Origin of the sequence: Actinoplanes sp. NBC_00393 (assembly GCF_036053395.1) — a bacterium.
Lineage (GTDB): Bacteria > Actinomycetota > Actinomycetes > Mycobacteriales > Micromonosporaceae > Actinoplanes.
The window spans coordinates 4,586,614-4,643,083 of the sequence record NZ_CP107942.1 but is presented as its reverse complement, the minus strand read 5'-3'; the positions used below and the strand labels follow the sequence as shown (position 1 = coordinate 4,643,083).

Genomic DNA, 56,470 nt, shown 5'->3' with positions numbered 1-56,470 from the left:
GCCGAACCATCCCTTGCTCGCCCATCCGGAGTGGCGGATCGCCTATCCGCAGGGCAGGACCGGCCGGCTCTACTTCGACCCCGGGGTGCCCGAGGCCCGCAAGTTCGTCGAGGACTCGATGCTGGAGGCGGTGCAGAAGTACGACGTCGACGGCGTCCACTTCGACGACTTCTTCTACCCGTACCCCGAAAAAGATCAGGACTTCCCCGATGACGCCTCGTTCGCGAAACACGGTGGCGGACTGACCCGGGCCGACTGGCGCCGGGAGAACGTGAACACCCTGGTCCGCGAGATGCAGCAGCGGATCCGGGCGATCAAGCCGTGGGTGAAGTTCGGGATCAGTCCGTTCGGGATCTGGCGCAACCAGGGCGAGGGCTCGGACACCAAGGGCCTGGAGAGTTACAGCGCGATCTACGCCGACACCCGCAAGTGGGTGCGCGAGGGCTGGCTCGACTACATCGTCCCGCAGCTGTACTGGACCATCGGCTTCGACAAGGCGGACTACGCCAAGACGCTGCCCTGGTGGGCGGAAACGGTCAAGGGCAGCAAGGTGCAGCTCTACATCGGGATGGCCGACTACCGGATCGGGGAGAAGGGCGACTGGAGCGACCCCGCCCAGCTCGACAAGCAGATGCAGCTCAACGACAAGTTCGGGGTGCAGGGCCAGGTCCACTACAGCGCCAAGCAGATCCGCGCGAACCGGCTCGGCGCGGTGGACATCTACCGCAGCAGGCACTACGCGGGCCCGGCCCTGCCGCCGCAGATGCAGCAGCTGCCGGCGGCGCCGCCGGCCGCGCCGAGGATCACCGGCGCGAACCGCGGCAAGGACGGGACGCTGACTTTCGAGACGGCGCCGGGTGGGCAGGCCACCAGCTGGGCCCTTTACCGTACGGGTGACACGGAGGCGGCCCTGGTCGCCACCGGGCGTGCGGGCGCCCCGGTCGTCGACCGCAAGCCACCGTCCGGCCCGGCCACGTACTGCCTGACCGGCCTGGACCGCACCGGCAACGAGGGCCCGCCGAGCAGCCCGTTCACCACCGCCGCCTCCTGAGCGCACGCCGTGCGGTGATCATCGATACGATGCCGGCCATGTTTCGTCGTGACCCGGGCAGGCTCGTCGATCAGATCAGCGCCGCCCTCGACCAGCGGGACGAGCGCAAGTTCGCCGACGCGCTGGAGAAGCTGCCGAAGGCCGTCCTGAAGGCCCGGCCCGAGCAGGTCCAGGACGCGCTGGTGAAGCTGGTGCCGGTGCTGCAGACGATCGGCACCGGGATCGGCGGCGACGTGGCCCGGCTGGCCGGCAGCATGGGCGACTACGGGACCGACGCCACGGTGGTGGCGCCGGTCCTGGCGTTGCGGGCCACCGTCGTGCTGGAGCAGGCGGTCAGCTTCGAGCAGGCGTACCGATCGGCGCACGGCGACGTCCCGTCCGCCTCGTTCGGCGCGGTCATCCCGCAGGTGCTGGAACGCTTCACCGGCGACCCGGCGCTGGTGGAGGCCTGGTTCACCGCCGAGGACTGGGCCCAGCCCGTGCTCTTCCTGTCGCAGCGCAAGGACGTCCGGGCCGTGCTCGCCGGCCTGCCCGACCGGGACCGCCTGGTCGCGGCCGTCGAGGCGGCGGAGGAGCACGTCGGCCCGGCCGCCTGGCTGCACGGGCTGCTGCGGGTTCTCGACGACGAGCCGCTGATCGTGCTGCACCGCGCGACCGGCCGGGCCTTCCGGGTCACGATCAGCGGCATCGGCGACAACTTCCAGCTGCACACGCTGCTCGCCGGCGCGCTGATCGGCGGTACCGCGGGACTGCCCGGCGAGCCGCCCAGCGCCGTCGAGCTCGCCGCCGCCACCGACGGCGAACCGCAGCCGGACGGCGGCATCCGGGGCAACTTCAACCTGGTGGACCACGCCGGCGAGTGGATCTGGAACGAGGGGCGCCCGGCCGACATCCCGGCGCTCGACGGCGTACGCGTGATCGTCATCGACCCGGCGCCGTACGCCCGCAGCTGGAACGCCGGCCGCGTCTACCCGCTGATGAAACCCGAGCTGACCGTCCACGGCGAACTCCCGGCCGCCGAAGCGGCCGCTTGGGCGGCCCGCGTCAAACCGTCAAACCGCTAGCGCGGCCTCGGCCATCGCCCACAGCCGGTCCGCCGCCTCCGGGTCCACCGACCACTCGGCGACGCCGCTCATCGCGCCGGTGCCGCCCGGCACTACCGGCGCCTCCTGGTTGTCCTCGTCGAAGTAGCGGCCGGTCACCCCGTGCAGCAGCGGCGAGGCGGCCAGCATCACCGACGCGGTGGCGCCCTGCTCCGGGGTCTTGAAGTTGTCCGGGTGCAGCAGGTTGCCCGCGTTGTCCATGGCGCCCATGGCCTGCATGGACTCCCGGGGCAGGTGGCGCTGCAGGGCGGTGTGGATGCGGCCCGGCGCGAGCGCGTTCGCGGTGATCCGGTCGGCGGCCCAGCGCTCGGCGAGTGCGACCGCGAGCAGCACGTCCGCGGTCTTCGACTGCGCGTAGGCGATCCACGGGTCGTAGGCCCGCCGCTCGAAGTGCGGGTCGTCGAAGTCGACGCCGGCCATCAGCTGCGCGCCGGAGCTGACCGTCACGACCCGGGCGTCCCCGGCGGCCCGCAGGTGCTCGTGCAGGCCGGTGATCAGGGCGAAGTGGCCGAGCAGGTTGGTCGCGAGCTGCAGTTCCCAGCCGTTGGCGGCGAGCTGCCGGGTGGGCAGCGCCATGATCCCGGCGTTGGCGACCACGGTGTGCACCGGCCCGGTCCAGCTGTCGGTGAAGGCCCGCACCGAGGCGGGATCGGCGAGGTCGATCTGCCGGCGGGTGAGCGCGGTGACCTCGGCGCCCGCGCCGGCCAGAGCGTCCACGATCGCGGCGCCGAGCCCGGACCCGCCGCCGGTGACGATGATGCGGCGGCCGCGCTCGTCGGCACCACCAGCCGGCTCTCCGTCAGCCTCGAGGCGGGCGGGGAGTGGGCCCTCGACTTCGACCCGCCGCCCGCGGTCAAGTTCAACGCGATCCGCCGCGGGCAGTGCGTGCTGACCGTCGACGGTGTGCCCGAGCCGATCGAGCTCTCCGCCGGCGACTGCTTCCTGCTCGTGCAGCCACGACGGTTCACCTTGGCCAGCAGTCCGGGCCTGACCCCGGCGCCGGCCGCGCCGGTCTTCGCCGCCGCCGTGGACGGCGTGGCCCGCACCGGCGACGGCGCGGACTTCTTCTGTCTCGGCGGCCGGTTCGACTTCGGCGAGCGGGCCCGGGAGCTGCTGCTCGACGCGCTGCCACCGGTGCTGCGGGTGCCCGGCGACTCACCGGCCGCGGCCACCCTGCGCTGGGCCCTCGAACAGATCGACAGCGAGCTGCGGGACCGGCCGATGGCCGCCGGCCTGGTCACCGAGCACCTCGCCGTCGTCATGCTGATCCACATGCTGCGCCTGCACCTGTCAGCGGGCGACACGGCGCAGGGCTGGCTGGCCGGGCTGACCGACCCGGTGGTCGCACCGGCGTTGCGGGCCATGCACGCCCGGCCCGCAGACCCGTGGACGGTCGCCGACCTGGCCCGCGTCGCCGCGGTCTCGCGGTCCACACTGGCCGCCCGGTTCCGCCAGTCGGTCGGGCGCGGCCCGCTCGACTACCTCACCGACTGGCGCATCGAGCTGGCCGCCGACCGCCTGCGCCGCGGCGACGGCACGATGGCGAGCATCGCCCGGACCGTCGGCTACGCCTCGGAGAGCGCGCTGAGCAACGCCTTCAAGCGGGTCACCGGCTCCTCGCCGCGCGCCTACCGGCAGCGGTTCGGGCTCAGCCGCTGACCTTGCCGTCGGCGACCTCCAGGTGCCGGTCGGTGGCCACCGCCTCCAGCATCCGGCGGTCGTGGGTGACCAGCAGCAACGTGCCGGTGTAACTGGACAGCGCGGACTCCAGCTGCTCGATCGCCGGTAGGTCGAGGTGGTTCGTCGGCTCGTCCAGGACCAGCAGGTTCACGCCGCGCGCCTGCAGCAGGGCCAGGGCGGCACGGGTGCGTTCGCCGGGGGAGAGCGACTCGGCGGGGCGCATCACGTGGGCCGCCTTCAGGCCGAACTTGGCGAGCAGGGTGCGCACGTCGGCGTCGGCGAAGGAGGGTACGGCCGCGCCGAACGCCCGGACCAGCGGCTCGTCACCGAGGAACAGGCCGCGCGCCTGGTCGACCTCGCCGACCACCACACCCGGACCGAGATGCCGGTCGCCCTCGTCCAGCGGGACCCGGCCGAGCAGGGCGGCGAGCAGGGTGGACTTGCCGGCGCCGTTCGCGCCGGTGATGGCCACCCGGTCGGCCCAGTCGATCTGCAGTGTCACCGGGCCGAGGGCGAAGTCGCCGCGGCGTACCACCGCGTCGCGCAGCGTGGCCACCACCGCACCGGCACGGGGCGCGGCGGCGATCTCCATCCGCAGTTCCCACTCCTTGCGCGGCTCCTCGACCACCTCGAGCCGCTCGATCAGCCGCTCGGTCTGCCGGGCCTTCGCGGCCTGCTTCTCGCTGGTCTCGCCGCGGTGCGCCTTGACGATCTTGTCGTTGTCGGTGGCCTTGCGCCGGGCGTTGCGCACGCCCTTCTCCATCCAGGCCCGCTGCATCCGGGCGCGCTCGAGGAGGTCTTCCTTCTTCTCCGCGTATTCGTCGAACTGTTCCCGCGCGTGCGCCCGAGCCCGGGCCCGCTCCTCCAGGTAGCTGGCGTAGCCGCCGCCGTACAGGTTCACCTGATGCTGGGCGAGGTCGAGTTCCAGGACCTTCGTGACGGTGCGGGTGAGGAACTCGCGGTCGTGGCTGACCAGCACGGCACCGGCCCGCAGCCCGGTCATGAAGGCCTCCAGGCGGGCCAGCCCGTCCAGGTCCAGGTCGTTGGTCGGCTCGTCGAGAAGGTACAGGTCGTAGCGGCTGAGCAGCAGCGACGCCATGCCGGCCCGGGCCGCCTGGCCGCCGGAGAGCGCGGTCATCGGCAGGTCCAGGATGCCGGTCAGGCCCAGCTCCCCGGCGGTCTGCTCGGCGCGTTCCTCCAGGTCGGCGCCGCCGAGGTCGAGCCAGCGTTCGAGCGCGGCCGCGTACCGATCATCGGCTCCTGCCGTGCCTTCCGCCAGGTCCTCGGCGGCGGCATCCATCGCCGCCTGCGCGGCGCCCACGCCGGTCCGCCGGGCCAGGAAGTCCCGCACCGATTCGCCGGCGCGGCGCTCCCGCTCCTGCGGCAGATAGCCGACGTTGGCGGTGGGCGGGCTCAGCGAGACACTTCCGCTCTCCACCGGGATCAACGCCGCGAGGGTACGCAGAAGCGTCGTCTTGCCTGCTCCGTTGACCCCGACCAGGCCGATCACGTCACCGGGCGCGACCACCAGGTCGAGTCCCGAGAAGAGGGTGCGGTCGCCGTGCCCCGCGGCGAGTTCCCGGGCGATCATCGTGGCGCTCATCAGCCGCAATCCTAAGCGGCCGGGGATCAGCCCAGCCGGGCCCCGTAGACGTGGTCGACGCTGATGGTGAGCAGCACGCGGCGGTCGGACACCATCACCGACCGGTACTCGTCCCAGTCCGGGTGCTCGCCGGCGGCCCGCCGGTAGTAGTCGACCAGCGCGTCCACCTCGGGGCCGTTCGGGTCGGCCGCCGGGCCGGTGAGCGTGGCGATGCCCTCGACGGTCGCCCAGGACCAGCCGTCCTTGCTGGTCACCTCCAGGGTGGCGCGGGGGTCGCGGCGCAGGTTGACGGTCTTGGCCCGGCCCTCGACCACGGAGACGTAGATCAGCTCCCGCTCCCGGTCGTAGTAGTGGGTGACCGGGGAGAGCTGCGGACGCCCGTCCGCCTTGATCGTCGCGAGGACACTGAGCTTGCTCTCGGCCAGCAGCGAGCGCGGATCGAACTCCGTTGTCGTCATGCTCGTTGCCAAGTCACGCCCGGCGCGCGCTATTCCGGGATCGCGACAGCCGCGTTTTCCTTGCCGGGTGCGGGCTGTCCCGGGATCGCCACGGCTGCTCCGCTGACGCGGACACCGGCCTCGCCCGGGACCAGCCGCACGGTGATCCGGCTCGGGCGGCCCAGGTCGTCGCCCTGCCGCAGCAGCACTGTGGCGTCCGGCTCGACCAGGCCCAGCGCCCGCAGGTAGCCGCCGAACGCCGCGGCGGCAGCGCCGGTGGCCGGGTCCTCGTAGACGCCGCCGACCGGGAACGGGTTGCGCACGTCGAACTCGGCCGGACCGGCCCGGAACATCAGCTGCACGGTGGTCCAGCCACGCTCGGTCATCAGCGCTTTGAGCGCCGGCACGTCGTAGTCCAGGCGGGCCAGGCGCCGGCGGCTGGTCACGGCCAGGACCGGGTGGTACGCGCCGGCGTACGCGACCTTCGGCGGCAGAGCCGGGTCGAGATCGCCGGCGGACCAGCGCAGCGTCGCGAGCAGGGCCGCCAGATCGTCGGCGGGGAGGTCCGACACGTGCGGGTCCACGCTGGTCAGCGTCGCCACCCCGGACTCATCCACGACGACGGGCACGGTACCGGCGTTCGTCTCGAACCGGTGCTCACCCGGACCGAGTGCGGCCGCGGTGGCCACCGTGGCGTGGCCGCAGAACGGCACCTCGGCGAGCGGGCTGAAGTAGCGCACCCGGTAGCCGTCGCCGCCGGGACGGCCGGTCACGAAGGCGGTCTCCGAATAGCCGAGGCCGGCCGCGATCGCGAGCATCTCCGCGTCGTCGAGGCCGGATGCGTCCAGGACGACGCCGGCCGGGTTGCCGCCCGCCGGATCGGTGCTGAAGGCCGCGTACCGCTGAATCTCTGTCATGAGCAGAGCGTGCCGCGCGGCACGCAGCCGGAGCGAGAGCCAATCCGGCGGGCCTGGATGTGGCGGCCCGCACAATCGCGGTTTGTCATATCCCCGGAGTAGCGTTCTTGCGGTGACAGAGGCGATCACACCCATTCCACCTGCCGACCTGCCGCGCACCCTGGGCGAGCTGCGTGCCACCGGGCACGAGTTCCGCACGGTGAAAGAGGAGCTGCGCGACAATCTGCTCCGCAAGCTGCGCACCGGCGAGCCGCGCTTCCCCGGCATCGTGGGGTACGAGGACACCGTGCTCCCCGAGGTGGAGCGGGCTCTGCTGGCCGGGCACGACATGGTGCTGCTCGGCGAGCGGGGCCAGGGCAAGACCCGGCTGATCCGGGCGCTGGGCGGTCTGCTCGACGAGTGGACCCCGTACATCACCGGGTCCGAGCTGCGCGAGCATCCGTACCATCCGTTGACACCGGCGACCCGGCGGCTGACCGCGGAGAGCGGCGACCTGCTGCCGATCTCGTGGCTGCACCGCTCCGAGCGCTACGGCGAGAAACTGGCCACCCCCGACACCAGCGTCGGTGACCTGATCGGCGACGTCGACCCGATCAAGGTGGCCGAGGGGCGGTCTCTCGGTGATCCGGAGACGATCCACTTCGGTCTGGTGCCCCGGACGAACCGGGGCATCTTCGCGGTCAACGAGCTGCCCGACCTGGCCGAGCGCATCCAGGTCTCGCTGCTCAACGTGCTGGAGGAGCGCGACATCCAGGTCCGCGGCTACCAGCTGCGCCTGCCGCTCGACCTGCTGCTGGTGGCCTCCGCCAACCCGGAGGACTACACCAACCGCGGCCGCATCATCACCCCGCTCAAGGACCGGTTCGGCGCTGAGATCCGGACGCATTATCCGGTCGACCTGGAGCTCGAGTCCGCGCTGATCCGGCAGGAGGCGGGGCTGGTCGCGTCGCTGCCCGAGCACCTGATCGAGGTCCTCGCGCGCTACACCCGGGCAGTGCGCGAGTCGCCGTCGGTGGACGCGCGCTCCGGCGTCTCGGCCCGGTTCGCCATCGCGGCCGCCGAGACGGTCGCCGCGTCCGCGCTGCGCCGGGCCGGGCTGCGCGGCGAGCGGGAGGCGGTGGCCCGGATCTGCGACACGGTCTCGGTCACCTCGACGCTGCGCGGCAAGGTGGAGTTCGAGAGCGGCGAGGAGGGCCGCGAGGTCGAGGTCCTGGCCCACCTGCTCAAGGTGGCGACGGCCGAGACGTTCCGGGCGCGGCTGGCCGGGCTCGACCTGTCCGGCTTCACCGACCTGGTCGCCGAAGGCGCGATCATCGAGACCGGCGACCTGGTCAGCGCGGAGGAGTTGCTCGCCCAGATCGGCACCGTGCCGGGCCTGGCCAAGGTGCTGGACCGGCTCGGCCTGGGCGACGCGCCGAGCCCGGGGCAGGCGGCTTCGGGGATCGAGTTCGCCCTGGAAGGCCTCCACCTGACCCGCCGGCTGGCCAAGGAGCTGACCGACGACGGCCGCACGATCTACGGGAGCTGAGCCATGCGTTCCTTCTCCCTGCTTTCTGGCCAGCGTTCGCTTCTCCCCGCACGGCTCTCGCATCTCCCTGGGCGGCCGTCGCTTCTCCCTGGGCGGCCCTCCCTCGTCCCTCTTCAGCCCGGGCTTCTCTCTCCCCAGCCCGCACTTCCTCCTTCCCACGTCTCGCCCCCGTCGTCCCGGGCCTCGTTCCGGCGTTCGCTTGCCGGCGGCGGAGTGCGGCCATGAGCGGCGGCCGGTTCCGTTACGGGGCGTGGCGCGACGGGCCGGATCCGCTCGCGCCGCCCTACGACGTGCGCGGCGCTGTCGACGAAATGGGGGAGCGGGTCCTCGCCGGCGAGAGCCTGCGGGACGCGCTGCGTGACCTGATCCGGCGTGGCCCGCGCGACGGCCGCGGGCTCGATGCGCTGCGCGAGCGAGCTCGGCGGCTGCGGCGGGACGCGCTGCGCCGGGGCAACCTGGACGGTGCGGTCACCCGGGCCCGGCAGATGCTCGACCAGGCCCTCGCCGCGGAGCGCGATGCGCTGGCCGCTCGGGACGATGACGCCGCCCGGTTCAACGAGGCGGTTCTGGACAGTCTGCCCCGCTCGGTGTCGCAGGCGGTGTCCGAGCTCTCCGATTACCACTGGGCCTCCGACGAGGCCCGGGCCATCTACCAGCAGATCCTCGACGGCCTCCGGCAAGAGGTGGTCTCGCAGCGGTTCGCCGGCATGCGACAGGCGCTCCAGCAAGGCGACTTCTCCGACATTTCGGAAATGTTGGGGGATCTGAATGACCTGCTGGCGCGGCACGCCCGCGGCGAGGACACGAACGACGCCTTCCGCGACTTCATGGCCAAGCACGGCCAGTTCTTCCCGGACAATCCACGCAACGTCGACGAGCTGATCGACTCCCTGGCCCGTCAGGCGGCCGCCGCCGAGCGACTGATGCGCTCACTCAGCCCGCAGCAGCGCGAAGAGCTGGAACGCCTGATGGAACAGGCGCTCGGCGACGGCCCGTTGCGCGGCCGGCTCGCCCAGCTCACCGACAACCTGCGGGCCCTGCGCCCCGGCCTCAACTGGGGCCGCGGCGAACGGGTACGCGGCCCCGGCGACCTTGGATACGGCGACGCGGCCGCCGCGCTCGGGGAGATCGCCGACCTGGACGAGCTGATCGAACAGCTCGACCAGGACCACCCCGGCGCCACCCTCGACGACGTCGACGTCGAGTCGGTGGAACGCCAACTCGGCCGCGGCGCCGCCGACGACCTGCGCCGGCTCCGCGAACTGGAACGCGAATTGCGCCGCCAAGGCTGGGTGCAACGCGACGCCGACGGCCTCACCCTCTCCCCGAAAGCACTGCGCAGGCTGGGCCAGACCGCCCTGTCGCAGATCTTCCACGACATCGCCGGCAAACGCGGCGAACACGACATGCGCGACGCCGGCGCCGCCGGCGACCTGATCGGTTCGTCGCGGCGCTGGGAGTTCGGCGACGACCAGCCCCTCGATGTGGTCCGCACGATCGGCAACGCAGTCCGGCGCCGGGCCGCATCCGGCAACGTCGCCACCCTCCCGGTACGCCTGGAGCCCGACGATTTCGAAGTAGCAGAAACTGAACGCCGCGCCTCAGCCGCCGTGGCGCTCTGCGTCGACCTGTCCTACTCGATGTACGCGGACGGCCGCTGGGGCCCGATGAAACAGACCGCCCTGGCCCTGTCACACCTGGTGGCGACGAAGTTCCCGCAGGACGCGCTGCAGATCGTCGGCTTCGGCAAGTATGCGCAGACGCTCTCCCAGGGCGAGCTGGCCGCCATCGAGCCGACCATCGAGAAGGGCACCAACCTGCAGCACGCCCTCAAGCTGGCCGGCCGCCACCTGCGACGGCACCCCGGCGCCGAGCCGGTGGTCCTGGTGGTCACCGACGGCGAGCCGACCGCCCACCTGGAGGACGACGGCGAGGCGATCTTCTGGTGGCCCCCGCTGACCGAGACCATCCAGGCCACAGTCCGCGAGGTCGACCAGCTGACCCGCTACGGCGCCACCCTCAACGTCTTCATGCTCGGCGAGGACCCCGGCCTACGCCGCTTCGTCGGCGCAGTCGCCAAACGAAACGGCGGCCGCGTCTTCAGCCCCGACGCGGAGGACCTGGGCCGCTACGTGATCGACGACTACGTCCGAGCCCGCCGCGGCCGCCGCTGACCCCGTCCCGGCCCGCCGTGGCCCCGCCTGGCCCGCGCCGACCCTGGCCCGTGCCCCGCGTTGGCCTGGCCCGCGTTGGCCCACGCCCGGCCCGCGCCCGGCCTGGCCCACGCCCGGCCCGCGCCGGCCTGGCCCACGCCCGGCCCGCGCCGGCCTGGCCCACGCTCGGCCCGCGCCGGCCTGGCCCACGCTCGGCCCGCGCCGGCCTGGCCCACGCTCGGCCCGCGCCGGCCTCGCCCACGCTCGGCCCGCGTCCGGCCCGGGGGTTGGCCTGTTTGGCCCGGGCTGGCCCGCCCGGCCTTCTTCGCCCCGCCCCGCCTTGGCCCTTGGGCGGCCAAGATCGCGCGGCGGGAGTCGGCGTGCGGCGGCCGGGGTTAACGGCGGAGGGTGTCGGTGGGGGGCTCGCCGTAGCGGGCGCGGTAGGCGGCGGCGAATCGGCCGGCGTGCGTGAAACCGTAGCGGTAGGCGATCTGGGTTACGGTCGTGCCGGGCGGGGCCTGGCGTAACTCCTCGTGAACCATGCCCAGACGCAACTGCCTCAGGTAGGCCATCGGTGGCATCCCGGCGTACCGGCGGAAACTCTGCTGCAGTGACCGGATGCCGACGCCGGCGATGGCGGCCAGATCGGCCACGGTGAACGGACGGCCCGGCTGCGCGCGCATCGCCTCGATCACCCGCCGGACCGCGCCGGGAGCGGCCAGAACCGGGCGCTGTCGGTCGAGCTGATCGCGGTACTGGTGGCCGGTGGCCAGCAACAGGCCGGTGACCAGGCTCTCCCGCAGCCGGGAGCCGACCAGCGGGTGCGCGACCAGGCCGTCCTCGGTGCTCGCGTCGGCGGCGATCATGCGGGCCAGGCGGGCCCAGGCGGCGCCGGTTCCGTTGGTCACGTCGAGGGCCGGGCCGAGGTCGAGGGGCCCGCGCACCGGGCGGTCCAGCATCGCGGCGAGCTGGTTCTCGAGTTCCCGGCGGCCGAGCTTCACGGCGATCATCCGGCAGTCGCCGTCCCAGCGGTCCACGATCGTTTCGCCTACCGGCTGGAACACGGCCGCGCTGCGTACCGAAGCCCGGCGCGGCTCGCCGCTGCCCTGATGCCAGGTCAGGCCGCCGCTGAGCGGGAGGTTCACGTGGTAGGCGCCCAGCTCGCCGGCGCTGACCCGAACGTCCACACCGAACCGCAGATCGCCCAGCGTCACCGGCAGATCCCCGGCGACGGCGAAGGTGGCTTTCCAGCCCGGAACCGGCGCAAGCACGTCCACACCGACCGCGTAGAAGTGTCGCGACAGGAAGTCCCGTGCCTCGTCCACATCCCGGATCGATTGAGTCGTCGCATGCACGATTTACAGCTTGAACTTTCGCTGGACACGTCGCCAATCAACGTGTGGTATACCACTATCGCAAACCCGACGAGTCCGTTTTTCTCCAGATCCCGCACCGTCCACAGGAGAATCGCGGCGGACCGCGACCCATGCCCGGCAGCCCGCGGAGGTGCGCTCCAGGCCGTTCCCCCGGCTGACCGCGAGCACTGCTTCCCTCGTCGCGAAGCGACGCTCAGCGTCAGCTGGATCCCGGCAGCTGACGGCTGGCGCTGCTTCAGCTGCCGGGAAGCGACGCTCACCGTCAGCCGAGGTCGCAGCTGACCGCGAATGCTGCTTCGCGCACCGCGAGGCGACGCTGAGCGTCAGCCGAGGGGGCGTGGCTGACCGTGAGTGCTGCTTCGAACGCCGCGAGGCGACGCTGAGCGTCAGCTGAGGAGGCGTGGCTGACCGTGAGTGCTGCTTCGCGCACCGCGAGGCGACGCTGAGCGTCAGCCGAGGTCGCAGCTGACCGTGAGTGCTGCTTCGAACGCCGGGAGCCGACGCTGAGCGTCAGCCGTGGGCGTGGCTGATCGTGAGTGCCGCTTTGAGCGCCGCGAGGCGACGCTCGGCGTCAGCCGGGAATTGCGGCTGGCCGTGAGTACCGGGCTGGACCCGCTGGGTCGCGGACCGCGTCCGCGGGGCGCGAGTACGGGGCTGGCCGGTGCCGACACCGACGCCGGTGCCCGTGCCAGGTGCCGGATGCCGGATGCGGGCGTGGGGTGCGAGCGGGCGAAGGCTGGCAACTGCTTACGCCCGGCGGGCGCGTTGGAGGGCTGGCGTTGTGCCTGGGTCGCGTGGCTTGGCGGGACGGGGTGGATGGGGGTTGGAGACGGCGTGGCGCGTACGCCGGAAGGGTGAATGACCCGAAGGAAGGCCGCGCGGAGGCAGTGAGCTAGCCTCCTAGGATGGTATAGAGGGTGTGGGTGGTGTGACTGCGCGTCAGCGCCAGCAACGCGGCTGGTTATAGTTGCTCGGCGAGCGGCCCGAATGCGCCACCTTCAAGGCGGGCCGGCGCGGGGCCGGGCGGGGGTTCGGGCCGAGGGGGAGAGGAAGTCGCGATGTCGCAGCAGCCTGCGCCGTCCATCGAGACCTCGAACCGCATCTGGACGATCCCCAATGTGATCAGCTTCGTGCGGCTGCTCGGTGTGCCGCTCTTCCTCTACCTGTTGCTGGTCACCGAGAACGACGTCGCCGCGGTGATCGTGCTCGCGGTGGGCGGGTCCACCGACTGGGTGGACGGCTATGTGGCGCGCCGGATGAATTCGGTGAGCCGGCTCGGGGAGTTGTTGGATCCGTTCGCGGACCGGCTGTACATCCTGGCGACGCTGATCGGTTTCACCGTGCGTGAGGTGGTGCCGTGGTGGCTGACCGGGGCGCTGCTGCTGCGTGAGCTGGTGCTCGGGGTGACGCTGCTGGTGCTGCGCCGGCACGGGTTCGGTCCGCCGCCGGTGCACTACGTCGGTAAGACCGGGACGTTTGTGCTGCTGGCGGCGTTCCCGGTGATTCTGCTGGCGAAGGCGGTGCCGTCGATCGCGTGGTGGGCGAGCCCGGTGGGCTGGGGTCTCGCGTGGTGGGCGCTGGGTCTGTACTGGGCGGCTGCCGCGCTGTATCTGGTGCAGGCGTCCCGGATGTTGAAGGCTGACCGGGCCGGCGAGGCGGTTGCGCCGTGACGGTTCCGGATCCGGACGGTGGGTCGGGCAAACGGACGTTCGGTCCGGACTTCCTGACTGAGCTGTTCCGTAATCCGCTCGATCCGGGCTATGCGGACGCGGCGGCCCGGCGGGCCGAGTCGGGCGGGCGCACCGGGGTGCGCAAGCAGGCGGCGCGGGGTTCGGCGGCGGTGGTGCTGCTGCTGATCGGGTTTCTGTTCGTGTTGGCGTACCGGCAGACGGTGGCCGACGAGCCGGCCCGGACGCAGGCGCGGCAGGAGCTGGCCGAGCAGGTGCAGCGGCGCCGGGACGGGACCGAGGAGTTGCAGGCGCGGGCGGATGCGCTGGCCGACGAGGTGGCCGAGCTGCGCGAGCGGGAGCTCAGCGACGCTGCGGTGGCGCGGCTGCGGGATCTGGAGGCGGCGTCCGGGCTGGCGACGGTACGCGGTTCGGGCGTGCAGGTCACGGTGGGTGACGGGCCGACGTCGGTGGACCCGGTGACGGGGGAGCGGCGTTCGGACAGCCGGGTCAAGGACACCGACCTGCAGCTGGCGGCCAACGCGCTGTGGTCCTCGGGCGCGGAGGCGATCGCGATCAACGGGGAGCGGCTGACCGCGACGTCGACGATCCGCCAGGCGGGTGAGGCGATCCTGGTCGATGTGCGGCCGGTGACCACGCCGTACGAGGTGGTGGCGATCGGCCCCGATGACCTGACGGACGATTTCCGCAACGGTTATGCCGGTCAGTTCTTCGAGAAGTTGTCCGCGCGGTACGGGATGTCGTTCGAGGTGACCGAGGTGAAGAACGTGACTCTGGACGGGGCGGCCGAGCTGAAGCTGCGGGCCGCTGTGCCGAGTACTGCCCCGCCCGCGCCGTCGGGCTCGTCCGGGCCTTCGATGTCGGAGAGCCCTGCTTCGGAAGGCGGCCGATGATCGCCGTACTCGCTCTGCTGGCCGGTGTGCTGCTGGGCATCGTGTTCAATCCGTCGGTGCCGCCGGAACTGGTGCCGTATCTGCCGATCGCGGTGGTGGCGGCGCTGGACGCGGTGTTCGGTGGCGTACGCGCGAAGCTGGACGGCATTTTCGACGACAAGCAGTTCGTCGTGTCGTTCATCTCGAACGTGCTGGTGTCGGCGTTCATCGTGTACGTGGGCGACCAGCTGGGGGTGGGTGGCCAGTTGTCGACCGGTGTGGTGGTCGTGCTCGGCGTGCGGATCTTCGGTAATGTCGCGGCGATCCGCAGGCACCTCTTCCGGGCTTAGGACACTGCGATGGCTGAGCGTGACGAGACCGGCGTGGAGCCGGCTGTGGATGACGAACCGACGGTGTCGCTCGACGAGGAACCTCGATCGGGTGACGGCACCGAAAAAAGTGATCTTGATCAACCGGAGCGGGAGAAACCGGAGCGGGAGAGGCCGGAGCCGGAGAACCCGGAGCCCGAGAATCCGGAGCCGGAGCAGCCCCCCGCGCCGCCCAAGAAGATCATCCGCCGGCCGGCGCCGGCCGGCACGCTGATCTGGGTGCTGCTGGCGTTGCTGGGCTTCACGCTGGTGGTGCAGCTGCGCAGCAACGACACCGACCAGGGCCTGGCCAGCGCACGCCAGGAGGACCTGGTGCGGATCCTGAGCGATCTGGAGGCGCAGGACAGCCGTCTGCTGGCCGACATCCAGAACCTGGAGGCGATCCGTCAGCAGCTGTCGTCGGGTGTGCAGCGCCGCGAGGTGGCGCTCGCCGAGGCGAACAAGCGCAGCCAGGAGCTGGGCCTGCTGGCGGGCACGGTGCCCGGCCACGGGCCGGGCCTGGAGATAGGCCTGGACAAGGTACGCGCCTCGGCGGTGCTGAACGCCGTGCAGGAGCTGCGCGGCGCCCGTGGCGAGGTGATGCAGCTCAACGGCGCGAACGGGCAGGCGGTGCGAATCGTGGCGTCGAGCTATTTCGTGGACGCCTCCGGTGGCGGGATCATTGCGGACGGTGTGCATCTGACGGGCCCGTTCCGCCTTCTGGTGATCGGTCAGCCGGAGACGATGCGTACGGCGCTGCAGATCCCGGGCGGGGTGGTCGCGTCGGTGCAGAACGACGGCGGTAGCGTGACCATGGACTCGCGTTCCCTGGTCGAAGTGACCGCGGTGCGTAAGGCGGCAGCCTTGCAGTATGCGCGTCCGGTTTCGTGATTACGGAGGAAGCGTTGATTCCTGAGGATCTGCGGTACACCGCGGAACACGAGTGGATCGCCGGTGACGGCAGCGGCCCGGTGCGGGTGGGCATCACCCACTTCGCGCAGGACGCGCTCGGCGACATCGTCTTCGTGGATCTGCCCGAGGAGGGCACGGTCGTGCAGGCGGGTGACTCGCTGGGTGAGATCGAGTCGACCAAGAGCGTCTCGGAGATCTACGCGCCGATTTCCGGCACGGTGGTGGCGAAGAACGCGACTCTGGCCGATGAGCCGGAAATCATCAACGGCGAGCCGTACGCGGCGGGCTGGCTGGTGGAGATCGCTCCGGATGATCCGGCGGCGCTCGATTCCCTGCTGGACGCGGCGGCGTACCGGGCCATCACCGAGAGCTGATCGGCGCAGCGCTGATTGGCGCAGCCGAAAAGCAGATATCGGTCTCCGCGAGTCCGGTTGCTCAGCGATATTGGCGCTGACTAGGCTCGCGGAGCACACGATGAACTGTTATTCCTTTGAAACCGATAGTCGTGCGTCGGGCCGATTCCGGCCTCGGCGGGGCCGCAGCGTTGTGGCTTCGCCGGGAGGCGACGACCAACTGATCCGTGAGGTGGTCCGATGACGCGCCCAGACGACGAGTTTCCCCCACTCGACGTCACGTCCACGCTGAACCTTGGCGCCCTTGACGAGGTGCTCGAGGGACCAGAGACCGACGTGGTGCCCAGCCGGATGTCCGGCTCCCTGCCGCCGGGTATGGCCCTGCTGGTCGTGCGCCGCGGCCCGAACGCGGGCGCGCGGTTCCTGCTCGATCACGACGTGACGACCAGCGGCCGGCACCCGGACAGTGACATCTTCCTCGACGACGTGACGGTTTCGCGCCGCCACGCCGAGTTCCACCGCGACGGCGGCACGTTCACCGTTCGCGACGTCGGTTCGCTCAACGGTACGTATGTGAACCGGGAAAGGGTTGAAGCCGCGACCCTGAGCAACGGTGACGAGGTCCAGATCGGCAAGTTCCGTCTGGTCTTCATCGCCGGTCCGCGGCCGGAGGGCGAGGGCCGGGCGTGAATTCGTCGGGGGCGGCCGCGCGTGACTCGGGGGCGAACCCTCAGGGCGGGCGTGATGGTGCGCTGATGAGCATCGGGGAGGTGCTGGCCCACCTGCGCACCGAGTTCCCCGACACCACGATCTCGAAGTTGCGGTTCCTGGAGGCGGAGGGTCTGGTCGACCCGCAACGGACCGCTTCCGGGTACCGCAAGTACTCGTGGAACGACGTGGCCCGGCTGCGCTTCGTGCTGACCGCGCAGCGGGATCAGTACCTGCCGCTGCGGGTGATCCGCGAGCAGCTGGACCGGATGGAGCAGGAGCCGGCGGTGCCGCAGCGGCCCACGCTGGTGGCGGTGGGGGCGCAGCGGGCCGCCGATCCGGCGGACAGCCGGATCCCGAAGGCGGATCTGCTGGAACGTACCGGTGTGGAAGAGGCGCTGCTGGCCGAGCTGGAGCAGATCGGCCTGGTCACCGCCCGCCCGCCGGGCTGGTACGACGCGGACGCGGTGATCATCGTGGAGGCGGTGGTGGGGCTGACCCGCTACGGCCTGGAGGTGCGTCACCTGCGGGCGTTCAAGAACTCGTCGGACCGTGAGGTGGGCCTGTTCACACAATTGCTGGCGCCGATGGTGCGCCAGCAGGACCCGGCGGCCCGGGCCCGGGCGAGCGACACGGCGCGTGAGCTGCAGGCGCTGTCACAGCGGCTGCACGCGGCGCTGGTGCGCTCCGGTCTGCGCGGCGAACTGGGTCGCTGACGCGGTCCGGCCTACCCTGTGCGGGGTATCCCGCGCGGGTCGGTTTCCTTTTGCGTGCGTGTACCGTGCAGGTAGGGGCGGCTGGACGTACAGCGGCGAGACAACACGACGACACGGAGGCGGGCGGTGCGCGAGCTGAGCGTGGTCGGGGTCCGGGTGGAGCTGCCCAGCAACCAGCCGATCGTGTTGCTGCGAGAGGTGGATGGCGACCGGTACCTGCCGATTTGGATCGGTGCGGTGGAGGCGACCGCCATTGCGTACGAGCAGCAGGGGGTCAAGCCGGCCCGGCCGCTGACGCACGATCTTCTCCGGGACATCCTCGCGGCGCTGAAGGCGCCGTTGAAGGCGGTGGAGATCACCGAGCTGAAGGACAATGTGTTCTACGCCGATCTGCTGATCGGGGAGAACCTGCGGGTCTCGGCACGGCCGAGTGACTCGATCGCTCTGGCGTTGCGGGTGGGCGCCCCGATCCGGTGTGCCGATCAGGTGCTCACCGAGGCGGGCATCGTGATCCCGGACGAGCAGGAGGACGAGGTGGAGAAGTTCCGCGAGTTCCTCGACCAGGTCCGCCCGGAGGACTTCGCGGGCTAGCCGCCCTCGTTGTCCGATATCGACGGTTGCCGAAGGTGGGTGCGACCCCGGAAGCGGCGTGTCGTGCGGTTACCTCCATGTTTCGGCTCGCGCTGAGATATACGCTCGTGAGGTCCAGGTGCGCGGCAGCGGGGAGGTAATCGGTGCACGAGCAGCCTCTTGAAGGCCCACTCCTCGGCGAGGACGGCTCGGTCGGATATCGCGGGGTGACAGCCTGTCAGGCGGTCGGGATCAGCTACCGGCAACTTGACTACTGGGCGCGCACGACGCTGGTGGTGCCGAGTGTGCGCGACGCGTCGGGTTCCGGGACGCAGCGGCTCTACTCGTTCCGTGACCTGGTGGTTCTCAAGGTCGTGAAGCGTCTGCTGGACGCCGGTGTGTCGTTGCAGAACATCCGCCGGGCGATCGAGACGCTGCGCTCGCGCGGGGTGGACGACCTGGCGGAGATCACGCTGATCTCGGACGGGACCACGGTGTACGAGTGCCGGTCCCCGGAGGAGGTCGTCGACCTGTTGCAGGGTGGTCAGGGCGTGTTCGGGATCGCGATCGGCGGGGCGTTCAAGGAGATTCAGGGTTCGCTGTCGCATCTGCCTGCGGAGCCGGCGGTGCCGCAGCCGGTGGGTGCGGACGGGCCGGCGGAGCCGAACGCGGGCGATGAGCTGGCGGCACGACGGGCCCGGCGTCGCGCGGGATAATCCGGTCAGCTTCTGACCGCTTGCCGGGGTAGCTTTCCCCGGTGACCCACATCGCAGACAGCCACGATGTCATCCAGGTCCGCGGGGCCCGGGAGAACAATCTTCGCGACGTGTCGCTGGACGTGCCGAAACGCCGGTTGACGGTGTTCACCGGGGTGTCCGGTTCCGGTAAGTCGTCGCTGGTCTTCGGGACCATCGCCGCCGAGTCGCAACGCATGATCAACGAGACGTATTCGGCGTTCCTGCAGTCGTTCATGGGCAGCCCGGCGCGGCCGGACGTCGACGCCCTGCACAATCTCAGCGCCGCGATCGTGGTGGACCAGGAGCGGATGGGCGCGAACGCCCGGTCGACGCTGGGGACCGCGACGGATGCGTACACGATGTTGCGGATCATCTTCAGCCGGCTCGGGTCGCCGAGCGCGGGCAGCGCGCTGGCCTATTCGTTCAACGCCGAGGGCATGTGCCCGAACTGTGAGGGCCTGGGCAAGGTCTCCACGATCGACATCGACCAGCTGATCGACCGGAGCAAGTCGATCAACGAGGGTGCGATCACGGTGCCCAACTTCAGCGTCGACGGCTGGTATGTGAAGGCCTACTCCGAATCCGGGTTCTTCGATCCGGACAAGCCGATCACCGCGTTCACCGACGCCGAGTTGTCTGACTTCCTCTACAAAGAGCAGATCAAAGTCAAGATCAACGGCATCAACACGACGTACGAGGGACTCGTGCCGAAGGTGCAGCGGATGTACCTGACCAAGGAGCGCGAGTCGGTGCAGCCGCACATCCGGGCGTTCATCGACCGGGCCGCCACGTTCACCGCCTGCCCCGACTGCGGCGGCACCCGGCTCAAACCGTCGGTGCTGGCGTCGCGCATCGACGGCAAGAACATCGCCGAGTGCTCCGCCATGCAGGTCAGCGACCTGGCCGTGTTCCTGGCCGGGATCACCGCGCCGCAGGTCGGGCCGGTGGTGACGAACCTGCGGCACACCCTGGACTCGCTCGTCGAGATCGGCCTGGGCTACCTGTCGCTGGACCGCGAGTCGGCGACCCTGTCCGGCGGCGAGGCACAGCGGGTGAAGATGGTGCGGCACCTGGGGTCGAGCCTGACCGACATCACGTACGTGTTCGACGAGCCGACGGTGGGCCTGCACCCGCACGACATCCAGCGGATGAACGGGCTGCTGCTGCGGCTGCGTGACAAGGGCAACACGGTCCTGGTGGTGGAGCACAAGCCGGAGACGATCGCGATCGCCGACCACGTGGTCGATCTGGGGCCGGGCGCCGGGCCGGGCGGCGGCCGGATCCAGTTCGAGGGCACCGTGGAGGGCTTGCGGTCGTCGGACTCGCTGACCGGCCGCTACCTGGGGCACCGCGTCGCTCTGAAGCCGAACTTCCGCGACAAGACGGGCGTGATGCCGATCCGTGGCGCCACCACGCACAACCTGCGCGGCGTCGACGTCGACGTGCCGACCGGGGTGCTGACCGTGGTGACCGGGGTGGCCGGCTCCGGCAAGAGCTCCCTGATCTACGGCTCGCTGCCGCAGCGCGACAACGTCGTCGTGGTCGACCAGTCGGCGATCCGCGGTTCCCGGCGCAGCAACCCGGCCACCTACACCGGCCTGCTCGACGCGGTGCGCACCGCGTTCGCCAAGGCCAACAAGGTGAAGTCGTCGCTGTTCAGCGCCAACTCCGAGGGCGCCTGCCCGAACTGCAAGGGCATCGGCCTGGTCTACATGGACCTGGCGATGATGGCCGGGGTGGCCAGCGTCTGCGAGGAGTGCGAGGGCAAACGGTTCACCGCCGAGGTGCTCGGCTACAAGCTGCGCGGCCGCGACATCAGCGAGGTCCTGGCGATGCCGGTCAGCGAGGCGCTGGAGTTCTTCACCGAGAAGGCGGCCCGGGCCATCCTGGACCGCCTCGCCGCGGTCGGGCTCGGCTACATCACCCTCGGCCAGCCGCTGAACACCCTGTCCGGCGGCGAACGGCAGCGCCTGAAACTGGCCGTGCACATGGGCGGCGGCACGGTGACGTACCTTCTGGACGAGCCGACGACCGGCCTGCACCTGGCCGACGTCGACCAGTTGCTGGCCCTGCTGGACCGCCTGGTCGACGCCGGCAACACGGTCGTGGTGATCGAACATCACCTGGCGGTGATGGCCCACGCCGACTGGATCATCGACCTGGGCCCGGGCGCCGGCCAGGACGGCGGCCAGGTCGTCTTCACCGGTACGCCCGCCGAGCTGGTGACCAAGTCGGACACCCTGACCGCCGAGCACCTGCGCGACTACGTCTCCTGACCGCCGTGCGGGGTGGGCCGCCCTCAGCCTTGCTGGTCGAGGAAGGCGAGGGCGGTCTGCGCGAACAGCGGCGAATCGACCAGGTTGTAGTGGGTGAGGCCGGGCAGGATGGCCAGGGCGTGGCCGCCCTTGGGGCGGCCGTCGCCCATCCAGCCGCCGTCACGCTGACCGCCGTCGAGCAGGGCGAAGACCTCGACGAAGTGCGACGGCGGGCACATGTCGGCGTCGGCCGCCATGATCAGCGTGGGGACCTGGAGGCCGCGGACCTCCTCGGTGAAGTCGAAGTCCTTGGCCATCGACTCGCCGATCTTGTCCAGCAGGCGGGGGAAGTCCTCCGGGCGCGGCGCGACCCGCTGGTACAGCTCGTACATCGGGGTTTCCTTCATGAACTCGACGGCGGCGCCGGTGACCTGGCCCTGCTGCTCGAGGATCTCGGCGTAGGTGGCGCTGCGCCGGATGCCGGTCGAGGCGGCGACCACCCGGCCGACCTTCTGCGGGTGCCGGATCGCGACCTGCAAGGCCACGCCGCCGCCGAGCGAGAAGCCGACCACGTCCGGCCTCTGCAGGCCGAGGTGGTCGATGAGGGCGGCGATGTCGTCGCCCATGGACGTGATGTCGATCGGCCGGTCGATGTCCGCGGTCCGCCCGTGCCCCTGCAGGTCGGGGAGGATGACCTGGTGGTTCGCGGCGAACTGGGCCAGGACCGCGCCGAACATCTCGCCCGAGCCGAGGCCGCCGTGCAGCAGGACCAGGGGACGCCCCTCGCCGTGGATCTCGTAGTAGAGGTTGATGCCGTTGACGTCCGCGTAAGCCATGACCGTTCCCTTTCGTTTTCCTTCGACGTGGGGGTAGACCGGGCGGGTGCCGGAAACTCATCGGAGTGGCGGAACGAATTTCGACTGGACTAGTTTCGGCTGCGTGAGTGATGTCGCGGCGCAGCTTGAGACGTTCCGGCCGGAGTTGACCGGCTACTGCTACCGGATGCTCGGGTCCAGCTTCGAGGCCGAGGACGCGGTGCAGGACACGATGATCCGCGCCTGGAAGGGCATCGACTCCTTCGAGGGGCGTTCGGCGCTGCGGTCCTGGCTGTACCGGATCGCCACGAACGTGTGCCTGACGATGCTCGGCAGCGCGCAGCGGCGGGTCCGGCCGATGGATCTGGGGCCGGCCGGGTCCGGGCACGCGACGAACCCGGGGGAGCCGCGCCCGGAGGAGATCTGGGTGGGTCCGGTGCCCGACGAGCGGGTGCTGCCGGAAGGCGCCGACCCGGCGAACGTGATCGCCGAGCGGGAGTCGATCCGGCTGGCGTTCGTGGCCGCGCTGCAGCACCTGCCGGCCAAGCAGCGGGCGGTGCTGATCCTGCGTGAGGTGCTGGCCTGGTCGGCGCAGGAGGTGGCCGAGCTGCTGGACACCACGGTGCCGAGTGTGAACAGCGCGCTGCAGCGGGCCCGGGCGACGATCGCCGCCACCGACACGAGGGCGCAGGTGTATAAGCCGCTCGACGAGGAGCAGAAGGCGCTGCTGGGCCGCTATGTGCAGGCCTTCGAGGCGTACGATCTGACGGCCCTGACCGCGTTGCTGCACGAGGACGCGACGCTGTCGATGCCGCCGCTGCCGCTGTGGCTGCGCGGGCACGACGACATCACCGCGTGGATGGCCGGGACCGGCAGCGGCTGCCGCGGCTCGCGGCTGGTGCCGGTGGTGGCCAACGGGCTGCCGGCGTTCGGGCAGTACCGGTGCAGCACCACCGGCTCCGGGTTCGACCCGTGGGCGCTGATCGTGCTGGAAATCTCCGGCGGGCGGATCAGCGGGATCAACAACTTCCTGGACACGGCGAACCTGTTCCCGCTGTTCGGGCTGCCGGCACACCTGGACTGAGCTCACCGGTTCGTGCGACCGTAACGCCGGGCGCCCCGAGGGGAGGTCACGGATGGGTGCGGGGGCGGTGATCTGGATGATCGGCGTCGTCCTGCTCGGCGGGTCGGCGCTGCTGTGGCCGGCGCTGTCCGCCCACCGGCGGCGCACGCCGGCGCGCCCGGCTGCGCCGGCGCCGCCGAAGGATGCGCATCCGGAGTCGGTCACGGCCGAGCGCCACGAGGTGGTCATCGATGACAACGGCTTGACGGTACGGGTACGCGGCTACGCCTACACCACCGGCTGGACAGCGCGCTGCGCCCTGTCCTGGCCCGACGTCGTGGCGCTGGAGCTGGACACCGGCACGTACGACAGCATCGTCTCGCTGTACGCGACCACCCGTACCGATCATTTCCGCAAGCACCTGCTGGATGCCGGCGCGTTCGACCGCGACCAGTGGATGACGCTGCGCGGAATCGTGCTGGCCCGCACCCGCGGCCGCCTGCGCCTCGACCTGAGCCCGCTCGACCGGCCCTGATCAGGGATCGCCGGGCGGGTCGCCGAGGCCGAGCAGGGCGAGCAGGGCGAGCAGGTCCGGCCCGGCGCCCGCGAGCACCAGCCGCGACCCGTGCCGGCGGGCGGTCAACCGGAGTCGGGCCAGCGCCTCGACCGTCACCACGTCCGGGCGTGCCACCGCCACGTCGCACTCCACGACCGCGGCCGGCTGGTCGCGCAGCAGCAGGGCGAGACCGGCGCAGAGCACCGGGATGTCCGCGCGGGTCAGCGCCGCGCCCACTGCGAAACTGGCCGTCATACCAAGGCAGACCACCCAGGGGTGGCAAACTCATCGCTGCGGCGGGTGGGGAAAGTTGTCGAGCGTTCCACGTGGATGGCGTGCCACAGGCAGAACATGGCGACGGTCCACACCTTGCGGGAGCGGTCCGCCTCACCGCGACGTTGCTCGGCGAGCAGGCCGCGGGCGTAGGGCAGGTCGATGAGGTGGCCGGCCTGCGAGGTGGCGAGCAGGTCGTCCACCCAGTCGCCGATCGGGCCGCGCAGCCACAGCCGGGTCGGGGTGGGGAAGCCGAGCTTGCGGTTGGCCCGCACCGACTCGGGGACGATGCCGCGCATCGCCTCGCGCAGGGCGTGTTTGGTGGTGCGGGTGCCGGGCGGCAGTTTCAGGTCGGTGGGCAGGCCGGCGGCGGCCGCGTACACCTGCTGGTCGAGGAACGGCACCCGCAGCTCCAGGCTGTGCGCCATCGACATCCGGTCGGCCTTGGCCAGGATGTCGCCGGGCAGCCACGTGTGCAGATCGACGTACTGCATCGAGGCCACGTCGTCGACATCGGCCGTCTCGGCGTACAGATGGGCGGTTATGTCGGTGTGGGGCTGCGCGGTGTAACGCAGCAGCCGGGCCTTCTCGATCGGATCGAAGATCCGGGCGTTGCCGTAGTAGCGCTGCTCGATCGGGGTGGTGCCGCGGTCCAGGAACGAGCGGCCCTTGACGCCTTCGGGCAGCACCTCGGCCAGATGCCGCAGACCGCGCTTGAGGCCGGTGGGCAGCCGGTCGACGCCGGCCAGCGACAGCGGCTCGCGGTAGATGGTGTAGCCGCCGAACAGTTCGTCGGAGCCTTCGCCGGAGAGCACGACGGTGACCTGGCGGGCGGCGGTGCGGCACAGGAAGTAGAGCGGGATCAGCGACGGGTCGGCGACCGGGTCGTCGAGCAGGCGGATGATCTCCGGTAGCGCGGTCAGCACGTCGGACTCGGTGACCACGGTCGGGGTGAGCCGGACGCCGAGCTGGTCGGCGGTGTCCTGGGCGATCTCGATCTCGGAGTAGCCGTGCTCGGCGAACCCCGCGGTGAACGCGTGCAGGTTCGGGTGCTCGCGGGCGGCCAGGGCGACGATCGCGGAGGAGTCGACGCCGCTGGACAGGAACGCGCCGACCGGCACGTCGGCGCGCAGGTGGTGGCGCACGCTGGCGGTCAGGGCGTCCTGGATGGCCTGGTACGCGGCCTCCGGCTGGACCCGCAGCGGGCGCAGCGACGGGCGGAACCAGCGGTGCTGACGGACCCCGCCGCCCGGGTTCCAGACCAGCCGGTGCCCCGGCGGCAGCCGCCGGATGTGCCGGTGCAGGGTGAGCGGGTCCGGCACGTACTGGAAGGTCAGGTAGTGGGCGAGCGCGTCGGTGTCCAGGGCCGCCCCGGCCGGCGCGGCGAACGGGTCGAGGGCCTTGCGCTCGCTGGCCAGGAACAGCCCGTCGGCGGTCTCCAGCAGGTACAGCGGCTTGATGCCGAACGCGTCGCGGGCGGCGTGCACGGTGGCGGTGCGGTGGTCGTAGGCGACGAACGCGAACATGCCGCGCAGCCGGGGCAGGGCCGCCTCACCCCAGTAGTGGAACGCGGCGGCCAGCACCTCGGAGTCACCGTCGGTGGCGAACGTGGCCCGGTGCTCGCGGATCAGCTCGGCGCGCAGCTCCCGGTAGTTGTAGATCTCGCCGTTGAAGACCACGGTCCACCGGCCGGCGTAGTGCACCGGCTGAGCGGAGTGCTCCCGGTCGATGATCGCGAGGCGGTTGAAGCCGAACGCGTACCCGTCGCCGAAGTCGATGCGGGTGTCGTCCGGGCCGCGGTGGCGCATCGTCTCCAGGGCGGCGGCGAACGCGGCCGCCGCGTCGGCGTCCGGCGGGCCGGCGTCGGGCCGGCTGCTGACGAATGCGCTCAGACCACACATCGGGGCCTCCAGGTTGATGAGGGGAGGCGACGGTAGGCAGCGGGTTGTGAGATTCCTGTGCGGATCTGTCGCAGATGCGCGCGGGTACCGGTTTGCGGGCCGGTTCTTCACCGGAACCTGACATTTCTTGGCCCGCTGGACTGGCTGCGCGAGAATGCGAACCGTGACCGCCCGTATCCTGGTAGCCGACGACGATCCGAAACATGCCCAGCTGATCCGCCTGTACCTGGAGCGCGAAGGCCATCAGGTGCTCACCGTCGGTGACGGCCGGGCGGCGCTGGAGCAGGCCCGGGCCCGTAAGCCGGACCTGGTGGTGCTGGACGTGATGATGCCGCTGGTCGACGGTCTGGACGTGTGCCGGATCCTGCGCGCCGAGTCGGACGTGGCGATCGTGATGGTGACCGCCCGCTCGGCGGAGAACGACATGCTGCTCGGCCTGGACATCGGCGCCGACGACTACCTGAGCAAACCGGTCAGCCCGCGGGAGCTGACCGCGCGGATCCGGGCGCTGCTGCGCCGCACCCGCGGCGGCGAGACCGCCGAGGTGCTGACGGTGGGCGAGCTGGCGGTGGACGTTCCGCGGTTCGAGGTACGCGTCGACGGCGCCGGCGTCCGGCTGACCGCCAAGGAGTTCGGCATCCTCGAGCTGCTGGCCCGTGAGCCGGGCCGGGTGTTCACCCGCGGGCAGATCCTGGACAAGGTGTTCGGCTTCGAGAACGACGTGTCCGAACGCACCGTCGACGCGCATGTGGTCAACCTGCGCCGCAAGATCGAACAGAATCCGGCCGAGCCGCGGTACGTACAGACCGTCTACGGGCGCGGCTACCGGATGGCCGAGCGGTGAGTTTCCGGCTGCGGATCTTCCTGCTCGTGCTGGTGGTGGCGGGCACGGCGATCGGCGCGACCGCCTGGCTGACGCTGAACCTGACGTCGCGGGAACTGGCCCGCGCCGAACTGGCCCGCGAGCGGCACCACGTGGCGATCGTCGAGGAGATCCAGCAGTTCGGGCTGCGCAACGGCCGGTGGAACGGCATCGATGAGGTGGTCGCCGGGCAGGCGCAGCGTACCGGCCTGCACATCCGGGTGGTCAACCGCGACGACGTGGTGCTCACCGACTCGGACGAGGTGCAGGGCCGGTCGGTCGGGCCGGTGCAGCTGGTTCCGTCGACGGTCGACCCGGTCCCGCAGCTGGACCCGGGCACCGCCGCGGCCGCGGCCGAAATCGCCCGGCTCACGGCGGTGAAACTGGGCGCCGAGGGAGCGCCGGCGGCCTTCCGCAAGGGGAACCTGCCGACGGTGAAGGCGCCGGCGCTGCCGCGCGACCTGTTCGCGGCCAAGGCCGGCCAGTTCCGGGACCCGGCGCTGCGAGCGCTGTTCCAGCTGGCGCAGTACCGGGCCGCCCTGGTGACGGTGCGGTGCACGGCCGAGGAACTGCCGGTCGAACCGGCCGTGGCGTCGGGCACCGCGCCGTACCTGAGCGAGCAGCAGCGCAGGGCGTCGCAGAAATGCCTGCGCGCCGCCCTCGACCGGGTGCACGGTGACCGGTACTGGCTGGACGACTCGTTCACCCAGCTGGTCGCCTGCCGCACCATGCAAATCCTGGACCCGGATGACAACTGCCTGGGCCAGGCCTTCGCGCGGGCGGCGCAGACCACCTCGGCGCTGCCGGTCGAGGTGTACTTCGGCGCCACCCAGCAGACCGACATGGGCCAGCTGAGCCGGCCCGCCGGGTTCGGGGCGGCCGCGCTGCTCGTGGTCGCGGCGCTCGGCACCGCCTGGATCGCGCGGCGGGTCAGCCGTCCGGTGCGGCTGCTCACCGGGGCGTCGCTGCAGCTGGCGGCGGGACGGCTGGACGTACGGGTGCCCGACGGCGGGCAGGACGAGCTGGCCCGGCTGTCCGCGTCGTTCAACGCGATGGCCGAGGCGCTGCAGCGCAGCGAGGAACGCCAGCGGCGGCTGATCGCGGACGTGGCGCACGAGATGCGTACGCCGCTGTCGAACCTGCGTGGCTACCTGGAAGGCCTGGCCGACGGGGTGATCGAGCCGTCACCGGAGCTGTTCGCGTCGCTGCACGAGGAGACCCTGCTGCAGCGGCGCATCCTGGACGACCTGCAGGTGCTGGCGCTGGCCGAGGCGGGCGATCTGGCGTACGCGCCGGTGCCGCTGGACCTGGCCGAACTGGCCGGCACCACGGCCACCGCACACCGGGCGGTCGCGGCGGCAGCCGGCATCGAGCTGGTGGTGGACGCGCCGGAGCCGGTGCAGGTGGAGGCCGACCCGGACCGCACCCGGCAGGTGCTGGGCAACCTGCTGAGCAACGCGATCCGCTACACCGACGCCGGCGGGCGCGTGGAGCTGCGGGTGACGCGCGACGCGCATGCAGCGATTTTGAGCGTACGCGACACCGGCGTCGGGATGTCCGCGGAAGAGGTGGCCCGCGCGTTCGACCGGTTCTGGCGTGCCGACCCGGCCCGGCAGCGGGCCACCGGCGGGTCCGGGCTGGGGTTGACCATCGCCCGGCGCATCGTCGCCGACCAGGGCGGCACCCTGGAGGCGGACAGCACGCCGGGGCTGGGCACGACGTTCACCGTACGGTTGCCGGTGACCACTCCGGACCCGGCAGCCACCCTGTCCGGCGTGTTCACCCGCCGCGCCCGCCGCGAGATCACCGGCCGGTAGGCACGGTCAATCCTTCTTCTTCTTACGCTCGACCGCGGCGCGTTCGCTCGCCGCGATCAGGTTGTGCAGCTCCATGCCCAGTCCGGCCGGGGCGCGGACCCGGCCGCCGCCGGTGGAGATCGCCTGCGGGCAACTCGCGTCGCCGAGCACCACCGTGATTTCGCCGAGGCTGATACCGACCGCGCCGGGCATCTCCAGGGCGCACTCCTCACCGGCGGGCACCGGGTCCTGCAACGCGGCCAGTTTCGCCCGGATCCGGCTCAGCGTCCGGGCATCCGTCGCGTTGATCATGTTGGGCCGGGCGCTGACGGCGCTGGTGATCTCGTCCGGCAGCACCAGGCCCCCGGACGGCGGGGCAGACGGGGCGCCGGGCCAGGTGACGCGGTCGAGCAACTGCTTGCGTGCCTGCGCGTCGCCGGAGATCACGACACCCGTGGGCTCGAGGTCGTTGGTGAAAGCGATATAGGTCTCGCTGAGTCCGCTGATGTCCGCCGAAACCTGGAGCAGTTGTCCGTCCTTGACCAGGAGCCGCTCCGGGGTCACATACCGCGGCGGGCCGTGCTGCACGAGCGCCATCCACGCCTGACCCTCGGACCGGCATGTGAAGGGTGTGCTGCCGGGCGCGGTGGTCAGCGGCGCTGAGTTCTCCCACCGCTCGGCGAGATAGACCGTGCGCGGCTCGGCGGTGCAGGTGTCGACGATCTTCTCCCGGCTGATCCGCCAGCCGGCCGGGACGACGACCGACAGGCCGTCGAAGCTCACCGTGGTGTCGGACGCCACGACGTCCGGCAGCCGGTTCGCGACCACTGTCGCGAAGGGCAGAGCCACGACGGCCAGCACCGCGGCCGCGGCCGTCCAGGCCCGGCGGCGCCGGACGCGCCGGCGGCCCAGCGTGACCAGGCGGCCGGCGGGATCGGGTTCGGCCGGAGTCACGGAGTCGGCGGCTCGCTCGAGCAGCTCGCCGACCTGGTTCGGGTTCACTGCGCCTCCTGGGAAGACTCGAGAGACAGGCCGCTCGCGCGCATCGCGGCCAGGGCCCGGGAGGTGCGGCTCTTGACCGTGCCCACCGCGACCCCGAGGGTCTGCGCCACCTCGGCCTCGGTGGCGTCGGCCCAGAACCGCAGGACGAGAACCACCCGCTGCTCGGCGGGCAGCCGGCGCAGCACGGCGAACACCTGCACGCTCAGATCCGACTGATCGGCGAAGCCGCGGCGCGGTGAATCCGGCAGCTCCTCGGCGGGCACTTCGCCACGCCAGCGCCGGCGCCGGGCGCGCATCGCGGTGCGGACCATCACCTTGCGCACATAGGCCTCGGGCCGCCCGTCCGCGACGCCCAGCCGCGACCACGCCCGGTAGGCCGCGATCAGCCCTTCCTGGGCGAGGTCCTCGCCGAGGCGCGCGTCGCCGGCCAGCAGCGCGCCGAATCGGACGATCTCGCGATACCGGCTGGCCACGAAGTCCTCGTAGCCGACGGGTTCCGCTCTGCGAAGCAAGCCCATACCTACTTAATGGACCTGGACTTCCTCGATGGTTCCCGGCTCGTCACGCGCGATCGCCGCGGCGACCTCCAGGGCAGCCCGGCGCGGGTCGTCGCCCCAGCGGCTGGCGAACACGTCGAGCAGCCGCCAGCCGGCCCGGTGCAGTGAGCGCTGCCGGTCGAGGTGAGCCTCCGGGCCGTCCGGGTGCACGTCGCAGACGATGCCGACGGCGGTGTCCGGCGGGCCGGCGCACAGGTCGAGGCGCCAGGAGCCGACCTGGTAGCCGGGGCGGACGGGCACGCCGGCCCGGTCCAGTTCGGTGGCCAGCTGCGCGGCCCAGCCGGATGCGGTGAGGGCCGGCATCGGCCGGTCGGGTCCGGCGGCGTACCGCAGGTAGTCGCCGAGCAGGCCGTTCGGGGCGGTCAGGGAACTGAGCACGACGAGCTTGCGGCGCGCCCTGGTGATCATGACGTTGAACAGGTGCGGGTCGGTGACGAACCGGCGCCGCCCGGCCGCGTCGCCGTCGACCAGGCCGAGCGAGACGACCACGGCGCCGGCCTCGCTGCCCTGGAACGAGTGCACGGTGCCGACCCGCAACCCGAGCTCGGTGAGCTTCTCGACCGGGTAGGCGTCGATCAGGGCCGCTTCCAGGGCTTCGGCCTGCGCCCGGAACGGGCTGATCACCGCGATCCCGTGGTGTCCCTCGGCGACCAGGGCGGCGACGGCCTGCAGCGCGGCGGCCACCTCGGCCTGATTCACCCCCTTGGTGACGGTGGCGGCGGGCACGGCGACGACGTCGATCGCGTCAGTGGTGTCGGCAGCCGGGGTACGGGTGGTCACCGTGATCCGGTCGTCGTAGAAGCGGCGGGCCGAGAATCCGATCAGGTGCGGGGCGCCGCGGTAGTGCTCGGTGAGCCAGGTGACCGGGGCAGCGCCGGCCGCGACGTCGTAGGCGCTGTTGCGGCGTACGTCGAGACGGTCGTCGGCGCCGTGCCGCTGCAGAACCCCGGCGACGTCGGCGTCCGCGACGAACGAGACGAACCGCAGCTGCCTCGGGTCGCCGACGACCAGCGCGCGGCGGGCGCGGGCCAGCACCGGCGCGGCGCGGATCTGGTCGACATGCGACGCCTCGTCGATCACGACGAGTTCGAACAGGCCCGGCATGGACGGCAGCAGGTCCTCCACGTCGGTGACCGTGCCGATCCACAACGGCAGCGCCTGCACCAGCGGCCCGGCGTCGAGGCGGGCGAGCAGCTCCCGGCGGCGGCTGCGGCCGGCCCGCAGCGCGGTCGCCAGCGCGACGGTCGCCCGCCGCCCGTCGGCGTCCCAGCGCCGCTGGCTGCGGGCCGCACGGCGCATGGCGGCGCCCACCACCTGCTGCAGGGCGGCTTCCGCGTCGTGCAGTCGGGCCCAGTCCGCGCTCAGATCGGTGCCGCCGGCCAGCGCCAGCCGGGCCGCGGCACGCTGCGCGGTGGCCACGGTGAGCGCCTCGGTCACCCTTTCCGGGGGTACGCCGTCGCGCAGTCCCAGTACGCGGTACGCCTGCCGCCGCGCCCGCCGGCCGGTCCAGCGCGCCCACCAGCCGCCGTCCGTGCCGGCGTTGCGGGCCCGCTCCACCCGGTCCAGGTCGACCGAGGCGTCGAAGGCGCCCGGCACGTCGGCGAGCAGCCCGGCCAGCCGCGGATCGCCGGCGTCCACGGTGCCGGCCAGCACCTCGGTCCGCAGCGCGGCGGTGATCTCGGCGCGGATCGCGCTGACCCGCTGGTGGGCCCGCTCGACGGCCCTGCGGTCCTCGGCCAGCCGCGAGTCGTCGGCGCCGTCCTCGGCGCCGGAGGTGAGCAGCAGCTCGACGGCGTCGCGGCTGTTCGCGGCGCCGAACAGCACCGGCGCCGGCCCCGGATACCGCCCGAGCAGCCCGGCCAGCACCTCAGCGGCGTGCGGCGACTGGGTGGCGATCAGCACCGACCCGCCGCGGTGCACCACCTCCAGCGCGGCCGCGACGACCGTGTGACTCTTGCCGTTGCCCGGCGGCCCGGACACCACCGTGACCGGCGCGGTCCGCGCCCGCGCCACCACCCGAACCTGGTCCCGGCTCAACGGCAGCGGCGACAGCACCTCCCCGTCACCCGTCCCGCCGTCACCCGCCTTCCCGGCACGCTGTCTGACCGCACGCAGTCCGCCCTCGTCGGTGCGTTGCTCGCCGTACACGGCGGCCAGCGCTGTGCCGTCCAGGTCACGGCCGGCCCAGCTGCGCAGACTGTCACCCAGCCCCGGCCCGTAGACGTCGCGGACCACGAACAACGCGGTTCCCTCGATCAGCACCAGCCGGTCGGACGGCACCCGCTGCCCACCCTCGATCACCCCGTCGAACGGCAGCCCGGTGGCCTCGGCGATCGACGTCAGCCAGGCCCGGCTGCCGACCGCCCCGATCCAGCGCGGCGAGTCGGCCGCCGGCGCCGCCTCCAGTCCCGCCGCGAGCTCCCGGTCGGTGACCAGCGGGGTGACGGTGACGTCGCCGGCCGGCACGATCTGGTAGCCGGTCCACGAGCCGTTCAGGTGCACCGGCCCGCTGACCAGCGGCACACGTACCTTGCGCAGCGCGCCGTCGATCTCCACCCGGCCGGCCAGGAACCCCACCCCGCGATACAGGATCCGTTCCTCACGGTGCAGCGCGTCGAGCCCGGCGAGCCGGTCCACCGCCGCGTTCCGCGGCGCCCGCAGCGGCTCCTTCAGCCAGACCAGCGGCTGCCCTCCCCGGGTCACATCCAGCACCCGGTCCCCACCGGCTGGCGCCAGATCAGCCAAAACCCCAACAACGGTCGACGCTCGCATCGCGCCCGAGGGTACCGCCCCCCCCGGCACACCATCCGCAGGAGTGGCGTGGCTGGAAGAGTAGGCGGACGCGCGTGTCTCTGCCGCTGACCGAGGTGGGATCACGTAGAGTAGGCGGCGTTTGCTGCGCGACTCGCCGGGAGTTTCACACGACATGCCAAATTTGCTGGACAAAGCGTGGCAAAGGAGTACAAAGTGCGTCGGTGATCACCACTGCGTGGAGGTCAGCGATCGGAGTGGCGTGGTCGGACTGCGCAACTCGCAGCGCCCCGAGGTGGCGCTGATGCTGCCCAAAGCGGCCTGGCACGCACTGCTCGACGGAATCGTGGCGGGCGAATTCGATTGATCTCCAGCTCGCGGCAGCGGGTTGCCGGCGAGAGGTCAGGCCGGTCGCTGCGGATCGCTGATCACGGCACGCCGGTGCGGTCCTTGGTGCCGTCGGCTATCAATATCTCCGGGCGGCGAGGTTCATAACGTCGGGCCGGCGGGCCGCATTTCTCGGCGTGCAGGTAAGCCTCGTTGATGAGCTCGACGATCCGGGCGCGTCGGCCCCTGGCCTTCACCCTTCTGTGCCAGTCGCCGTTGTCCCGCCAGAACATCCGCCCGATCTCGCTGTCGAAGAAACTCGACAAACACGCGCGGGCCTGTCCTTCCGACAGGTCGCGTAACTGCCAGGCGCGCTTCCAGATGTTCAATATCGCGCTGCAGTAGTAGTACTCACCTTCGTCGACGCCCTCCGGGGCAACGCGCGCGCCCCAGCACTGGCGATACTGCGGGTCTTGCATGGCGATGCGGATCAATTGATCCTCGGCTTCGGTCAGCGACTGCAGGCGGCTCGCCCGGAACTGCCGGTACTGCAGCATCAACCCGACCGCGACAACGCCCAGCGCCATGACGGCGACGACCGCCGAGGCGGCACCGTAAGCCTGCCCGATGTCGCTGAGTCTGGCGTAGTCGCCGTCCGCGGCGAACAGGCGGCCGAGAAGAATCGGGGTCACGGCCACGCTGACCATGGCGGCCGTGAAGCTGATCGCGCACACCGCCAGCAACAGGCCGCGAATCGCATTGCTGATGCGATCGCTCGGTCTCGGCAGATCTACAGCCGCCATTTTGACCTCCCCGGCACACCTACCGGTAGTGTGCCCGGAGTAGAGCTGAAAGCGCTTATTCATTCATCTCCGACACATTCTGCTGGATGGCAACCTGCCAGCAGGCTCTTTGCCTCGTGTCACCGTGATCCCATTCGTGTGCTATTTGCGCCTCGCCGCCAATTGTTGCGGGAATTGATTCCGCCCGCCGGCCGCGAATGACGTGCCGACGGGCGGTCTCAAGTATGACTACGGGTTGGTGTAGCCGAGGGCGTACGCGCCCGAGCCGCTGTAGGCGTGGACGCGCCAGCGGTAGTAGCCCGCGGAGCCCGTGTAGCTGGCGGTCTCGTCCGCGGCCGCGGTGGCGCCCTGGGCGACCACTGACCAGGCGCTGCCGTTCCACCTCTGCAGGTAAAGGTCGTAGTCGGTGCCGGTCGGGCCGTCCAGGCAGGCGCGGTGCGTGCCGGAGGCCGAGGAGTAGTAGTAGGGGTTCGGCTGGTAGACGCTGCCGCCGCTGGCGAGCGACCCGGAAGCCGAGAACTCGTAGCCGGAGCAGCCGGTCGGCGGGGTGGTCGGCGGCGTGGTGGGGCCACCGCCGCCGCTGGTGACCAGGGTGCGGCCGTACGCGGTGAGGATCTCGTTGACCGGCTGGAAGTATGTGGTGCCGCCGGAGGTGCAGTTGCCGGAGCCACCGGAGGTGACGCCCTGCGCCTGCTGGCCGGCCAGCCACGAGCCGCCGGAGTCACCCGGCTCGGCGCACGCGTTGGTACGGGTCAGCCCGGAAACCGAGCCTTCGGCGTAGTTGACCGTCTGGTTGTAGGCCTGCACCGTGCCGCACCGCCAGCCGGTGGTGGAGCCGGAGCGGCAGATGGCCGCGCCGATCGCGGCGACCGTCGAGCCGGCCACTGTCACGTTGCCGCCGGAGTAGTTGTTGACCCACGGCTGCGGCGTCCAGTTGGAGTTGACCGCCACCCACGCGTAGTCGTTGCCGGGGAACGACGAGCCCTGGAAGGTGCCCTGCGCGACCCGGTTGAAGCCGGTCGTCGCGGCGCCCGCGTTGCCGCAGTGCCCGGCGGTGACGAAGCCGCCGTTGACCGAGAAGCCGACCGAGCAGCGCCCGCCGCCGATGTAGTAGGCGTCGCCGCCGCGCACGTCGTAGAACAGCCGGGGCAGTTCGGCGGTGGTCTCCACCCGGACCACGGTGGCGTCGGCCCCGCTGGCCTTGATGAACGCCTTCGCCGCCGTGGTGCTCCCGTGCGCCTGCACGACGACGGTGTTGGTCTTGACGTCGACGTACCAGCCGGGCACCTTGCCAGCCGGGGCCTTGGCGGCCGCCGCGTCCAGCTTGGCCTTGACCAGGTCGAGGCGGGAGCCGCTGTGGGCGACCAGTTTCGCGGTGGCGCCGGCCGCGGTGACCTCGGCGGCCTTCGACGGCTCGGAGACGGCGACGACCAGTTTGCTGCCGGCGCCGAGCCACGCGCCGGCGAAGGCGGAACCGAGCTTCTTGCGCAGGGCGAGTTCGGTGCGGGCCGCGGCGTCGTCACCGGCGATGCGCTCGCGCGCCGCCTGTTCGGTCAGGCCCAGGTCGCGTTGCATGGCGGCGAGCATGGCGGCGGAGGCGGCGTCTCCGGCCGGCGGCGCCCCGGTGGGTTGGGCGCCGGCCGGGCCGGCGAGAACGACAGCGGCCAGACCGGCCGGCAGCAGGATTGCTGCTGCGGCGCTGGCGGCGACGGTACGGTTCATCCGGTCACTCCTTTGAGGGGTAGTGGCCGTAACGTAGCCGCCATTCATCGACGGCAATAGATAGCGTCTGGCTTATATCACCAGTTCAGTGCGGGCCGACCGCGGTGACGGCGATCGCCGCGGTGCCGGCCTCGTCGGACGCGGCGAGGTCCACGGTGGCGTCGATGCCCCAGTCGTGGTCGCCTTCCGGGTCCTCGAAGACCTGCCGGACGGTCCACACGTCCGGCCCCTGCTCGATGTGCAGGAACGCCGGACCGCGCGCGGCCGGGCCGGTGCCCAGCGAGTCGTACTCCTCGAAGTACTCCTGGATGGCCTTCTGCCAGCGGTCGGCGGGCCAGCCGTACTCGGCGTCCATCTCGCCGAGCAGGTCCCAGCGGCGCAGCGCGGCCAGCTCGACCCGGCGGAACATGGCGTTGCGGACCAGCACCCGGAAGGCGCGGGCGTTGCGGGTGACCGCGGGCGGCTTGTCGTCGAGGCGGACCTCCTCGACCTCGGCGCCGGGGTTCTGCAGCCGCGCCCACTCGTCGAGCAGGCTGGAGTCGACCTGGCGGACCAGCTCGCCGAGCCACTCGATCAGGTCGGTGAGCTCCTCGGTGCGGGCGTCCTCGGGGACGGTCTGGCGCAGCGCGCGGTACGCGTCGGCCAGATAGCGCAGGACGAGGCCTTCGGAGCGGGACAGGCCGTAGAAGGAGACGTATTCGGTGAACGTCATGGCCCGCTCGTACATGTCGCGGACCACGGATTTCGGCTTGAGCTCGTAGTCGGCGACCCAGGGATGCCCCTGGCGGTAGGTCTCGTACGCGGCCTCGAGCAGCTCCTTCAGGGGCTGCGGCCAGGTCACGTCCTCGAGGAGTTGCATGCGTTCCTCGTACTCGATGCCCTCGGCCTTCATGGCGTTGACCGCCTCGCCGCGCGCCTTCTGGCGCTGCGCCGAGACCACCTGGCGCGGGTCTTCAAGCGTCGATTCGATCACCGAGACGACGTCGAGCGGGTACTCCGGCGACTCCCTGTCGAGCAGTTCGAGCGAGGCCAGCGCGAACGGCGACAGAGCCTGGTTCAGGGCGAAGTCCAGCTGCAGGTCCTCGACCAGGCGATATGTCCCGGTGTCGGTGCGCTCGATCACGCCGCCCGCGATCAGCGCCCGGGCGATCGCCACGGTCCGGCGGATGAGCCTGCGCTGCGACGGCCGTTCCTCGTGGTTCTCGGTCAAAAGATGGCGCAGAGCGGGGTACGGGTCACCGCCGCGATTCATGACATTGAGCAGCATCGCGTGCGACACCTGGAACGACGAGGTCAGCGGCTCCGGTTCGGCCTCGACAAGCCGGTCGAAGGTGGGCCGCCCCCAGCCGATCGTGCCCTCCGGCGGCTTCTTGCGGACCACCTTGCGCCGCTTCTTCGGGTCGTCGCCGGCCTTCTTCAAGGCCCGCTCGTTGTCGATGACGTGTTCCGGCGCCTGCACGATCACCGTGCCGATGGTGTCGTAGCCGGCCCGGCCGGCCCGCCCGGCGATCTGGTGGAACTCGCGGGCCTTGAGCAGCCGGGTCTTCACCCCGTCGTACTTCGACAGGCCGGTGAACAGCACGGTCCGGATCGGCACGTTGATGCCGACCCCGAGCGTGTCGGTGCCGCAGATGACCTTCAGCAGGCCGGCCTGGGCCAGGGTTTCGACGAGCCGGCGGTACTTGGGCAGCATGCCGGCGTGGTGCACGCCGATGCCGTGGCGCACCAGCCGCGACAGGGTGCGCCCGAAGCCCGCGGTGAACCGGAAGTTGCCGATCGCCGCGGCGATCTTGTCCTTCTCCTCGCGGGTGCACATGTTGATGCTCATCAGCGACTGCGCGCGTTCCAGGGCGGCCGCCTGCGTGAAGTGCACGATGTAGACCGGGGCCTGCCGGGTGGAGAGCAGCTCCTCGATGGTCTCGTGCAGCGGCGTCATCGCGTACTCGAACAGCAGCGGCACCGGCCGCTCCACGCTGCTGACCACCGCGGTCGTACGCCCGGTCCGCCTGCTCAGGTCGTCGACGAAGCGCGTGGTGTCACCGAGGGTCGCCGACATCAGGATGAACTGGGCCTGCGGCAGCTCGATCAGCGGCACCTGCCACGCCCAGCCGCGGTCCGGCTCGGCGTAGAAGTGGAACTCGTCCATCACGACCTGGCCGATGTCGGCGTCGGTGCCCTCGCGCAGCGCCAGGTTGGCCAGGATCTCCGCGGTGCAGCAGATGATCGGGGCGTCGGCGTTGACCGAGGCGTCGCCGGTGAGCATGCCGACGTTGTGCGCGCCGAAGACCGCGCAGAGGGCGAAGAACTTCTCGCTGACCAGCGCCTTGATCGGCGCGGTGTAGAAGGTGGTGCGCCCGTCGGCCAGCGCGGCGAAGTGCGCGCCGGTCGCCACCAGGCTCTTGCCGGAGCCGGTCGGGGTGTTCAGGATGACGTTGGCGCCGGTCGCGATCTCGATCAGCGCCTCCTCCTGGTGCGGGTACAGGGTGAGGCCCTGTTCCGCGACCCACGCCTGGAAGGCGTCGAAGACAGCGTCGGGTTCGGCGTTACCGGGAAGGCGATCGGTCAGCGTCATGATCCTGCAAGTCTGTCAGTTCGCGCCGAACACCGCGTACAGGGGACCGGCGACGGCACCGGTCAGGGTCAGGATTCCGGCGGCGAGCGCGATGGTGGCGGCGATGCGGGTGCGCATGCGCGGCACTCTGCCCGGCGCCGGTTGCGGGCGAGGTTGCCGTTCGGTTGCGGTGGGTGGTTAGGTTCGGCGCGTGACAGTTCCAGTGCCGGTGCCGCCGTCCGACGGCGAGCGCGAGCGGGTCGCCGAGCTGCTTCAGCAGGCCTGCGGCGAGGGCCGCATCAATCTGGAGGAATTCAGCGTACGGGTGGGTGCGGTCTGGGCCGCCGAGGACGCGCAGGCCCTGGCCCGGGTGACCGAGGGGCTCGCACCGACGCCGGTGGTCGGCTCGTCGCGAACCGTGGAGCAGGTGGTCACGATCTTCAGCGAGACCAAGCGGCGCGGCCGCTGGCGGCTGCGCTCCGACCGGCTCGGCACGTACACGGTGTTCGGCTCGGCCAAGCTGGACCTGCGCGATCTGGCGACCGGCGAGGACGTCATCGAGATCACCGGCTGCTGCGTCTTCGGCGAGTTGAAGATCATCGTGCCGGAGGGTGTCGAGGTCGACGTGACCGGCCCGGTGGTGCTGAGCTCGCAGGAGACCCGGCTCGCGCCGGTGCCCCGGCTGCCCGGCACCCCGGAGATCCGGATCCGGGTGCACACCTGGTTCAGCAGCCTGGAGGTCCGCTCCCGCCCGCCCGGCTGAGGCGTTCGCGGCCGCGGTTCCGCCGCCGGGCATGGTTGCGCCGTTCGTGCGCTCGGCTCGGGTTTCCACGTTTCGGCTGTCGCTCAGTGCTGCTTGGGCGGGTTGGGTCCGCACACCGGCCGAGTACCGTGCTGGATCACCATGACAGCCGCCGCTCCCAGCTGGGTGTCCTGAGCTCCGGTGTGCGAGCGCCGGCCGGGAGTTGTTTTGCTGTCTCTACCGGCGGCAAGGGTTTTCCGCTCCCAGCTGATGATCCACAAGGCCGGAAATGCCGGTTCGGCTGTGCCTTGTGGCTGTCGCTCGTGCGAGCGCTGTCCGAACGCTTCGAGCGCCGGGGCCGCACCGGGGTGACGTCGCTGCCGCGCGGCTGAGGCCTCGTTTCGGGCTCCGTTGGTCACTCGGCCGCGCAGCGGCGCTGTTTCACCGCCCGGCAGGCATGCCGGCGGGCGGCCAAGTGATCGGCGAGGCCGAAATGGTGGCCTCAGCCGCACGTTGGAGCTGTCACCCGCTGAGCCATCCGGCGTTACCGCGGCCCGCCGGGCTCAGCCGAGGCGCTTGGGCCCCAGGTAGGTGCCGCCGGTGGCGTCGATGACGTTAGCGGTGAGCCAGCCGCTGTCGTCCCCGGCCAGGAACGCGACGACGGCTGCGATGTCCTCCGGCGTGCCCACCCGCTCCAGCGCCTGGCCGGCCGCGATCATGGCCTGTGCTTCCGGCCGGTCGTAGAAGACCGCGGTCGTCTCGGTGCGGGTCGGGCCGGGCGCGACCGTGTTGACCGTGATCCCGCGGGCGCCGAGCTCGTTGGCGGCGTTGCGGGTGAGGGTCTCCATGGCGGCCTTGGTCATCGCGTACGCCAGCTCGCCGGGCAGCGCGATCCGGGTGACCCCGGACCCGATGTTGACGATCCGGCCGCCCTGGCCCATCAGCGGCAGCGCCTGCTGGATGAGGAAGAAGGGGGCGCGCACGTTGACCGCGAAGAGCCGGTCGAACGCGTCGGGGGTCTCGGTCGCGATGCCGCCGCCTGAGTCGGCGACCGACGCGTTGTTGACCAGGATGTCCAGGTGGGCCCGGCCGGTGCGCTCCTGCAGGCCGGCCGCCACCGCACGGATCACGGTGTCGGCGCCGCTGTCGGCGCCTAGCTCGGCCCGCACCGCGAAGGCCCGGCCGCCGGCCGCTTCGATGGCGGCGACGGTGTCCTTGGCGGCGGCGTCGTTGCTGCCGTAGTGCACCGCGACCAGGGCGCCCTCGGCGGCGAGCCGCCGCGAGATGCCCCGGCCGATGCCCCGCGAACCACCGGTGACCAGCGCGGTCCTGCCTTGAAGTGTCGACATGTCGTTGCCTCCAGAAACTGTTTATCATCTAAGCAGTACGGTTTATGTTATACACAGTTCCGTCGTGGACGGTCAACACTGAATCCGGGAGTGCGGATGAAAGCCGAGGTCAGCGCCATGGATCTGATGTGGGGCAGAGGCGCCCGCCGCAGCCGCGGACCGCGTCCGGTGCTGACCATCACCCAGATCGCCGAGGCCGGCGTCGAGATCGCCGACGCCGAAGGGCTGGCCGCGGTGACGATGCAGCGGGTCGCCGCCCGGTTCGGGTTCACCGCAATGTCGCTGTACCGGTACGTGCCCGGCCGCGCCGAACTGATCGCCACGATGATCGACACCGCGATCGGCACGGCCCCGGAGCTGGACGTCTCAGCCGGCTGGCCGCCGGCGCTGCACGAGTGGGCGCATCAGTTGCGGGCGGTGTTCCGCAGCCACCCCTGGCTGGCCTCGGCGACCACCCGGGCCCGGCCGGTCGGCCCCCGGGAGCTCAGCTGGCTGGAGCGGGCGGTGGCGGCCCTGGCCGGCAGCGAGCTGACCGGGGCGCAGAGCGTGGACCTCGTCGTCGTGCTCACCGGCCACGTGCGCAACCTGGTGGAGGCCGAGGCCGGCATCGCCGCCGACGGGGGAGCCGGTCTCGGCGCCGCGCTGGCGGAGACGCTGGGCGAGCACGCCGCCGACTATCCGGCCCTGGCCCGGGCCGCCGGGCAGGGCGCTTTCGGCCCCGGCGACGAGGACGCCTTCGAGTTCGGCCTGAACTGCATCCTCGCGGGCGCCGCGGCCCGGTAGACCCCGCCCGCCGCCAGATCCGAGGCAGCAATGGGCTCGGGGCTGACCGTGAGTGCTGCTTCGGTGGCGGGGAAGCGACGGTGGGCGTCAGCTTGGGGTTCGGGGCTGACTGTGGGTGCTGCTTCGGTGGCGGGGAAGCGACGGTGGGCGTCAGCTTGGGGTTCGGGGCTGACTGTGGGTGCTGCTTCGGTGGCGGGGAAGCGACGGTGGGCGTCAGCTTGGGGTTCGGGGCTGACTGTGGGTGCTGCTTCGGTGGCGGGGAAGCGACGGTGGGCGTCAGCTTGGGGTTCGGGGCTGACTGTGGGTGCTGCTTCGGTGGCGGGGAAGCGACGGTGGGCGTCAGCTTGGGGTTCGGGGCTGACTGTGGGTGCTGCTTCGGTGGCGGGGAAGCGACGGTGGGCGTCAGCTTGGGGTTCGGGGCTGACTGTGGGTGCTGCTTCGGTGGCGGGGAAGCGACGGTGGGCGTCAGCTTGGGGTTCGGGGCTGACTGTGGGTGCTGCTTCGGTGGCGGGGAAGCGACGGTGGGCGTCAGCTTGGGGTTCGGGGCTGACTGTGGGTGCTGCTTCGGTGGCGGGGAAGCGACGGTGGGCGTCAGCTTGGGGTTCGGGGCTGACTGTGGGTGCTGCTTCGGTGGCGGGGAAGCGACGGTGGGCGTCAGCTTGGGGTTCGGGGCTGACTGTGGGTGCTGCTTCGGTGGCGGGGAAGCGACGGTGGGCGTCAGCTTGGGGTTCGGGGCTGACTGTGGGTGCTGCTTCGGTGGCGGGGAAGCGACGGTGGGCGTCAGCTTGGGGTTCGGGGCTGACTGTGGGTGCTGCTTCGGTGGCGGGGAAGCGACGGTGGGCGTCAGCTTGGGGTTCGGGGCTGACCGTGAGTGCTGCTTCGGCGGCGGGGAAGCAACGGTGAGCGTCAGCTCGGGGTTCGGGGCTGACCGTGAGTGCTGCTTCGGCGGCCGGGAGGCGACGCTGGGCGTCAGCCGGACATGATCATGCTGGCTGGCGGCGGGGCAGCAGCAACAAGGCACAGCTCGGGCGGGGTATCGAAGGCGTTTGGATCACTCAGCTGGGAGCTACGGCTGTATCTCCGGCGTTGATACAGCCGCTACTCCCAGCTGGGGTGCAATACGGGCTCGAAAGCGGGACTCGGCTGGCACTTACGCACCTATATGGCACACGGGCCGGTCGGTAGCGGGCTGCCTTGCCGGCGAGCGGCACGCAGCGCCGCCGCTCGCCGCGCGAAGCGACCCGGGGTAACTGCTGTGACCGGGGTGAACGCGTTACGGGCTGGTGCAGGCCAGGGTGGGTGCGCCCGGGCTGCCGCCGGCCACGAAGCCGAACGTGGTCTGGCCGCCCGCGCCGAGCGACCCGTTGTACGCGGCGTTGCGTACCGTGATGGTGGATCCGCTCGTGGTGTGCGTGCCGTTCCAGACCTGGTTGATGCTCTGGCCGGCGGCCAGGCCCCAGCTCACCGTCCAGCCGTTGATGGCGGCGGCGCCGGCCTTGACGGTGACCTCGCCCTGGAAGCCGCCGCCCCAAGAGTTGACCGTGCGGTAGGTGGCGCTGCACGCGCCGGCCGGCACGCTGGGCGAAACCGACGGCGAAACCGACGGTGAGCTCGGCGGCGGGTCCCACGGTGACGGGCTGGCCGGTGACGACGGCGGGGACGACGGTGACGTGCCGAGCACCGGGGTCTGCCAGTCGCGCCACTCGGCCAGGTTGCCCTGCGCCCGGCTGGAGATCCGCATCGTGCCGGTGTGGCTGCCGGTGCGCAGCAGGTGTTTCTGGATGCTGCGCTGCAGCGGCTCACGCCACTCGGCCCGGTTGGCGCAGTGGCTGCCGTCCTGCACGTCCGACCAGTAGGTGATGTTGTCGCCGGCGCCGAGCGCCTTGTAGACCTCGGCCCCGGCCAGCGCGGCCACGCTCGCCGAGCGCGGCCCGAGGTTGGCGATGTGCGGGTTGTCCATGATGAACAGCCCGCGCGGGGCGACCATGGCGACCAGCTCGTGGGTGTCGACCGGCAGCCGGGTGGGCGAGCCGGTGAACGAGCCGAACGCGTCGCCGAGCCAGGGCTGCTCGCCGTACGCGCTGCTCAGGCTCTGCGCGCCCTCGCCGGGGATGCCGCGGAAGATCGGTACGCCGGCGCTGCCCGACTCGATCGGCATGGTGAGCGCGATCCGCTGGTCGAAGGCGCCGGTGACGATCGCGCCCTTGCCGAACCGGGAGCAGCCGGTGACGCCGGTGGCGTCGGCCTTGAGGATGTTGCCGCCGGACTGCTCGAGGACGTCGATGATCCGGCTCACCCCCCACGCCCAGGCCACCAGCAGCCCGGTGCTGCTCGACGAGCCGTAGACGCTGTAGAACGCCCCCTGCTTGTTGGCGCGCGGGGTGCCCTCGCGACCCACCACGTACGGGTCGTAGCTGATCACCGCGGCCCCGGCGGCCTTGATCGCGGCGGTGTCCGCGCCGAACCCGCCCAGCACGACCACCGCCGGGAACGGGCCGGAGCCGCTGGGCAGTTCGACGCGGGCCGAGAAGCTGGACGACCGGCCGCTGTCGGACACGTTGACGGTGATGTTGGTGGCCGAGACGGTTCCGGAGACGCTCGCGGGCTTGGCGGGTTTGGTGCCGTAGACGAACTTCTCGGCGAGCCGCTTGATCTCCTCGCGCCGGCAGCGCCAGTCGGCGACGCTGCTGATCCGGGTGCCGTTGATTCGGGTGAACGGGTCGGGGAGCCGGGCGAGGGTGGGCAGCGCGCCGGCGTCGGGCAGGGTGGGCACCGCGCAGTCGGCGCCCTCGTTCTCCACGCCGGCCGCGGCGGCTGGGCCGGCCTGGAGCGCGAGGGCGGCCACGAGTGCGCCGGTCGCGACGGCGATGACGATCGATCTCACGGTGGGGATTCCTTCCGGATCGAGGGGAAGGGAGCGCTCCCATATGAACCCGGTCATCGAAACATGTCAATAGTGATGCGAAACTTCCGGACCCGGCGAGGGCAACTTCGGCGAGATCGAAGTGCCAGGAGTAGCGCCGAAACTTACGAGTGCGCGTTGGTCGTGCCGGGTGGTGGCGGCGGCCGTAAGGTAGGTCAATGACCGTTACTGACGAGCTGGCGTGGCTCGGCGCGCTGCAGCGGGTCCTGGATCGGTCACATCTGTGGCGGCCGGACCAGCTCGCCGAAATCGTCGTCGAGACGCTGGCCCGGCTGGACATCGACGCGACGGTGTACCTGGTCGATCACGAGCAGCGGACCCTGCGGGCGCTGCCGGTCGCGAAGCAGGACACCCCGGAGCCGGAGCCGATCGACGGCTCGGTGCCCGGCCGGGCGTTCGCGCTGGTCCGCTCCATCCCGGCCGCGGATTCGCCGGACGCGGCCCGCTGGTGGGTGCCGATGGTCAACGGCACCGACCGGATGGGTGTCCTCGACTTCCGGCTGCCGGCCGGCGCCGACCCGCACGCTCCCGGGCTGCAGCAGCGGTGCGAGCTGTTCGCCGGGCTGGTCGGGCACCTCGTCACCACCTGCGTGCCCCGCGGCGACCACCTGCACCTGGTCCGCCGCACCCAGCCGATGTCCAGCGCCTCCGAACTGCTGTGGCAGATGCTGCAACCGTTCACCGTCGCCTGCGACGAGCTGACCGTCAGCGCGATCCTCGAGCCGTCCTACGACGTCGGCGGCGACGGCTACGACTACTCCTTCGACGGCCCGACGGCACGCCTGGCGATTTTCGACGGCGTCGGCAAGGGGCTGAAGGCCGGCTTGGGCACCGCCGTGGCGCTGGCCGCGATCCGCGCCGCCCGGCGGGCCGGCCAGGATCTGGCGGGCCAGGCCCGGGCCGCCGACGCCGCTCTGCTGGCGGAGTTCCCGGACGCGCGGTTCGTCACCGCCTTCCTGGCCGAGCTGCACCTGCAGACCGGGGAGCTGCGCTACCTCAACGCCGGGCACCTGCCCCCGCTGCTGCTGCGCTCCGGCGCGGCGCCCGACGAGCTCACCGGCGGCGCGCGGATGCCGCTGGGCCTCGACGATCCGCGCGGTGAGCTGGGGCGGCGCCGGTTGCAGCGCGGCGACCGGCTGCTGCTCTACACCGACGGGATCACCGAGGCGCGCGACGGCGACGGTGTCCAGTTCGGGCGGGACCGGCTCGTCGAGATCGTCGAACACCACGTCGCTGCCGGGCTGCCTTCGCCGGAGACCCTGCGGCGGATCTCGCACGCGGTGATCGAGCACCAGCACGGCCTGCCCGACGACGATGCCACCCTGGTGCTGGCCGAATGGTCTCCGCCCGCGGTGCGGCGTACCGTGCCATGAGCCGACGTCACGCCACGGAACTGGAGCACCGCCGATGCAGTCCGACATTCTGACCGTGCGCGCACAGGCGGGTCCCGAGTCCAGCGTCGTTCTGGCCGCCACCGGCGAGATCGACCGGGACAGCCGGGGCGAACTGCGGCGCGGCGCTGACGCGGCGCTCGCTGAGGGATGTCATCGGCTCGTCATCGACCTGGGCGCCGTCACCTTCTGCGACTCCAGCGGGCTGAGCCTGTTCATCGACCTGCACCGCGAGACCCTCCGCCGGGACGGCTGGCTGCGGCTTCAGGCCGTGCCGCCGCATCTGCAGGAGATGCTGCGGGTGACCCGGCTCGACGAGATGCTCGACGTCCGCGACTGAGGCAGGGTTGCCGAAAACGTTTTCGTGAGTCAGGGTGGGGCCGCGCGCGCATAGATGCGTGACTATCCCCGACGGCCGCCCCCACGGCCGGCTCACGAAAGGATCCTCCGATCATGCAGCATCCCCCTGCGCGGAAACGGCGGCTGTGGCTCGTCGTCGTCGCCGCGCTGACGCTGCTCACCGGCGTGTCACTGGTACCGCAGGTGATGACCAGGGCGGACGCCGCCGCCAAGACCGTCTACATCCCCGCCCGGTGGACCCAGACCGGCGAGGTGCCCTGGGCCGCGAACCGCAGCCGCGAGTCCACCAACTTCATCCTGCTCTGGGGTGAGAAATCCGGCACCGATCCGGCGTCCGCGACCGCGCCGTACAAGTTCGACCCGAACAGCATCATCACCCAGCTGGAGAATCTGTACGGCTTCTATGTGAACACCATGCAGTTCACGCCGGAGACCGGGCTGCTGGCCCAGCACAAGATCATCGTGATCGTCACGAACACCTGGAACCGGACCGAGCTCAACGCCTGGGCCACCGGCGGCTCGGTGGACGGCCGGGTCGGCGTCATCAACGTCGCCCCCGGCGCTGCCCTGCCCGGCTCGTGGGGACTGGCGCACGAGCTCGCCCACGTGTTCCAGAACTACACGTTCCTCGGCCGCTCGGGTTACGGCTTCACCGCCGCCTGGGCGGGCACGTTCTGGGAGGCCAGCGCCGAGTTCATGGCGATGCAGGCGCTGCCGACCACCGCGGCCGGCGACCTGACCCGGTGGCTGCGCTCGGAGAACCTGTACTACAGCTCCAGCCGGCACCACTACGGCGCCTGGATGCTGGCGCAGTACATCAAGGACCGTGACGGGCTGGCCATGTTCAACAGGATCTGGAACGAGGCCCGCAACACCGAGCATCCCTTGGAGACGTACCGAAGGATCGCCGGGATCAGCCAGGCCGAACTCAACCGGCGGCTGGGGGAGTACGCTACCCGCACGGTCACCTACGACTTCGGCAACCGGTCCACGCTGATGCCGTTCATCAACAGCGTCTACGGGGCCGGGTTCCTCAACGCGTACAACGGGGGCAACGTCGAAGCGGTCGACCAGGGGCAGAGTCACTACCGGATCAACGCCCGGCAGGCGCCCTCCGACTACGGCTTCAACAAGATCAAGCTGGTGCCGTCCGGCGACACGGTCCGGGTACGCCTGAAAGGTCACGCCGAAACCGGGGCCACCGGATGGACGTTCGGCCTGGTCGCCGTCCGCAACGGCACCCCGCGGTACTCGAACCTGTTCACCGGCATCGACGGGCAGATCGACTTCCCGCTGCAGTCCGGCGAGAACGAGGTCTGGCTGGTCGTCACCGGCACCCCGACCGCGGTCCCGCATTACGCCTTCCTGGACGGCTACACCAAGGCGCGGCGCTTCCCGTACGAGTTCCGGGTCTCCGGCGCCACCCCGTCCGGCTTCGAACCCGGGCACGTGAAACCCGCACCGACCGGCGGCGGCCGCTGGCACTCCAACGGCGGCGGCTGGGTGGCCGGCAACGCCAGTGTGGCGTCCACCGCGTACGTCGGCCCGAAAGCGGCCGTGATGGCCGGCACCGTGACCGGCAACGCCCGCATCGAAGGCCTGGGCTGGGTCAACGGCGGCACCGTCGGCGGCAACGCGGTGGTCAAGGACAACGCGCTGATCCAGAGCGGCGCGAACCTGTCCGGCAACATCGTGGTGGGTGGCGACGCGGAGATCGCCTTCGCCTGCTCGTCCGGGACGTACTTGATGTTCAACCCGGACCGGCGCTGCGACGGCGCCGGCGGCGAGACCGACATCAACCCGTCGTTCAGCGCCTTCCCCAGCGCTGACCTGGCGATCAACGGGACGCCGACCACGCCGTCGCCGACGCCGTCGACCTCCACCCCGCCGGCCGGCGGCAGCAACCTGGCGCGCACGGCGACCGCGTCGGCCTCGTACACCTCGCCCTGGGAGTCGGTCGCGGCGCTCAACGACGGCCTCGAGCCCGGCTCGTCCAACGACACGGTCAACCCCCGCTGGGGTACGTGGCCGAACAGTGGCCAGCAGTGGGCGGAACTGACCTGGCCCAGCGCCGTGACGCTGAACCGGGCGCAGGTCTACCTGTTCGACGACAACGGCGGGGTACGCGCACCCGCATCCTGGAAGCTGCAGTACTGGACCGGCAGCGCGTACGCCGACGTGCCCGGCACCTATCCGGTCGCCGTCAACGCGTACAACACGGTGACCTTCACCCAGGTCAGCACCACCCGGCTGCGGGTCGTGCTGCAGTCCAGCGGCACCAGCTCGGTCGGCCTGCTGGAAGTGAAGGCCTTCGGCTCGTAGTCGACGCGGCGAGGTCCGGCCTGAACGTCCGCCGGACCTCGCCCTTACCTGACGCTTACATCGACGGGCTACGTTGCCGTCCCATGACCGATCGTTCTCAGGTGGCGCACCTGCTGCGCCGGCTCACGTTCGGGCCGACCGCGGCCGAGGTGGACGCGGCCGTCCGGGCCGGGTACGAGACCACCCTCGCCGGGCTCCTGCGCCCCGCCGGGCCGGTGACCGGCCCGGCGCTGGGCGCCGACCCGGTGGCCGCCCTCGACCGCGGCGTTTCCCGCGAACAGCGGCAGAAGGCCCGGCGCGAGCAGCGGGACCAGGTCACCGCGCTCACCCGCTGGTGGCTGGCCCGGATGGCGTCCGGCGGCGCGGCGGAGAAGCTGGTCTTCTTCTGGCACGGGCACTGGGCGACCAGCGTCCGCAAGGTCCGTTCGGCCCAGCTCATGCTGGCTCAGCAGCAGACCTTCCGGCGGTACGGCAGCGGCGACACCGGTCCGCTGGTCCGGGCGATGCTGCGCGACCCGGCCCTGATCGTCTGGCTGGACGGGCAGAAGAACACCCGCAAGGCGCCGAACGAGAACCTGGCCCGCGAGGTCATGGAGCTGTTCACGCTGGGCGTCGGCGCGTACACCGAGCAGGATGTGCAGGCCGCCGCGCGGGTCCTCACCGGATGGCAGGTCGACCGGGCCACCGGCGCCGCCCGCCTGATGCCGAAGCGGCACGACGACCGGCCGGTCACCTTGCTCGGCAGCACCGGGACGTTCGACGTCGACTCGTACGCCGACCTGCTCGTGCGGCACGAGGCGCACGTGCCGTTCCTGGCGCGGCGGCTGTGGCTGCGCTACGGCTCCGGCGCGGCGCCGTCCGCGCAGGCGACGGCCCGGATGGTGGCAGCTGGACGCGACACCACCGCCCTGCTCGGGGCGCTGTGCCGCGATCCCGACTTCGCGGCCACCCGCGGGACGTTGCCGAAACAGCCGCTGGAATGGCTGATCGGGGCGGCACGGCAGCTCGGCGTGCCGGCGGCCGACCTGCCCGAGAACGCGCTGCGATCGCTGGGGCAGGTACCGCTGCGGCCGCCGTCGGTCGGTGGCTGGCCGGTCGGCGCCGCCTGGCTGACCACCTCGTCCACCCTGGCCCGGATCCGGACCGGGCAGCGGCTCGCCGCGCTGGCGCCCGCCGCGGTCGACCGGCTCACCGGCGCCGACCGCCTCGACGCCCTCGCCGAACTGCTGGTCGTCGACGGCTGGACCGACCGGACCGCGGCCGCACTGCGCGACGTGACGGATCCGCGCCGGCTGCTCGCGCTCGGCCTGGCCAGCCCCGAATACGTGACCCACTGAGGAGGCGCCGCCATGGACACGATCACCCGCAGGAAGTTTCTGGTCGCCAGCGGCGTCGCCGGGGGAGCGGCATTGGCCGCCGGTGCCACCGCGTACGGGCTGCGCGACATCCTGGCCACCGCCGGCGACCGCGACCCGGCCGCCCGGACCCTCGTGCTGGTCACCCTCTACGGGGGCAACGACGGGCTGAACACCGTCATCCCGTACACCGATCCGGCCTATGCGGCCGCCCGCCCGGAGCTGGCCTACGAACCCGGCAAGATCCTTCCGCTGGACGACGGGCTGGGACTGAACCCCGGGCTGGCCGGCCTGCACCGCCTGTACGGCGCCGGCCGGCTGGCCGTGATTCGCGGTGTCGGCTACCCGAAACCGGACCGCAGCCACTTCCGGTCCATGGACATCTGGCAGACCGCCCAGCCCGAACGGCCCGGCACCACCGGGTGGCTCGGTCGCTGGCTGGACACGGCCGGCGGCGACCCGCGGCTCGCGGTGTCGTTCGAACCGGTCCTGCCGCCGCTGCTGGCCGGGGAGACCAGCGCCGGCGCCACCGTGCCCGGCGGGGTGCTGAAACTGCCCGGCGGGGTGACGCCCGCACTGCTGGGCAAGCTCGGTGCGCCCGCGGCGGGAGAGTCACCGGCGCAGGCGCGGGCCGCGGCCTGCTTCGCCGACCTGGTGCGCATCCAGGACCTGATGAAGCAGGTCAGCGAGGGTACGGCGGACGAGGAGGACACCGACGACGAGGTGCCGGCGACCGCGACCGGCGGGGCGGCGCCGCCGCTGGACCAGCAGCTCGCCCTGGTCGCCCGCTGTGTCGAGGCGGGCGCGGCGACCCGGGTCTTCTCGGTGTCGCAGGGCGGGTTCGACCTGCACGCCGACGCCCGCGAGTCGCAGCAGGCGATGCTCGCGAAGGTGGACAAGCCGCTCGCCGCGTTCGCCGAACGGATGGCCGGCAAGGGCGTGGTGATCGCGGTTTACTCCGAGTTCGGCCGCCGGGTGCGGGCCAACGCGTCGGACGGCACCGACCACGGCACGGCGTCCAGCATGTTCCTGCTCGGCGACGACATCCAGGGCGGTCTGCACGGCGAACAACCCAGCCTCACCGACCTCGACGACGGCGACCTGAAATACACGGTCGACTTCCGCGACGTGTACGCGTCCCTGCTCGCCGGTGTGCTCGACAGTGACCCGCAGCGCATCCTCGGCGGCTGGTCCGGGCGGTTGGAACAGGTCTACCGTACGAATGCATGATCTTGGCGTTGTCCGGTTTTGCGCTCATCGGGGCGATCGTGCTGGCCGGCTGGGTGCTGGGCCGCTGGGGTGGCCTGCCGGAGGACGCCGGCGCCGTGCTCGGCGCGGTCGCCTACAGCGTGCTGGCGCCGTGCCTGCTGTTCACCGGAGTGGCGGCGGCCGACCTGACGTTGCTGTTCACCCGGTCGCTGCTGGTGTTCGCTCTCGCGGCCGGGGCGTGCTTCGCGGTGTTCGTGCTGCTGTTCCGGCGGCGTGACCGTGGCACACGATTGCTCGGCGCGCTGGCCGGCAGCTACACGAACGCCAACTACATCGGGCTGCCGATCGCCACGTACGTGCTGGGCGATCCGGCGCTGGTCGTGCCGATCATCCTGGTCCAGCTCCTGCTGGTCACCCCGGCGACGCTGATCACGCTGGAGATCGTCACGACCGGCCGGGCCTCCTGGCGGACGGCGATCGCGGGCCCCGTACGCAATCCGTTGATCCTGTCCGTGCTGGCCGGCGTCGTGGTGTCCGTGACCGGCGTGCGCGTGCCCGCGGTGATCGCCGACCCGGTCGGCGCGCTCGGCCAGGCCGCCGTGCCGGTGGTGCTGCTCGCCTTCGGCATGTCGCTGGCCAGGCGCTGGGTCCTGGAACCGGGCCCGGACCGCCGGCCCGCAGTGGTCGCGGTCGCGATGAAGGTCACGGTCATGCCGGCCCTGGCGTTCCTGCTGGCGTGGGCTTTCCGCCTGCCGCACGAGGCGATGTACGCGGTGACGGTGCTGGCCGCGCTGCCCACCGCGCAGAACGTGTTCCTGTACGCCCAGCAGTTCCAGACCGGCGTGGTCCTGGTCCGCGACGCCGTCTTCCTCTCCACGGTCTGCTGCCTGCCGGCGATGCTGCTGATCGCGTTCCTGTTCAACCGCTGAGGCGGGCGCGTTCAACCGCTGAGGCGGGCGCGTTCAACCGTTGAGGCGGGCGCGTCAGAGCATGCCCCGGCCCCTAACACCGCGAAGCACGCCTGAGCGGCGGCTGGGTGGCGCGAGCCGCCGGCAGTGCGGGTTACCCGGGCAGGGAGGCATGCGTGGGTGGCGGCTGGGTGGCGCGGGCCGCCGTTGGCGCATGTTTCAGCGCCCGGGTAGCGGGTCTGGGTGGCGGCTGGGTGGCGTGGGCCGCCGCTGGCGCATGCTTCACCGCTTGGGTAGCGGGTCTGGGAGGCGAGGGCCGGAGAATGTCGTACCCCGCTGGCAGGATGAGCGGCGTGACATCGGAATGGGGGCTCGCCGACATCCGGCGGGAGATCGACGCCATCGACGCTGAAGTGGTTCGCCGGCTGGCGGACCGTGAGCGGCTGGTGCGCAGCGCCGCCGCGTTCAAGAAGGATGAGCAGGCGGTGCGGGCACCGGCCCGGGTGGACGAGGTGATCGGCAAGGTGCGGGCCCTCGCGGTCGAGGCCGGTGGGTCGCCTGAGGTGATCGAGCGGGTCTACCGGGCGATGATCGGCGCGTTCATCGAGTTGGAGCTGGGCGAGCACCGGGGCGCCGGCCGTGAGTGACCTGGACGAGCTGCTCAGCGGCTGGCGCACGCTGTCCGAGTGGGAGCAGGATCCGTACCGGGACTACCGCGCCTGGAACAGGCTGGTCGACAAGTGCAACCACCTTGCCGAGAAAGCGGTGGCGGACCCAGCCGGCGTCGAGGCGCTGCGAAAGATCGCCGCGGAGGATCCGGATCGGTCGGTGCGGCTGAATGCCCGGCACTTCACCACGCCCTATGTGCCACGTCCCGACTCGAAGCGTGACCTCGACCGCTGGATGAACCATCCGCTGATCGATCTCGTCTCGCTCGGGATCGAGCCACGCGTCGGGTTCGCTCTGTCGCCGGGTGAGGAGTTCGACATCGAGGAGGAGCTCACCGAGATCGGCCTGTGCTGGTTCGGCGGTGAGCCGGTCACCGACGGCAGCGGTGAATGGCCACGCCGCCCCGACGGCACCCCGCTAATCCATCTGCTGCAGGTCGAGCTCGGCAACCAGCCGCTGCTCGACGACAACTACCCGCTCGACGGCGTCCTGCAGTTCTTCCACGACCTCGACGGCGCCGGCGAGGTGCGGCTGGTCTCCGGCGAGCCGACCGGGCTGCTGGCCCGCCCCGATGACGCGCCCGTCAGGCAGCGCCGGCGCGCCCACGTCGACCCGGTCTGGACCTTCCCGGCCGCCGGCGACCTCGACCGCGAGCTGGCCCCAGCCGAGGCCGGCCGGCTGGACCTCGCCCACCGCCGGCTGCGCGAGACGCTGCTCAACGAGTGGGGCCTTCACGAGCACACCGACCCCGCCCCGGAGTATCCGCTGATGCTCGGCTGGGCAGGCCTGCTGAGCCTGCCCGAGCCGCCCATCGACTTCAAGATCCGGGAGGACGATCTCAGGGCCGGCGCCCTCGACACGGCGTGGGCGGTTCAGAAATCGAAGGCGAGCAACCACTCACCACCGCGCTGAGGGCGGTAACCGAGACCGCCGGTCAACGTGCGGACCACCGCCGGCATGTGCGCCGCGCCGTAGACGATGGCGATCTCGATCGGCTCGTCCGCGCGTTCGGTGTGCAGCGTAGTGATGGCCGCGGTCAGCAGCTCGTCGCGTTCGTCCAGCATGATCCGCTGGAAGAACTTGGTGCGCAGCCGCGGATCGGTGTCGTCGCTGATCTCCAGGCCGCGGCGCAGCAGGTAGTCGCGACCGCCGACCGCCATGGTGAAGGTCAGCACCGGCACCAGCAGGATCAGGTCCAGCCAGCCGGCCAGCGGGATCCGGGCCCGCCGGCCCGGCAGGGTCTCGCCGTCGGGCCAGATGACCGGTACGCCCAGGGCCGCGTAGTCGATGTCCTGATGCACGAGCCCGCGGCTGTGCCGTTGCCGGCTGAGCCGCATGGCGGTCAGATAGGCCAGCCCGGTGGAGCTCGGCCCGTCGTACTGTTCGGCGATCACCACGTGCGAGCCGGCGATGAGCTGGGCGATCCGCCGGTAGTAGTCGGGCCGCCCGATGTGGACGACCGGGATCACGACGAACCGCAGGGCCGCGCTGCGATGCCGGAACGTCGTGACGGATGAGCGCAAGCCGAGCATGCTGACCTCGGTGAGCTGCATGGCGTCAGGGTAGGAAGCCCACGCTCATGCCCGGGGTGTCTCCTCCTCGAACAGCAGCAGGGTGCGGGTGCTGACCACGCCCGGCATGCCCTGGATCTCGTCGAGCACCAGGTGCCGCAGCTCGGTGTTGTCGGCGACGCGGACCAGCAGGATCACGTCGAAGTCGCCGCCGACCAGGCCGATGTGCACCACGCCGGGCAGCGCGTGCAGCCGTTCGAGGACCTCCCGCCAGTTCGCCTGGCGCAGGTTGAGTGTCACGTACGCCGCGGTGTGCAGACCGGCAGCGACGGGGTCGATGTCGGCGTGGTAGCCGCGGATCACCCCGGTCTCGTGCAGCCGGGCCACCCGCGAGTACGCGTTCGCCCGGGAGATGTGCAGCTTCTCCGCGAGTGTCCGCATGGACATCCGCCCGTCGCGTCCCAGTTCGGTGAGGATCCGCCGGTCGGTGTCGTCGAGCATGGCGGCCACCTGTCTCGCCCGCGGGTCCGGCGAAGTCGGGAAACTGGACGATCGGCAGCGCCGACGGCCCGGGAAATGAACATCTTCTCGGATTCAGACCGAAGATGGCGTTCAATTGGCAAGGTAGCAAGAATTCCTGCATGACACGTGACGCAGCTCACCTGCTGCCGTCCACGGTGCCGGTGACGCTCATCGACCCGGACGGCGATCCCGTTCCGAACGTCGGCCACGACCTGCCCGAAACCGGGGCTCTCGTGCGCGCGTACGCCGCCCTGGTAGCGGCCCGACGTTTCAACGACCAGGCGTACGCGCTGGTCCGGCAGGGCCGGCTGGCCGTCTACCCGTCCTCGCACGGGCAGGAGGCCTGCCAGGTCGCCGCCGCCCACGTGCTGGCGGACGGCGACTGGCTGTTCCCGACCTACCGGGACACCGCCGCCGTGGTGGCCCGCGGCGTCGACCCGGTGCAGACATTGACGCTGCTCAAGGGCGACTGGCACAACGGCTACGACCCGGCGGCGACGCATGTCGCGCCGCTGGCCACCCCGCTCGCCACCCACCTGCTGCACGCCGTCGGGGTCGCCTACGCGGCCCGGCTGCGCGGCGAGCCGACCGTGGCGCTGGCGATCTGCGGCGACGGCGCGACCAGCGAGGGCGACTTCCACGAGGCGCTCAACTTCGCCGCGGTGTTCCGTGCCCCGGTGGTCTTCCTGGTGCAGAACAACGCGTACGCGATCTCGGTGCCGCTGAGCCGGCAGACCGCGGCGCCGTCGCTGGCGCACAAGGGCGTCGGCTACGGCGTTCCGGGCGAGCGGGTCGACGGCAACGACGTGGCCGCGCTGCTCACGGTCCTCGGCAGGGCCGTCGAGCAGGCCCGCGCGGGGGAGGGGCCGCAGCTGATCGAGGCGCACACCTACCGCGTGCAGGCGCACACCAACGCCGACGACGCCGGCCGCTACCGCACCGAGGACGAGGTCACGCCCTGGCTGGCCCGGGACCCGATCACCCGGGTGGAGACCTATCTGCGGGGCCGCGAGCTGCTCGACGACGAGAAGATCGCGGGGTACGCCGACGCGGCGCAACGCATGGCCGAGGCGATGCGCGCCGGACTGAACGAGGACAAGCCGGCCGACTACCGCGACCTGTTCGCGTACGTCTACGCCGAACAGACGCCGCAGCTGCGCGAGCAGGAAGCGCTCGTCGCCGACGAACTGGCCCGGGAGGTGCGCTGATGGCAGCCGAGAAACTCACCATGGCCGGCGCCCTGAACCGGGCGCTGCGCGACGCGATGCACGCCGACGACTCCGTGGTGGTCTTCGGCGAGGACGTCGGCCCGCTCGGCGGCGTCTTCCGGATCACCGACGGGCTGACCGCCGAATTCGGTGAGCAGCGCTGCTTCGACACCCCGCTCGCCGAGTCCGGCATCCTCGGCATGGCGATCGGGATGGCGATGAACGGGATGCGCCCGGTCGTCGAGATGCAGTTCGACGCGTTCGCGTACCCCGCGTTCGAGCAGCTGGTCAGCCACGCGGCGAAGATGCGCAACCGGACGCGGGGGCGGGTCGGCGTGCCGATCGTGATCCGGGTGCCGTACGCGGGTGGCATCGGCGGGGTCGAGCACCACTGCGACTCCTCGGAGGCGTACTACGCGCACACGCCCGGTCTGCACGTCCTGGCTCCGGCGGGGCCGGCGGACGCCTACGGACTGCTGCGGCAGGCGATCGACTCGCCCGACCCGGTGGTCTTCCTCGAACCCAAGAAGCTGTACTTCTCCCGGGCCGAGGCGGATCTCGCTTCACCCGTACCCCCGATCGGTAAGGCCGTGGTGTGCCGGGCCGGAACCGACGCCACGCTGATCGCCTACGGCCCGGCGGTGCCGGTGGCGCTGGAGGCGGCCGAGGCCGCCGCGCAGGAGGGCCGCAGCCTGCAGGTGGTCGACGTGCGCTCGATCGTGCCGTTCGACGACGAGACGGTGTGCGCGGCGGTGCGTTCGACCGGGCGGGCCGTGGTGGTGGCTGAGGCGGCCGGTTTCGCCGGGGTGGCCGCGGAGATCGCCGCGCGGGTGACCGAACGGTGCTTCCACTCGCTCGCCGCCCCGGTGCGGCGCGTGACCGGATTCGACATCCCCTATCCGCCGCCCAAGCTGGAGCACTTCCAGCTGCCGTCGGTGGACCGGATCCTGGACGCCGTCGACGACCTGCAGTGGGAGGACTCGTGAGCGCGCACGTCTTCACGCTGCCCGACCTCGGTGAGGGGCTGACCGAGGCGGAGATCGTCCGGTGGCTCGTCACCGACGGCGACGTGATCGAAGTTGATCAGCCGGTGGTGGAGGTGGAGACGGCCAAGGCGGTGGTCGAGGTGCCGTCGCCGCACGCCGGCCGGGTGGCCACCCGGCATGCCGCCGAAGGCGCCACGCTCGATGTGGGCGCGCCCTTGCTGACCGT

At 71.4% G+C, this 56,470-nt stretch carries 51 protein-coding genes (2 of these 51 running past the window's edge); 33 read left to right on the top strand and 18 right to left on the bottom strand.

Features of this window, described 5'->3' with window-relative positions; all coding sequences use genetic code 11:
• A protein-coding gene (locus OHA21_RS21850) for a glycoside hydrolase family 10 protein (RefSeq protein WP_328476428.1) crosses the window boundary here: on the top strand, positions 1–1,051 show its 3' portion. It extends 515 nt beyond the left edge of the window; 1,051 of the gene's 1,566 nt are visible here — the last part of the coding sequence; its start codon lies off the left edge, out of view; the stop codon is at positions 1,049–1,051.
• Between the two features lie 38 nt (positions 1,052–1,089).
• Positions 1,090–2,115, top strand: coding sequence for a hypothetical protein (locus OHA21_RS21845; RefSeq protein ID WP_328476426.1), 1,026 nt, complete (start codon positions 1,090–1,092; stop codon positions 2,113–2,115).
• Here OHA21_RS21845 and OHA21_RS21840 read toward each other — a convergent pair.
• Positions 2,104–2,871 (bottom strand): SDR family NAD(P)-dependent oxidoreductase, encoded by a 768-nt coding sequence (locus OHA21_RS21840; protein ID WP_328476424.1) that lies wholly within the window; start codon positions 2,869–2,871, stop codon positions 2,104–2,106. The genes OHA21_RS21845 and OHA21_RS21840 overlap by 12 nt on opposite strands.
• Between OHA21_RS21840 and OHA21_RS21835 the strand changes: the two genes are divergently transcribed.
• Positions 2,755–3,813 (top strand): AraC family transcriptional regulator, encoded by a 1,059-nt coding sequence (locus OHA21_RS21835; RefSeq protein ID WP_328476422.1) that lies wholly within the window; start codon positions 2,755–2,757, stop codon positions 3,811–3,813. The two genes, OHA21_RS21840 and OHA21_RS21835, sit on opposite strands and share 117 nt — an antisense overlap.
• Here the strand turns inward: OHA21_RS21835 and OHA21_RS21830 are convergent.
• Genes OHA21_RS21830 through OHA21_RS21820 form a run of 3 tightly spaced genes read right to left on the bottom strand, consistent with a single transcriptional unit; the run spans position 3,803 to position 6,791 of the window.
• The gene (locus OHA21_RS21830; protein ID WP_328476420.1) at positions 3,803–5,437 is read right to left on the bottom strand and encodes an ABC-F family ATP-binding cassette domain-containing protein; all 1,635 of its coding nucleotides are present in this window, start codon (positions 5,435–5,437) and stop codon (positions 3,803–3,805) included. The two genes, OHA21_RS21835 and OHA21_RS21830, sit on opposite strands and share 11 nt — an antisense overlap.
• Before the next feature lie 26 nt (positions 5,438–5,463).
• Positions 5,464–5,895, bottom strand: a complete 432-nt coding sequence (locus OHA21_RS21825) for a PPOX class F420-dependent oxidoreductase (protein WP_328476418.1) — start codon at positions 5,893–5,895, stop codon at positions 5,464–5,466.
• 29 nt (positions 5,896–5,924) lie between these two features.
• The gene (locus tag OHA21_RS21820; protein ID WP_328476416.1) at positions 5,925–6,791 is read right to left on the bottom strand and encodes a PhzF family phenazine biosynthesis protein; all 867 of its coding nucleotides are present in this window, start codon (positions 6,789–6,791) and stop codon (positions 5,925–5,927) included.
• A gap of 112 nt (positions 6,792–6,903) precedes the next feature.
• On the opposite strand from OHA21_RS21820, the gene OHA21_RS21815 reads away from it, so the two are divergent.
• On the top strand, positions 6,904–8,319 hold the full coding sequence (locus tag OHA21_RS21815) for a sigma 54-interacting transcriptional regulator (protein WP_328476414.1): 1,416 nt from the start codon (positions 6,904–6,906) through the stop codon (positions 8,317–8,319).
• A gap of 221 nt (positions 8,320–8,540) precedes the next feature.
• Complete coding sequence (locus tag OHA21_RS21810; protein ID WP_328476412.1) at positions 8,541–10,493, top strand: vWA domain-containing protein; 1,953 nt, start codon at positions 8,541–8,543, stop codon at positions 10,491–10,493.
• Positions 10,494–10,867: 374 nt separating this feature from the next.
• Here the strand turns inward: OHA21_RS21810 and OHA21_RS21805 are convergent, their stop codons facing one another.
• Complete coding sequence (locus tag OHA21_RS21805) at positions 10,868–11,827, bottom strand: AraC family transcriptional regulator (RefSeq protein WP_328476410.1); 960 nt, start codon at positions 11,825–11,827, stop codon at positions 10,868–10,870.
• 1,079 nt (positions 11,828–12,906) lie between these two features.
• Between OHA21_RS21805 and OHA21_RS21800 the strand changes: the two genes are divergently transcribed.
• From OHA21_RS21800 to OHA21_RS21755, 10 genes are all read left to right on the top strand, one after another.
• Entirely contained in the window at positions 12,907–13,518 is a 612-nt protein-coding gene (locus OHA21_RS21800) for a CDP-alcohol phosphatidyltransferase family protein (RefSeq protein ID WP_328476408.1), read from the top strand.
• Positions 13,515–14,429 (top strand): DUF881 domain-containing protein, encoded by a 915-nt coding sequence (locus tag OHA21_RS21795; RefSeq protein ID WP_328476406.1) that lies wholly within the window; start codon positions 13,515–13,517, stop codon positions 14,427–14,429. Before OHA21_RS21800 ends, OHA21_RS21795 begins: the two co-directional genes overlap by 4 nt.
• Entirely contained in the window at positions 14,426–14,758 is a 333-nt protein-coding gene (locus tag OHA21_RS21790; RefSeq protein ID WP_328476404.1) for a small basic family protein, read from the top strand. Before OHA21_RS21795 ends, OHA21_RS21790 begins: the two co-directional genes overlap by 4 nt.
• Before the next feature lie 9 nt (positions 14,759–14,767).
• Positions 14,768–15,667 (top strand): DUF881 domain-containing protein, encoded by a 900-nt coding sequence (locus OHA21_RS21785; RefSeq protein WP_328476402.1) that lies wholly within the window; start codon positions 14,768–14,770, stop codon positions 15,665–15,667.
• A gap of 14 nt (positions 15,668–15,681) precedes the next feature.
• On the top strand, positions 15,682–16,062 hold the full coding sequence (gene gcvH / locus OHA21_RS21780; RefSeq protein ID WP_328476400.1) for a glycine cleavage system protein GcvH: 381 nt from the start codon (positions 15,682–15,684) through the stop codon (positions 16,060–16,062).
• Between the two features lie 219 nt (positions 16,063–16,281).
• Positions 16,282–16,731 (top strand): oxoglutarate dehydrogenase inhibitor Odhl, encoded by a 450-nt coding sequence (gene odhI / locus OHA21_RS21775; RefSeq protein ID WP_183219034.1) that lies wholly within the window; start codon positions 16,282–16,284, stop codon positions 16,729–16,731.
• A complete protein-coding gene (gene ftsR / locus OHA21_RS21770; RefSeq protein WP_442875116.1) occupies positions 16,728–17,465 on the top strand; it encodes a transcriptional regulator FtsR in 738 nt (245 codons plus the stop codon). The genes odhI and ftsR overlap by 4 nt, the downstream gene beginning before the upstream one ends.
• A 126-nt stretch (positions 17,466–17,591) precedes the next feature.
• Positions 17,592–18,056 carry a bifunctional nuclease family protein gene (locus OHA21_RS21765; protein WP_328476390.1) on the top strand — a complete coding sequence of 155 codons (465 nt, stop codon included), beginning with the start codon at positions 17,592–17,594 and terminating at the stop codon, positions 18,054–18,056.
• 143 nt (positions 18,057–18,199) lie between these two features.
• On the top strand, positions 18,200–18,751 hold the full coding sequence (locus OHA21_RS21760) for a MerR family transcriptional regulator (protein ID WP_328476388.1): 552 nt from the start codon (positions 18,200–18,202) through the stop codon (positions 18,749–18,751).
• Positions 18,752–18,792: 41 nt separating this feature from the next.
• Positions 18,793–21,048, top strand: a complete 2,256-nt coding sequence (locus OHA21_RS21755) for an excinuclease ABC subunit UvrA (RefSeq protein ID WP_328476386.1) — start codon at positions 18,793–18,795, stop codon at positions 21,046–21,048.
• Positions 21,049–21,071: 23 nt separating this feature from the next.
• Here the strand turns inward: OHA21_RS21755 and OHA21_RS21750 are convergent, their stop codons facing one another.
• Positions 21,072–21,863, bottom strand: coding sequence for an alpha/beta fold hydrolase (locus tag OHA21_RS21750; protein ID WP_328476384.1), 792 nt, complete (start codon positions 21,861–21,863; stop codon positions 21,072–21,074).
• 103 nt (positions 21,864–21,966) lie between these two features.
• Between OHA21_RS21750 and OHA21_RS21745 the strand changes: the two genes are divergently transcribed.
• Positions 21,967–22,926 carry a sigma-70 family RNA polymerase sigma factor gene (locus OHA21_RS21745; protein ID WP_328476382.1) on the top strand — a complete coding sequence of 320 codons (960 nt, stop codon included), beginning with the start codon at positions 21,967–21,969 and terminating at the stop codon, positions 22,924–22,926.
• Between the two features lie 52 nt (positions 22,927–22,978).
• Positions 22,979–23,440 carry a hypothetical protein gene (locus OHA21_RS21740; RefSeq protein WP_328476380.1) on the top strand — a complete coding sequence of 154 codons (462 nt, stop codon included), beginning with the start codon at positions 22,979–22,981 and terminating at the stop codon, positions 23,438–23,440.
• Here OHA21_RS21740 and OHA21_RS21735 read toward each other — a convergent pair whose 3' ends face one another.
• Both OHA21_RS21735 and asnB read right to left on the bottom strand, forming a co-directional pair.
• Positions 23,441–23,716 (bottom strand): STAS domain-containing protein, encoded by a 276-nt coding sequence (locus OHA21_RS21735; RefSeq protein WP_328476378.1) that lies wholly within the window; start codon positions 23,714–23,716, stop codon positions 23,441–23,443. It abuts the gene before it with no gap.
• Complete coding sequence (gene asnB, locus OHA21_RS21730; protein WP_328476376.1) at positions 23,713–25,635, bottom strand: asparagine synthase (glutamine-hydrolyzing); 1,923 nt, start codon at positions 25,633–25,635, stop codon at positions 23,713–23,715. The genes OHA21_RS21735 and asnB overlap by 4 nt, the downstream gene beginning before the upstream one ends.
• Positions 25,636–25,789: 154 nt before the next feature.
• On the opposite strand from asnB, the gene OHA21_RS21725 reads away from it, so the two are divergent.
• Complete coding sequence (locus OHA21_RS21725) at positions 25,790–26,479, top strand: response regulator transcription factor (RefSeq protein WP_328476374.1); 690 nt, start codon at positions 25,790–25,792, stop codon at positions 26,477–26,479.
• Positions 26,476–28,314 (top strand): sensor histidine kinase, encoded by a 1,839-nt coding sequence (locus OHA21_RS21720; RefSeq protein ID WP_328476372.1) that lies wholly within the window; start codon positions 26,476–26,478, stop codon positions 28,312–28,314. The genes OHA21_RS21725 and OHA21_RS21720 overlap by 4 nt, the downstream gene beginning before the upstream one ends.
• Before the next feature lie 6 nt (positions 28,315–28,320).
• Here OHA21_RS21720 and OHA21_RS21715 read toward each other — a convergent pair whose 3' ends face one another.
• Genes OHA21_RS21715 through OHA21_RS21705 form a run of 3 tightly spaced genes read right to left on the bottom strand, consistent with a single transcriptional unit; the run spans position 28,321 to position 32,624 of the window.
• A complete protein-coding gene (locus OHA21_RS21715; protein WP_328476370.1) occupies positions 28,321–29,295 on the bottom strand; it encodes a hypothetical protein in 975 nt (324 codons plus the stop codon).
• Complete coding sequence (locus OHA21_RS21710) at positions 29,292–29,807, bottom strand: SigE family RNA polymerase sigma factor (protein WP_328476368.1); 516 nt, start codon at positions 29,805–29,807, stop codon at positions 29,292–29,294. Before OHA21_RS21710 ends, OHA21_RS21715 begins: the two co-directional genes overlap by 4 nt.
• A gap of 12 nt (positions 29,808–29,819) precedes the next feature.
• The gene (locus OHA21_RS21705) at positions 29,820–32,624 is read right to left on the bottom strand and encodes an AAA domain-containing protein (RefSeq protein WP_328476366.1); all 2,805 of its coding nucleotides are present in this window, start codon (positions 32,622–32,624) and stop codon (positions 29,820–29,822) included.
• A gap of 154 nt (positions 32,625–32,778) precedes the next feature.
• On the opposite strand from OHA21_RS21705, the gene OHA21_RS21700 reads away from it, so the two are divergent.
• Entirely contained in the window at positions 32,779–32,970 is a 192-nt protein-coding gene (locus OHA21_RS21700; RefSeq protein WP_328476364.1) for a DUF397 domain-containing protein, read from the top strand.
• Positions 32,971–33,031: 61 nt separating this feature from the next.
• On the opposite strand, the gene OHA21_RS21695 is transcribed toward OHA21_RS21700, so the two are convergent.
• The 3 genes from OHA21_RS21695 to OHA21_RS21685 form a co-directional block, all read right to left on the bottom strand.
• Positions 33,032–33,733 (bottom strand): DUF6082 family protein, encoded by a 702-nt coding sequence (locus tag OHA21_RS21695; RefSeq protein ID WP_328476362.1) that lies wholly within the window; start codon positions 33,731–33,733, stop codon positions 33,032–33,034.
• Between the two features lie 228 nt (positions 33,734–33,961).
• Positions 33,962–35,455, bottom strand: coding sequence for a S1 family peptidase (locus OHA21_RS21690; RefSeq protein WP_328476360.1), 1,494 nt, complete (start codon positions 35,453–35,455; stop codon positions 33,962–33,964).
• Positions 35,456–35,540: 85 nt separating this feature from the next.
• Entirely contained in the window at positions 35,541–38,027 is a 2,487-nt protein-coding gene (locus tag OHA21_RS21685) for a DEAD/DEAH box helicase (RefSeq protein ID WP_328476358.1), read from the bottom strand.
• A 190-nt stretch (positions 38,028–38,217) separates the two neighbouring features.
• Between OHA21_RS21685 and OHA21_RS21680 the strand changes: the two genes are divergently transcribed.
• Positions 38,218–38,769 (top strand): DUF1707 SHOCT-like domain-containing protein, encoded by a 552-nt coding sequence (locus OHA21_RS21680; RefSeq protein ID WP_328476356.1) that lies wholly within the window; start codon positions 38,218–38,220, stop codon positions 38,767–38,769.
• Between the two features lie 542 nt (positions 38,770–39,311).
• On the opposite strand, the gene OHA21_RS21675 is transcribed toward OHA21_RS21680, so the two are convergent.
• Positions 39,312–40,097 (bottom strand): SDR family oxidoreductase, encoded by a 786-nt coding sequence (locus OHA21_RS21675; RefSeq protein WP_328476354.1) that lies wholly within the window; start codon positions 40,095–40,097, stop codon positions 39,312–39,314.
• A gap of 96 nt (positions 40,098–40,193) precedes the next feature.
• Here OHA21_RS21675 and OHA21_RS21670 point away from each other — a divergent pair, with 96 nt between their 5' ends.
• Complete coding sequence (locus tag OHA21_RS21670) at positions 40,194–40,880, top strand: TetR/AcrR family transcriptional regulator (protein WP_328476352.1); 687 nt, start codon at positions 40,194–40,196, stop codon at positions 40,878–40,880.
• Positions 40,881–42,153: 1,273 nt separating this feature from the next.
• Here OHA21_RS21670 and OHA21_RS21665 read toward each other — a convergent pair.
• On the bottom strand, positions 42,154–43,764 hold the full coding sequence (locus OHA21_RS21665; protein ID WP_328476350.1) for a glucuronyl esterase domain-containing protein: 1,611 nt from the start codon (positions 43,762–43,764) through the stop codon (positions 42,154–42,156).
• A gap of 197 nt (positions 43,765–43,961) precedes the next feature.
• On the opposite strand from OHA21_RS21665, the gene OHA21_RS21660 reads away from it, so the two are divergent.
• The 8 genes from OHA21_RS21660 to OHA21_RS21625 all read left to right on the top strand — a co-directional run bounded on the left by OHA21_RS21660 (position 43,962) and on the right by OHA21_RS21625 (position 52,929).
• The gene (locus OHA21_RS21660) at positions 43,962–45,176 is read left to right on the top strand and encodes a PP2C family protein-serine/threonine phosphatase (protein WP_328476348.1); all 1,215 of its coding nucleotides are present in this window, start codon (positions 43,962–43,964) and stop codon (positions 45,174–45,176) included.
• Positions 45,177–45,210: 34 nt separating this feature from the next.
• Entirely contained in the window at positions 45,211–45,534 is a 324-nt protein-coding gene (locus OHA21_RS21655) for an STAS domain-containing protein (protein ID WP_328476346.1), read from the top strand.
• A gap of 113 nt (positions 45,535–45,647) precedes the next feature.
• Complete coding sequence (locus OHA21_RS21650) at positions 45,648–47,876, top strand: DUF6055 domain-containing protein (protein ID WP_328476344.1); 2,229 nt, start codon at positions 45,648–45,650, stop codon at positions 47,874–47,876.
• Positions 47,877–47,959: 83 nt separating this feature from the next.
• Positions 47,960–49,213, top strand: coding sequence for a DUF1800 domain-containing protein (locus OHA21_RS21645; RefSeq protein WP_328476342.1), 1,254 nt, complete (start codon positions 47,960–47,962; stop codon positions 49,211–49,213).
• 12 nt (positions 49,214–49,225) lie between these two features.
• Positions 49,226–50,461, top strand: coding sequence for a DUF1501 domain-containing protein (locus OHA21_RS21640; RefSeq protein ID WP_328476340.1), 1,236 nt, complete (start codon positions 49,226–49,228; stop codon positions 50,459–50,461).
• Complete coding sequence (locus OHA21_RS21635; protein ID WP_328476338.1) at positions 50,458–51,369, top strand: AEC family transporter; 912 nt, start codon at positions 50,458–50,460, stop codon at positions 51,367–51,369. Before OHA21_RS21640 ends, OHA21_RS21635 begins: the two co-directional genes overlap by 4 nt.
• Before the next feature lie 332 nt (positions 51,370–51,701).
• Positions 51,702–51,995 (top strand): chorismate mutase, encoded by a 294-nt coding sequence (locus tag OHA21_RS21630; protein WP_328476336.1) that lies wholly within the window; start codon positions 51,702–51,704, stop codon positions 51,993–51,995.
• The gene (locus tag OHA21_RS21625) at positions 51,988–52,929 is read left to right on the top strand and encodes a DUF1963 domain-containing protein (protein WP_328476334.1); all 942 of its coding nucleotides are present in this window, start codon (positions 51,988–51,990) and stop codon (positions 52,927–52,929) included. The genes OHA21_RS21630 and OHA21_RS21625 overlap by 8 nt, the downstream gene beginning before the upstream one ends.
• Here OHA21_RS21625 and OHA21_RS21620 read toward each other — a convergent pair.
• On the bottom strand, positions 52,890–53,570 hold the full coding sequence (locus tag OHA21_RS21620) for a hypothetical protein (RefSeq protein WP_328476332.1): 681 nt from the start codon (positions 53,568–53,570) through the stop codon (positions 52,890–52,892). The genes OHA21_RS21625 and OHA21_RS21620 overlap by 40 nt on opposite strands.
• 24 nt (positions 53,571–53,594) lie before the next feature.
• Positions 53,595–54,029: an Lrp/AsnC family transcriptional regulator gene (locus OHA21_RS21615; RefSeq protein ID WP_328476330.1), complete on the bottom strand. Its 435-nt coding sequence runs from the start codon at positions 54,027–54,029 to the stop codon at positions 53,595–53,597.
• A gap of 140 nt (positions 54,030–54,169) precedes the next feature.
• Here OHA21_RS21615 and pdhA point away from each other — a divergent pair, with 140 nt between their 5' ends.
• The 3 genes in view from pdhA to OHA21_RS21600 are tightly spaced (each overlapping or abutting the next) and all read left to right on the top strand, a layout consistent with a single transcriptional unit that may run on beyond the window.
• Entirely contained in the window at positions 54,170–55,258 is a 1,089-nt protein-coding gene (gene pdhA, locus OHA21_RS21610; RefSeq protein WP_328476328.1) for a pyruvate dehydrogenase (acetyl-transferring) E1 component subunit alpha, read from the top strand.
• Positions 55,258–56,244, top strand: coding sequence for an alpha-ketoacid dehydrogenase subunit beta (locus OHA21_RS21605; protein ID WP_328476326.1), 987 nt, complete (start codon positions 55,258–55,260; stop codon positions 56,242–56,244). The genes pdhA and OHA21_RS21605 overlap by 1 nt, the downstream gene beginning before the upstream one ends.
• On the top strand, positions 56,241–56,470 hold the 5' end (the start) of the coding sequence (locus OHA21_RS21600; protein WP_328476324.1) for a dihydrolipoamide acetyltransferase family protein. Its footprint extends 1,171 nt past the window's final position; only the first 230 of its 1,401 coding nucleotides appear in the window; the start codon lies at positions 56,241–56,243; the stop codon falls past the right edge of the window. Before OHA21_RS21605 ends, OHA21_RS21600 begins: the two co-directional genes overlap by 4 nt.

What these genes read in the sequence shown, in the direction of transcription:
- OHA21_RS21845 (WP_328476426.1), top strand. Translation starts at nt 1,090, where the DNA reads ATGTTTCGTCGTGACCCGGGCAGGCTCGTCGATCAGATCAGCGCCGCC.
- OHA21_RS21830 (WP_328476420.1), bottom strand. Translation starts at nt 5,437, where the DNA reads ATGAGCGCCACGATGATCGCCCGGGAACTCGCCGCGGGGCACGGCGAC.
- OHA21_RS21825 (WP_328476418.1), bottom strand. Translation starts at nt 5,895, where the DNA reads ATGACGACAACGGAGTTCGATCCGCGCTCGCTGCTGGCCGAGAGCAAG.
- OHA21_RS21820 (WP_328476416.1), bottom strand. Translation starts at nt 6,791, where the DNA reads ATGACAGAGATTCAGCGGTACGCGGCCTTCAGCACCGATCCGGCGGGC.
- OHA21_RS21810 (WP_328476412.1), top strand. Translation starts at nt 8,541, where the DNA reads ATGAGCGGCGGCCGGTTCCGTTACGGGGCGTGGCGCGACGGGCCGGAT.
- OHA21_RS21800 (WP_328476408.1), top strand. Translation starts at nt 12,907, where the DNA reads ATGTCGCAGCAGCCTGCGCCGTCCATCGAGACCTCGAACCGCATCTGG.
- OHA21_RS21790 (WP_328476404.1), top strand. Translation starts at nt 14,426, where the DNA reads ATGATCGCCGTACTCGCTCTGCTGGCCGGTGTGCTGCTGGGCATCGTG.
- OHA21_RS21785 (WP_328476402.1), top strand. Translation starts at nt 14,768, where the DNA reads ATGGCTGAGCGTGACGAGACCGGCGTGGAGCCGGCTGTGGATGACGAA.
- odhI (WP_183219034.1), top strand. Translation starts at nt 16,282, where the DNA reads ATGACGCGCCCAGACGACGAGTTTCCCCCACTCGACGTCACGTCCACG.
- OHA21_RS21750 (WP_328476384.1), bottom strand. Translation starts at nt 21,863, where the DNA reads ATGGCTTACGCGGACGTCAACGGCATCAACCTCTACTACGAGATCCAC.
- OHA21_RS21740 (WP_328476380.1), top strand. Translation starts at nt 22,979, where the DNA reads ATGGGTGCGGGGGCGGTGATCTGGATGATCGGCGTCGTCCTGCTCGGC.
- OHA21_RS21735 (WP_328476378.1), bottom strand. Translation starts at nt 23,716, where the DNA reads ATGACGGCCAGTTTCGCAGTGGGCGCGGCGCTGACCCGCGCGGACATC.
- asnB (WP_328476376.1), bottom strand. Translation starts at nt 25,635, where the DNA reads ATGTGTGGTCTGAGCGCATTCGTCAGCAGCCGGCCCGACGCCGGCCCG.
- OHA21_RS21725 (WP_328476374.1), top strand. Translation starts at nt 25,790, where the DNA reads ATGCGAACCGTGACCGCCCGTATCCTGGTAGCCGACGACGATCCGAAA.
- OHA21_RS21705 (WP_328476366.1), bottom strand. Translation starts at nt 32,624, where the DNA reads ATGCGAGCGTCGACCGTTGTTGGGGTTTTGGCTGATCTGGCGCCAGCC.
- OHA21_RS21700 (WP_328476364.1), top strand. Translation starts at nt 32,779, where the DNA reads ATGCCAAATTTGCTGGACAAAGCGTGGCAAAGGAGTACAAAGTGCGTC.
- OHA21_RS21695 (WP_328476362.1), bottom strand. Translation starts at nt 33,733, where the DNA reads ATGGCGGCTGTAGATCTGCCGAGACCGAGCGATCGCATCAGCAATGCG.
- OHA21_RS21690 (WP_328476360.1), bottom strand. Translation starts at nt 35,455, where the DNA reads ATGAACCGTACCGTCGCCGCCAGCGCCGCAGCAGCAATCCTGCTGCCG.
- OHA21_RS21685 (WP_328476358.1), bottom strand. Translation starts at nt 38,027, where the DNA reads ATGACGCTGACCGATCGCCTTCCCGGTAACGCCGAACCCGACGCTGTC.
- OHA21_RS21675 (WP_328476354.1), bottom strand. Translation starts at nt 40,097, where the DNA reads ATGTCGACACTTCAAGGCAGGACCGCGCTGGTCACCGGTGGTTCGCGG.
- OHA21_RS21670 (WP_328476352.1), top strand. Translation starts at nt 40,194, where the DNA reads ATGAAAGCCGAGGTCAGCGCCATGGATCTGATGTGGGGCAGAGGCGCC.
- OHA21_RS21660 (WP_328476348.1), top strand. Translation starts at nt 43,962, where the DNA reads ATGACCGTTACTGACGAGCTGGCGTGGCTCGGCGCGCTGCAGCGGGTC.
- OHA21_RS21655 (WP_328476346.1), top strand. Translation starts at nt 45,211, where the DNA reads ATGCAGTCCGACATTCTGACCGTGCGCGCACAGGCGGGTCCCGAGTCC.
- OHA21_RS21650 (WP_328476344.1), top strand. Translation starts at nt 45,648, where the DNA reads ATGCAGCATCCCCCTGCGCGGAAACGGCGGCTGTGGCTCGTCGTCGTC.
- OHA21_RS21645 (WP_328476342.1), top strand. Translation starts at nt 47,960, where the DNA reads ATGACCGATCGTTCTCAGGTGGCGCACCTGCTGCGCCGGCTCACGTTC.
- OHA21_RS21640 (WP_328476340.1), top strand. Translation starts at nt 49,226, where the DNA reads ATGGACACGATCACCCGCAGGAAGTTTCTGGTCGCCAGCGGCGTCGCC.
- OHA21_RS21635 (WP_328476338.1), top strand. Translation starts at nt 50,458, where the DNA reads ATGATCTTGGCGTTGTCCGGTTTTGCGCTCATCGGGGCGATCGTGCTG.
- OHA21_RS21620 (WP_328476332.1), bottom strand. Translation starts at nt 53,570, where the DNA reads ATGCAGCTCACCGAGGTCAGCATGCTCGGCTTGCGCTCATCCGTCACG.
- OHA21_RS21615 (WP_328476330.1), bottom strand. Translation starts at nt 54,029, where the DNA reads ATGCTCGACGACACCGACCGGCGGATCCTCACCGAACTGGGACGCGAC.
- pdhA (WP_328476328.1), top strand. Translation starts at nt 54,170, where the DNA reads ATGACACGTGACGCAGCTCACCTGCTGCCGTCCACGGTGCCGGTGACG.
- OHA21_RS21605 (WP_328476326.1), top strand. Translation starts at nt 55,258, where the DNA reads ATGGCAGCCGAGAAACTCACCATGGCCGGCGCCCTGAACCGGGCGCTG.